This is a genomic window from Actinomycetota bacterium (assembly GCA_014360655.1).
In the GTDB taxonomy this organism is placed as follows: domain Bacteria; phylum Actinomycetota; class Geothermincolia; order Geothermincolales; family RBG-13-55-18; genus JACIXC01.
The window spans coordinates 115,343-173,013 of the sequence record JACIXC010000005.1 but is presented as its reverse complement, the minus strand read 5'-3'; the positions used below and the strand labels follow the sequence as shown (position 1 = coordinate 173,013).

The following is a 57,671-nucleotide window of genomic DNA, read 5'->3' as shown; positions in this document are numbered from 1 at the left end:
GTCTGGGAGAGTCCCGGGGCCCCGAAGTAGGCCAGGGCCAGCGTGGGCATGCGCGTCTTGGAGGCGATGACCCTCGCCCAGCCCTCGTTGTAACCGCCCTCGGACCCGCCCAGGACGATCAGCGCCGGCGTGGGTTCATTTACCTCCTTCGGCGTTATGAAAACACCCACCACGGGGTCGCTCAGGTTCTCCTTCTCCAGGTCGACTTCGGCCAACCGCTGCACCTCCAGGCTGTCCACCTCCTCGCCCCCCACGAACAGGGACACGGTGTAATTCATCACCGCGAAGGGCGAGACCATCTCGCTCGCCGGAGTGCAGACCATGGACCAGAAGAGCCCGGCTTGGTCCACTCCCTGGTAGGATCCGTCCGTGGGGGCGTCCCGAGAGGTGTCCACGGTGCCGGCCGCGTCCGCTTGGAAGGACGCCTGCGAGGACCAGGAGTTGCCGAACTGGTCCTGGCCGGAGACCCGGAGCGAGGCCATCTCGCCCGGCGACAGCCCCGTTACCTTGATGCTGATGGGGTCGCCCACGAGCACCTGCTGGGGCGATACCTCCAAAGCGGGTTGCATATCCCGACCCCCTTTCTTGCCGGCGCAGCCCGGCGCGCCCGCCACCAGGCTTGCCGCCAGAAGCATGCTGACGAAAAGCCGCCTTCCCCCGCGTGCCGCGCGGGTGCCTCCATCGCCGGCGCGCCCGCGCCGGGAGCGCGGCATGCGTCCCTTCCCCGGCAAGCACCTTCTTCCCATCGTCCACCTCCGCTGTGTCATCTTCCGATCCCTTCCGCTCCTAGCTGGAATACGGCGGTCTGCCGCTCGGCGGGATGCCGGAGGATGCGCGCGTCCATGTGGCCGGCGATGCGCGCGCCCCTTTGCGCGCCACGCCGCGCGAACCGCCTACTATCTTATGGGTTCTGCCCCGCCCGTTTCAAGCCACCGGCCTTCCTGGGGACCCGCGGTCCAGTGCCACGCTTGGTGCTGGATTGCCGCGGCGCGACTACCCCCTTCCCGAGGTGTGTGGCGGCCGGGGCCGGACCGTCCGACGGGACGAAGTGAAGCGGTTCTGGTATGGTGATAAAAGAAAGGAAGTGGTCCGCGAGGTGCCCGAGGAAAACGCCCCTATACAACATAGAATCGACATTTCCCATAGGCACATCCTGATGCCATGATTTTACCACAGTTCAAGCGGTTATCTCCTCCCGGGAGGCGATTGCCTTCCTTGCATCGATTAGTCGCCTTCCCATTGGTCGAAAAAAGCCCGCTCCGCCGATATCCGGAGAAGCCTGACTATTCGCAGCGTGCAGAATGTGCAGTTGCCTTTCGTTGTCTGCTGCATCAGGTGGGAGCGATGGCTAGGGACCCGATGCGGGAAAGGACCTCAGCGAAAAGCGACCCAGGTACTGCCACCTCCGCCATCTGGAACACCGTCCTCCTTGCGTGACTTACGACCTTGGCCCCTATCTTGATCAGCTTGAGCTGCACGCTCGAGAGCGACCAGTGGGATATCTTTGCGGGAAGGGCGAGGCGCCGGAGGAGGTTGCCCAGGTTGTAGGCCAGGACGAAGAGGGCCAGCCTCACCTGGTTGGAGATGAAGCGAGAGCAGGAGAGGCGGGTCCAGGCCGGGCGTACTTGCCCTCCTTGATGTGATTTTCGCAGTCTTTCCGCTTGTTGTAGAACCTCACCACGTTCTTCGCCATCCTGCTCAGGTTGGTGACGATGAAGCCTATGCGTGGGAAGAGTTCCCCCTGGTGCCGCTCCACCTTGGCGACCACCCTCCTTGCCCTGTCCCGGGAGCCCGCACGGTAGCTGAAGTCATGGTAGAGCACCTTAGGCTTGGCGGAAGGCCTTCCTGCCGGTCTTGTCATGAGATGTTCTATGTGACCGTACAGCCTGCCGTTGGCCTTGATTCTTATGGCGTAGAGGATGCCCTCCTCCTCCAGGTATTAGTAGACCTCGGGCGAGGCGAAGGCGGCGTCTCCCCGGAAGTAGAGCTCCTTGCCTGCAGCCATGTACCTGTCCACCATGGGCTCCAGCAGGTCCCTCCAGCCATCGGCGGAATGGACGTTGCCGGTCGCAAGTGAGCCCCCTCGCAATCTCCATATTGATTGAAGACGAAGAGGGGATGGTAGCGGCGGGAGCAGAAATGCCCGTCGTATTCCGATCCCTCCTGGTTTCCGTGTACGGGTGACTCCGAGGAATCCATGTCCAGGATAATTCTCCTGGCCCCCGTCACACGCATCGCCTTTCCCGCCCAGGCATGGTTGATGGATGAGAGGGCCGCCAGGTTCTCATCCGCGGCAAGGGTCTCGGTCTCGAACCTGGATAAGGTCTGGGAGCCGGCCGCGTTCCTCTCCAGGGCCTTCTTCCCTACAACAGCCCGCATGGCGGGGTCACGCAGGAGCAATTCCTGGTCGTTGACGTCCTCGTAGCCGGCTAGCCTGGCATAAACTGACTGACGCGGCAGCCCCGTAATCTCATGCCTGATGTTTCTGCCCGTTCTTCCATCCTGTATCATGACCCCCGCCATCCCGGTTAATCCAAGCGCGTCGTCGAGCTCCCGAACAGCGAGAAGGCCGGCGTCCGTCGTCACCTTCGCCCCCCTGAATTCCAGGCTTAGACGTGAGTCGAAATCGAGCTTCAGACCCCCGTTTTCTGCTTCACCCGCAAGGTTCCCGTGTCTTCCCTTCCTGCATCACCGCTAGTTCTGTTATGATGCATATTTCAGCAATACAAGTAAGGAATCCTTCCGTTTTGATATGAGAAATGGGGGTTACCGTATCGCATTCCCTGGGGGCATCATGCGCGCTCCCGTTTTCATCGCATCCCGGGGCAATGTAGCGCAACCGCGGCACGCGACTTTTTGACTGGCATACGGGGCTGTCCTATAATACCATTCTGTTATCCGTTGGCGAGAGGGAAGCGGCATTATCGGCCGTAGCGAGGTTCTCAAGATGGAAAACGATGATTTTTCAATCTGCTCCTGGTCTGCTACCGGGAACATGATGTAGCGAGGTTCTCAAGATGGAAAACGATGATTTTCGGCCTGTCATCCCGGGAGATTACCGCGAGGAGAAGGAGGACGACATCGTCCTCACGGAGCAGGGACTGCGCAAGCTGCAGGAGGAGCTGGAGTACCTCAAGAACGTCAAGCGCTGGGAGGTGGCCAAGCGCCTGGAGCAGGCCCGTTCCTTCGGCGACATCATGGAGAACTCGGAATACGAGGACGCCAAGCACGAACAGGCCTTCGTGCAGGGCCGCATCGTGGAGATAGAGCGCATACTGGACAACGCCCGCATCATCCGCGAGGAGGAGATCGACCTCTCCGAGGTGACCATAGGTTCCCTGGTTATCCTCGAGGACATGGAGAGGGGCGAGGAGATGCGCCTGCGGCTGGTGAGCGCAGCCGAGGCGCGCGGGAACCGGGAATGCATCTCCGACCAGTCCCCCGTGGGGAAGGCCATACTGGGACGCAAGGCCGGCGAGGTGGTGGACGTGCAGGTCCCCTCGGGCACCATGCAGTACCGCATCCGGCGCATCGAGCGCTGATACGCCGGCGAGATTTCGGAGCGTGTGCCACTTGGAAGGGAACGGCATCCCCCCCGCTTTCCGCGAGGAAAGCGAGCTGGTGAAAAGGCGCCTGGAGAAGCTCGAGGAGTGGAGGGCGCGCGGCATCGAGCCCTACGCCGTCGCATATCCGCACGGAGACACCACGGCGGGCATCCGCGCCCGTTTCCATGAACTGGAAAATGGCGAAGAGAGCGATTATGACGCCTCCCTGGCGGGCAGGCTGATGGGCATGCGCAGGCACGGCAGGGCCTCTTTCGCAGACCTGGAGGACGGCTGGGGAAGGCTGCAGCTGCTGGCGGCGGTCGATTCCCTGGGCGAGGAGGGGTACGGGCTTTTCCAGGAACTGGATATAGGAGACTGGATCGGGGTGGAGGGGAGGGTCTTCCGCTCCCGGCGCGGCGAGCTCACCGTGCGCGTTTCGCGTTTCCGGCTGCTCTCCAAGAGCCTGCGGCCGCTGCCCGAGAAATGGCATGGCCTGAAGGACGTGGAGCTTCGTTACCGGCAGAGGTACCTGGATCTCCTGGTGAACCCGGAGGTGAAGCGGAACCTGCTGGTACGAGTGAAGACCATACGCGAGCTGCGGCGCTTCCTGGACGAGAGGGACTTCATCGAGGTGGAGACCCCCATGCTCCAGCCCATCCCCGGCGGCGCGACCGCCCGCCCCTTCGTCACCTATCACCAGGCTCTGGGCGAGAACCTTTACCTGCGCATCGCGCCCGAGCTCTACCTGAAGCGCTGCGTGGTGGGAGGCCTGGAGAGGGTTTACGAGATCAACCGCAATTTCCGCAACGAGGGCATCTCCTACAAGCACAACCCGGAGTTCACCATGCTCGAGTTCTACTGGGCCTACGTGGATTACCTGGCGCTGGCGGACTTCCTGGAGGAGATGCTCGCGCAGGTGGTTAGGGAGGTCAAAGGGGACCTGCGCTTCACATACCAGGGACTGGAGCTCGACCTTACGCCGCCCTGGCGGCGCGTGACCATGCTGCAGGCCGTGTCCGAGGCGCTGGGAAGGCCGGTCACCTCCGCGACACCCGAGGAGGAGTTGAGGGAGCAGGCCGCCCGCCGCGACGTACCCCTGGAGGAGGGATGGGGCGCCGGCAAGATCATCACGGAGATCTTCGAGAAGCTGGTGGAGCCGGAGCTCCGGCAACCCACCCTGGTCATGGACTATCCGCGCGAGGTGTCCCCGCTGGCGCGCCTCCACCGCGACGACCCCTTCCTCACCGAGAGGTTCGAGCTCATCGTGGCGGGAAGGGAGATCGCCAACGCCTTCTCCGAGCTCATCGATCCGCTGGACCAGAGGCGTCGTTTCGAGGAGCAGGCGCGCCAGAGGGAGAGCGGGGACGATGAGGCGCACCTGCTTGACCATGACTACCTGCGGGCCCTGGAGTACGGCATGCCGCCCACCGGGGGGCTGGGGCTGGGGATAGACCGCCTGGTCATGCTGCTCACCGACGCCCACTCCATCCGCGAGGTGATCCTCTTTCCCCACCTGCGCTCGGAGGAGTGATGGCGCTGCCGCGCGCGGTGGCCGTAGGCGCGGAGACGCATCGGCGGTGGCGCGGAGAGGCTTCGAGGACGGCTGACGTCGGCGCGCGAACACCCGGGCGGCGGCGCGCAAACGCCCCGAAGGTGCCGCGGGAACAACCCCCTCACCGCGCCGTATCCCACCAGAGGCGGGGCGACCACGACGTGACGATGGCCCGGTCACCTCTTGCGCGCGTGGCGCAAGCGTCCCCTTGAGCGGTTCAACCGCCTACAGGAATACGCCCAGGTCACCTCTTGCGCGCGTGGCGCGAGCGTCCCCCGTAAGCGAGAATACCATGATGTAAAGGCCGCGGTACACGGGGGGGTTTCAAGGGCGGGCACTCCCTTGTCGATGAGGTCTAAGGAAGGCCTGCGGCCTGCGGCAGGAGGGCGGCGGTGCCTGCGGGCATGGGACATGACATGCGCCATGGCGGGCCTTCTTTGAAAAGGGTATGAAAGATGTGATAATAGAGGCGTGGATAATACATAGCGGAGGGGGAAAAGAGAGTGTTTCAAAGGTTTTCGGACAGAGCGCGGCGGGTGGTGGTCCTGGCCCAGGAAGAAGCCCGCATGCTCAACCATAATTATATCGGGACGGAACACCTTCTCCTGGGCTTGATCCAGGAGGGCGAGGGCGTGGCCGCAAAGGCCCTGGAATCGATGGGTATAAGCCTGGAAGCGGTACGCAACCAGGTGGAGGAGATCATCGGGAGGGGCAGCACCGCCCCCACCGGTCACATCCCCTTCACCCCCAGGGCGAAGAAGGTGCTGGAACTCTCCCTGCGGGAAGCCCTGCAGCTCGGGCACAACTACATCGGGACCGAACATATACTCCTCGGCCTTATCCGCGAAGGGGAGGGCGTGGCCGCGCAGGTGCTCACCAAGCTGGGGGCGGACCTGGACCGCGTGCGCAACCAGGTGGTGCAGCTCCTGACGGGCGCCTCGGCGGGGCCGAAGGAGACGGCGCAGGCCGGCGAGGCGCAGCCGCAGGGGAACCTGCTGCTCGACCAGTTCGGACGCAACCTCACGCAGCTGGCCGTGCAGAACAAGCTGGACCCGGTGATCGGCCGCGAAAAGGAGATCGAGAGAGTCATGCAGGTCCTCTCCCGCCGCACCAAGAACAACCCCGTTCTCATCGGCGAGCCGGGAGTGGGCAAGACGGCCGTGGTGGAGGGATTCGCGCAGCGCATAGTGAGCAACGAGGTGCCGCAGATACTGGCGGGCAAGCAGCTCTACACCCTGGACCTGGGAGCCCTGGTGGCCGGCTCGCGCTACCGCGGTGATTTCGAGGAGCGCCTTAAGAAGGTGGTCAAGGAGATACGCAGCCGCGGCGACATCATCCTCTTCATCGACGAGCTGCACAACCTGGTGGGCGCGGGGGCCGCGGAAGGCGCCATCGACGCCGCCTCCATCCTCAAGCCCGCCCTGGCGAGGGGTGAGCTGCAGACCATCGGCGCCACCACGCTGGACGAGTACCGCAAGCACCTGGAGAAGGACGCGGCCCTGGAGCGCCGCTTCCAGCCCATCCTGGTGGAGGAGCCCACGGTCGAGGAGACCATCGAGATCCTGAAGGGGTTGCGCGACCGCTACGAGGCCCATCACCGCGTGGCCATCACGGACGGGGCGCTGGTGGCGGCGGCCAGGCTGGCCAGCCGTTACATCACCGACCGCTTCCTTCCCGACAAGGCCATCGACCTCATCGACGAGGCGGCCTCCAGGTTGCGCATAAGGGCCATGACCGCGCCACCCGATTTCCGTGAGCTGGAGGAGAAGCTGCAGAAGGTGCGCCAGGAGAAGCAGGCGGCCATCGCGGCGCAGGAGTTCGAGAAGGCGGCCGGGCTGCGGGACAGGGAAAAGGAGATATTGAGCGAGATGGAGCAGCTGGAGGAGGACTGGAAGATCCCCCTGGGCTCCCACCAGTTGCAGGTGACCGAGGACGACATCGCGGACATACTCTCCTCCTGGACGGGCATCCCGGTGAGCCAGCTGACTGAGGAGGAGAGCAGCAAGCTGCTGCGCATGGAGGAGGAACTGCACAAGCGCATCGTGGGACAGGACGAGGCGGTGCGCGCTGTCTCGCGCTCCATCAGGCGCACGCGCTCCGGCCTCAAGGACCCCAAGCGGCCCGGCGGCTCCTTCATCTTCCTGGGGCCCTCGGGGGTGGGGAAGACGGAGCTGGCGCGCACCCTGGCCGAGTTCCTCTTCGGCGACGAGTCCGCCCTCATCCAGATAGACATGTCGGAGTACATGGAGAAGCACGCCGTGTCGCGGCTGGTGGGCTCCCCACCCGGTTACGTGGGATACGAGGAGGGCGGCCAGCTCACCGAGGCGGTGCGCCGCAAGCCCTTCAGCGTGGTGCTCCTGGACGAGATCGAGAAGGCCCACCCCGACGCCTTCAACATGCTCCTGCAGATACTGGAGGACGGGCGCCTCACCGACTCCCAGGGCCACAAGGTGGACTTCCGCAACACCATCGTCATCATGACCTCCAACCTGGGGGCAAGGGACATCAGCAAGGGAACCTCCCTCGGCTTCACCGCCAAGAAGGAGGGAGGGCTGGACTACGAGAAGATGAAGGACCGGGTGCTCTCGGAGCTGAAGAGGACCTTCCGGCCGGAGCTGCTCAACCGCATCGACGACGTCATCGTCTTCCACGAGCTGAGCCACGAGGAGATCAAGCAGATCGTGGACCTGCTCATGAAGCGCGTCAAGGACCAGATGGCGGAGCAGGACATCGAGATCATCCTCTCCGACGGCGCCAAGGAGCTCCTGGTCAAGGAGGGGTATGACCCCGTCTACGGCGCGAGGCCCCTGCGCCGCGCCATCCAGAAACTCATCGAGGACCCCTTATCGGAGAAGATACTCGCCAAGGAGTTCGAGGCGGGCTCCACCGTGCTCATCGCCACCGACGATGAGGGCCGCATCACCTTCGAGAAGGTGCAGGCTCCCGAGAGCGGCGCGGACATCCTGCAGCCGACATGATGCCTGGCCCCCGGTCACGGGTGGGGTGGGATCACGTTCCCCAGTCCGCATGGCTTCCCGGCCTTGGTCGGGTGCGTATAAGGAGACCGGGCCGGGGCTCGTGCTCGCTCCGCGACGCGCGGCCTCACGATGGTTCCCCCTTTTCATTCAGGGGCTCCATCCATGCAAGGGTTTATCATATACCTTCCTTGTCCGGAGGCCGCTTGCGATGTCGCTCGCCCGACCCCCGGTCCCGGCCTGTGTGGTGGTTCAGTAGAGGCTTGCTGCGACCGACCCTGTAGTTCCCCGGGCTGGTTGGGTGCGTATAAGGAGGCCGGGCCGGGGCTCGTGCTCGCTCCGCGACGCGCGGCCTCACGATGGTTCCCCCTTTTCATTCAGGGGCTCCATCCATGCAAGGGTTTATCATATACCTTCCTTGTCCGGAGGCCGCTTGCGATGTCGCTCGCCCGACCCCCGGTCCCGGCCTGTGTGGTGGTTCAGTAGAGGCTTGCTGCGACCGACCCTGTAGTTCCCCGGGCTGGTTGGGTGCGTATAAGGAGGCTGGGCCGGGGCTCGTGCTCGCTCCGCGACGCGCGGCCTCACGATGGTTCCCCCTTTTCATTCAGGGGCTCCATCCATGCAAGGGTTTATCATATACCTTCCTTGTCCGGAGGCCGCTTGCGATGTCGCTCGCCCGACCCCCGGTCCCGGCCTGTGTGGTGGTTCAGTAGAGGCTTGCTGCGACCGACCCGGTCGTTCCCGGCCTCGGTGGAGTGGAAATGCGGAGGCCGCTTGCGATGTCGCTCGCCCGACCCCCGGACACGGCCCGGGGGCAGTTCGGTTGGATACAGGGTGTTGCCGTTAAGGCTCCTGTATCAAGAGATGGGATTGTATGATATTTTTCTACTTGTGATGGAAAAAAAGATACGCAAGGGCAAGATCTCGCGACTGAAGACGGCGGAAGAGGAGCTTCGCTACTGGCTGAGCCGTCCCCCGCAGGAACGTGTCGCCGCCGTCGATCACCTGAGAAGGCGATACCATGGAAGTGCAGCAAGACTTCAAAGAGTTGCTCGCGTTGTTGAACGAACATGAGGTCGAATACGTGATCGTGGGGGCGTACGCCCTGGCCTTTCACGGCGCCCCGCGTTTCACCGGCGACCTGGACATCCTGGTGCACCCCTCTCGGGAAAACGCGCAGAAGATCATGTCGGCTTTGCGCGATTTCGGCTTCGGCTCCCTGGGCCTGTCGCCGGAGGATTTCCAGAAGTCCGATTACGTGGTCCAACTGGGGGTGGCACCCGTCCGTGTCGATTTTCTTACCTCCCTGACGGGGGTGACATGGGAGGAGGCCGACGCCGGTAAGGTGAGCGGGACCTATGGCGATGTTCCCGTGAGTTTCCTGGGCAGGGAACAACTGGTGGCGAACAAGCGCGCCCTGGGCAGGAAGAGGGATCTCGCGGACCTGGAGGCCATCGGCGGGTAATGGCGGCGCGCTGCCGGAACGACGCGACGAAAATACCGCGACGGGATTCTCCTGTACCCTCGCATGGCCCCGAGGGGCCGCATAAAGCCCGCGTTCTTTCGTGGGTTTCCGCTCCCATCCCAAGCGGAGCCCCCGTTTCCTCGCCGGCGTAGGGGGAAAGCGCCGGAGAGAGTTGAAAGCAACGGCTTTCCCGCGACACCCCGGATCGGAGCCGCACGGGATCTGACACTGCCCGCCTGTATAATCATGTGCGGAAAGAGGCTGCATCGGACGGGAAGGAAGGAGGCGGGCTTGAAGGCGGAAAGGTCCGTGTACGTGTGCTCCGAGTGCGGTGAAGGTTCCGTGCAGTGGTTGGGAAGGTGTCCCGCGTGCGGCAGTTTCGGGACCATGGCGAAGGAGCGGGGGCAGCATGCGGGTGCCGCATACCCCGCCCACGGCGTGGAGCCGATGCGCATGGACGAGGTGGGGGGAGAAAACCCCCGCCTGGTGGTGGGCATGCGCGAGTTCGACCGCGTGCTTGGGGGAGGCGCCGTGCCCGGCTCGCTGGTCCTGCTGGGGGGAGAGCCGGGCATCGGTAAATCGACCCTGCTTCTCCAGGCGGCCTTTTCGCTCGCCGCGGGCGGGGCGAAGGTGCTCCTGGTCAGCGGCGAGGAATCGGCGGCGCAGATAGCCTCGCGCGCCAGGAGGATCGGGAGACTGCATCCGGACCTCTACCTTCTGTGCGAGACGGACGCGGAAAAGGTGGTGGAGGCGGCGCGCAGGACGTCCCCCCAGGTCATGGTGGTCGATTCCATCCAGACCATGCGCTGCCCCGACCTCGATTCAACCCCGGGCGCATTGAACCAGATGAGGGAGGTGGTCTTCCGCTTCCAGGCCCTGGCGAAGGAAACGGGGACGGTGGTCTTTCTCGTGGGTCACGTGACCAAGGAGGGCATACTGGCTGGACCAAGGCTGGTGGAGCACATGGTGGACTGCGTGCTCTACTTCGAGGGGGAGAGGTTCGACGCCCTGCGCGTGCTGCGGGCGGTGAAGAACCGCTTCGGCTCCGTGAGCGAGGTGGGGATATACGAGATGACGGACGGCGGCCTGCGCGAGGTGGAGGACCCCTCCCGGCGTTTCCTGGACCGGAGGGATGAACCCGTGTCCGGGACGGCGGCGGCGGTTATCGTGGAGGGAAGGCGCCCGTTGGTGGTGGAGGTGCAGGCGCTGGTCGTCCCCACGAGGCTGCCGATGCCGAAGCGGGTATGCACCGGCATGGACCAGCGGCGGCTGGCCATAGACGTGGCGGTGCTCGAGCGCAAGGCCAGGATCAGGCTGGCGGACCGGGACGTCTACGTGGGCCTCTCGGGAGGGCTGAAAGTCGATGAGCCGGGGCTGGACCTGGGGGTCTGCATGGCCATCGCCTCGTCGCGGCAGGAGCGCACCCTTCCCCGGGAGGCCGTTTTCATCGGCGAGGTCGGCCTTACCGGGGAGGTGAGGCCCGTTTCCAGGCTTACCGATCGCATCCGGGAAGCGGCGCGTCTCGGTTTCCGCTCGCTCGTGTTGTCGGACGGTGCGAACCCGGAGCCCTCCCCTCCTTCCCTGGAGCTGGTCAGGGTTAGAGACGTCCGCCAGGCATTGGCCGCTTTCGAGGTGGCGTGAGGGCTGCGTCGTTCACCCGCGTTTTCCTCCCGTGCAGGCGGCGTTTTAACGTTCCAGCAGGCGCTTCAGGGCTCGGCGTGTTTCCGGCGCAAAACGCATGTGGTATAAACTGTCTATAGGTGTGTTACAGGCGTGCCAGCACCCGGCACCTGGTGGTCGATGCTCTCCGGTAAAAAGGCGTGGCGATAGGGACATGGAAAGGCAGCGCAAAGACCGCGATCAGATTGCATTGCTCAGGAGAATAGCCCCGGGGACCGAGCTCAGGGAGGCACTGGCACGCATCATCGCCTCGCACCTCGGCGCCCTGATCGTGGTGGGGGACAGCGAGGAGGTGATGGAGGTCGTCAACGGAGGCGTGAATATCGACTGCGATTTCAGCGCCGCCAACCTGTACCAGGTGGCCAAGATGGACGGGGCGGTGATCGTGGACGAGGACCTCTCGCGCATCAGGTTGGCCAACGTGCACCTGGTTCCGGACCCCTCCATCCCCACCTCCGAGAGCGGGACCCGTCATCGTACCGCCGAGAGGGTGGCCCGCCAGACCGGGAAACTGGTCATCGCCGTTTCGGAGCGCATGGAAAGAGTTACCATGTACAAGGGCGATTGGAGTCACGTCATCGTGCCGGTGCGGGTCCTTATCAGCAAGGCCAACCAGGCGTTGCAGACCATGGAGAAATACAAGGCGCGCCTGGACCAGGTGTCCGCCACCCTGAGCGCGTTGGAGTTCGAGGACCTGGTGACCCTGCAGGACGTGGTGAGCGTGCTGCAGAGGGCGGAGATGATGCAGAGGATAGCGGACGAGATCCAGGTCTACCTCGCGGAGCTGGGAAGGGAAGGCCGCCTCATAGAGCTACAGCTGGAAGAGCTGATGACCGGGGTGGAGAGGGAAAAAAGGAACATAATACGGGATTACATGGTGGAGGAAAGGGGAAAAACGCCCGAGGCCGCGGAGAAGAGCCTGGCCAGCCTGAGCGACGAGGAACTGCTGCAGCTCACCAATATAGCGCAGGCCATCGGCTATTCGGGTGCGCACGACGAGCTGGACAGGCCGTTGAGCCCGCGCGGTTACCGCATCCTGGAGCGCATACCGCGCCTGCCGGCGTCGGTGGTGGAAAAACTTGTCAAGAACTTCGGGAACATGCACAGCATCATGCAGGCTTCGGAAAAGATGCTGGAAGGCGTGGAGGGAGTGGGCAGGGCCAGGGCGCGGGCCATAAAGGAGGGGCTGCGACGTATCGCGGAGGCCTCGCTGGTCGAGAGGTACATGTAGGCGGGCTTCAAGGCGAGACTTGCTGAGGGTGGGGGGCTCCCAGTGGCCACGTTGCCGTCACGTTACTGCGGGCCTTGCTGCTGGAAAAAAGGCCGCGAATGGACGAGCCGGCACGCCATGGGCCGGGAGGCGCGCGCAGGCAGGCCGCAGGCGAGAAATCGCGCAAACGGTCGGGACGGGATGGAGCGCACGAAGCTACCGTGCATTGCACGGGAGCTCCTCGGGGCATGACAGGAAATAGATGGTATATTTTACCATTATTAACGTCAATTTGACACCCCTGAAAGCGCGAACCTATAATAGTCGTGAGCGGAAAGACGGAGGTCGTGAACATGAGGGAAGCGGATTGCGCCGAGTTCCAGAAGACGGTGTCGGAATACCTCGTCCGCAATAGGAGCATCCTCGATGTCATGACCAAGCTCCAGGATGCCGCAACCCGCGTGAACCGCGCCCTGGCCAAGACGGTCACCAATTGCGGGTGTCTGCGAATCGAGGCCAGCAAGCAGGAACTACCCGAGGACATAAGTTTTTCCCACGTGGCCGATTACGTGAAGAGCCATATAGAGGGCAGCCTCTGCCAGAATTGCGCAGACGTGATAGAGACGGAGCTCGGAAACGCCCTCTTCTACCTGGCGGCGATATGCTGTCTCCTTGACCTGGACTTCAAGAGCGTCCTGGAAAGGGAAAACGACCGCATACGCACCCTGGGTGTTTTCAGCCTGACCTGAGTGGCGAAGCGCGATGCACGATCCTGCACAGGGCGAAAACTACATGCGGGAACGAACGTGAAAATTGTGACGATAGTGGCGTTGTGAGAACTGGCCTCACAATAAGACCCCTGTTTACGGCGCTTGTAGGAGCGGGTTGTAGCCACCTGGGTAGTCTGAAGAGGTGATGAGGATGTTTAATGTCGGAGACGTCGTAGTCTATCCTCAACATGGGGCGGGGGTGATCGAGGAGATCTCCGAGTCGAGCGTGGGCGGTGAGACACGGGAATATTTCGTTCTCCGCATGTGCCAGGGAAACCTGAAGGTCATGGTGCCCGCCGACAGCACGGAGGAGGTCGGCCTGCGACGGGTGATAGGGAAGGAAGAGGTGGAAAAGGTGTTCGAGGTGCTCGGGGCGGAATGTACCCCGATGCCCAGCAACTGGAACCACCGCTACAAGAAGAACCGGGATAAGCTGAAGAGCGGCGACATTTTCCAGGTGGCTGAGGTGGTGAGAAACCTCACCGTGAGGGACATGGAGAGGGGCCTCTCGTCGGGAGAAAAGCGCATGCTGAGCCAGGCGCGGGAGATACTGGCCAGCGAGTTGATGTACGCGGTCGAGGTGGAAGTGGAGGAAGCCCTGCGCATGATAGAGGAGGTCTTCACCTCTTAACCTGCCTCCGGCCTTGCCGAGGAACGCGCTCTCGCTTAATCTGATCGTAGGGTTATCATAAGGAGGAGATGACAAGGGGCAGACGGCGCCGCGCTCATCATCGTCATCATAAGCGGCGGCCGCGGGTTCACCCCCGTGAAGGAGGGTCGGGAAAGGCGAAAGGAGGGTTGCCGAGCCCGGAAGGGTAGAGAGAATCGATGGTAGTCCTGGTCGTCCGGCTGATCTTCATGTTCGTCGGAGGCATCGGGGGCTACGAGCTCGGGGAGCTGATGGAGCGGTCCTACCTGCAGAAGATGGACCCCACGTATTCGATCATCGGCTTCATCATATCCATCATGGTCTGCGTGGGACTCGGTTTCGTGATCGGCGGGGCCGCGGGAAGGTATACCGCGAAGCTCCTCAACCGTTTCGAGGTCGCCATCCAGGACATTCCCGGAACCGATCTCCTTATGGGAGCCGTTGGCATCATCGCCGGGTTCCTCATAGCGTTCCTGCCCTCGATGATCCTCTTCCGAACGTACCCGGGTTGGGTCTTCGCGCTCGTCCTGTACGCGTTCTGCGGCGTGATAGGGTATATCGTGGCGGTGCAGAAGAAGGATGACCTCCTCAATTTCTTCCGGCCGTCGCGGTCGCCGCAAGTGGTGGAAAGGGGCTCCCGGCCAGCGGCATCGCGCATCCTGGATACCAGCGTTATCGTGGACGGGCGCATAAGCGACATCTGCTATTCCGGTTTCCTGGAGGGCGAGCTGGTGGTGCCGCGCTTCGTGCTCAACGAGCTCCAGGTCATAGCAGATTCCGAGGACCCGCTGAAGCGCAATCGCGGACGGAGAGGCCTCGAGGTCCTCAACGCCCTGCAGAGGCAGGACCGCGTGGAGGTGCGCATCGAGGAACAGGATTTTCCGGAGCTGGCGGGCGTGGATTCCAAGCTGGTGGCCCTCGCCAAGGCCATGAACCTGCCCGTGATGACCACCGACTTCAACCTGAACAAGATCGCCGAGCTGCAGGGCGTGCGGGTCATGAACATCAACGAGCTGTCCAACGCCCTTAAGCCGGTTGTTTTGCCCGGAGAGCCGCTGACCGTTTCCATCATCAGGGAAGGGAAGGAAGCGGGCCAGGGGGTCGGTTACCTGGATGACGGAACCATGGTGGTGGTGGAGGGAGGCAAGAAGTTCATCGGCGAAGAGGTGAACGCGACTGTTACCAGTATTCTCCAGACACCGGCCGGAAGGATGATCTTCGCCGCCTTGAAAGGGAGGGGCGGATGAGCTCCGGGACTGCGGCGGTGGTGGCCGGAGCGGGGCGCGGCGAGAGAGTCGGCGCGCCGGAGGGAAAGCAATTCCTGAGGCTGTCCGGCATACCCGTGCTCGCGCGCTCCCTCCTCAACCTGGAGGCCGTGGGAGAGATAGACGAGATCATCCTGGTGGTGAACCCGGAGGAAATACGCAGGGCGGAGCGGGAGATAATCGAGGCGTACGGCTTGCGCAGGGTTACGGCGGTGGTGGCGGGAGGAGAGTGGAGGCAGGAATCCGTTTGCAACGCCCTGCGCACCCTTTCCACCCGGGCGGATTACATCGTGGTGCACGACGGCGCGCGCCCGCTCGCGACACCAGCGCTCTTCCAAAGGGTCCTGAAAGCCCTGAGGGACGCGGATTGCGAGGGGGTCATCTCCGCCGTACCCGTGGTGGACACGGTGAAGGAGGTCGAGGGGGGCTGGGTGCTGCGCACCCCGGACAGGAGGCGCCTGTGGGCGGTGCAGACTCCCCAGTGCTTCCGCGCCGCGGCCCTGCTGGACGCGCACGAGCGCGCGTACCGGGAGGGGGTGTGGGCCACGGACGACGCGGCCCTCCTGGAGAGATACCGTTACCGGGTGCGGGTGGTGGAAGGTGAGTTGACCAACATAAAGATAACCTACGCGAGCGACCTCATCCTGGCCGAGGCGCTCCTGGAGAAAGGAGGCCTGGAAATTGCCCTACCGGGTGGGACTGGGGTTTGACGCCCACGCCTTCCAGGAAGGGCGGAAGCTGATACTGGGAGGGGTGGAGATCAGGCACGACCGTGGGCTGGCCGGCCATTCCGACGCCGACGTCCTCGTGCACGCCCTCATGGACGCCCTGCTTGGCGCCTGCGGGGAGAGGGACATAGGGGTGAGATTCCCGGACGGCGATGACGCGTACCTGGGCATATCGAGCATGGTTCTCCTGGAGGAGGTGACGGGTCTCGTCCTGGAGAGGGGCTTCCGCGTCGTGAACGTCGACTGCGTGATAGTGGCCCAGGAACCGCGCCTGTCGCCGTATGTCGATGAGATGCGTTCCCGCATCTCGGCCGTTCTCGGCATCTCCGCGGAGCAGGTGGGGGTGCAGGTGACCACGACGGAGGGCATGGGGTTTACGGGGCGGGGAGAGGGAATAGCGGCCATGGCCACCGCGCTCCTGGCGAAAAAGGAGCCCTGAGCGTACCGCGCCCGTCTCGCGGCCATGCCGCTCTTGACGCAACTCGCGTCTCCGTCTGAGCCGCATGGCGTCACGGCGGGGCCTCTTGCCTCGTCTTCGCACAAGCCTCGCTTCACCTCTATCTGCTTCACCTATATCTCTATCTGAAAAACGCGCGGATCTCTGCCCGGACCGCGTGGCGTCGACGATCCCCTTATGGCCCCGGGCGTGTGGGGGGGAGCGCGCGCATGGCTGCGGGCGCGGCCTTTCCGGTGACCACGGCCGGTTCTTCCGGTGAAGGATGCAGCGGGAGGGCGAGTCGCGGCACGCGCCCCGTCAAAGGCCCAGGCGGCCCGCTATTCCCTGCATGGCCTCCAGGGCCAGCGCCAGGAAGTCGTCCAGCGGGAGGCCGGCCTTCTCGCATTCGAGGATGACCTCCCGGCGGGCGCCCCGCGCGAAGGCCTTCTCCCTCATGCGCTTGCGCAGCGAGCTCACCTTGACCCCCGCGAGTTTCCTGTCGGGCAGCACCAGGGCGGCGGCCACGATGAGGCCGGTCACCGTTTCCGCGGCGGCGAGGGCATGCTGGAAGGCGGTGTTCCTCTCGCCCAGGCCCAGCCCCTCGGCATTGTGCATGCGCACGGCGTCCACCATCTCGGCGGGCGCGTCCCTTTCCGCCAGCATGCAGGCGGCCTTCTCCGCGTGCAGCGACATGTCGTTGCCGGTGATCTCCAGGTCGATGTCGTGGAGCAGGCCCGCGAGTCCCCATGTCTCCTCGTCCTCGCCAAGCTCGCGCGCCAGCCGCCGCATCACCGCCTCCGTGGCGTAGCAGTGCTTGCGCAGGTTCTCGGACTTCAGGTTATCATGCAGGAGGGCGAGTGCCTCTTCCCTGTCCATGCAACCCCCTCCTCACCGCTCGTAGTCCACGCCGCAGCGTCGTAGCTATTATAGCCGATCGGTCAACGTCTTTAGGGGAGAGCGAGATGGGAGCGAGCGGGAAGCTTTCCCGAAACGTCCGCCAGGCGAGCGAAATCGGCGTTCAAAAGCAAGGTCTGCTTAAAGTACGCTGCGATAGATCCGATTGACATCTTAGGTCCGGGGCTCCATACTTGACCCTTGGCCCGCACGGGGAAGGAGGACGAGAACAAGGGTCGGTCTTTTCACGGTAAGGTTCCCGCATGCCGCAGAGGACGCAGGTTGCAGGACGGAGGCAAGAAGCATTGAACGACGCGAAGAGGATAGCCCGGAACATAATGGTGATCATGGGAGGCGGGACCTTCCGCGCCGTGCTCATGCCCCTCTTCACCGTGCTCGTGGCTCGCAAGTTGGGCACGGAGGGGTTCGGGGCGTATTCCTTCGCCCTCTCGCTGGCCTACATCCTCCTCATCGTGGGCGAGATGGGGCTGCCCAAGCTGGTGGTGAGGGAGCTCGCCGCGGACCGGGAGCAGGTGGCCCGCTACATGGGTGACCTCGCCGTGCTCAGGCTCGTCACCGGGCTGGCCAGCATGGGCATCATCTACGCCATCATAGCCGTAACCGCGCGTTCCCCCGATACGCGCCTCCCCCTTTTCCTCGTCGGTCTCAGCTACGTGGTCTTCACGGGGCTCCGGCGCTTCTTCGACGCCATATTCCAGGCCTTCGAGGTGATGAAGTACCAGGCGATAGCGGACCTGGTGGACATCCTGCTCACCTTCGGTGTGGGCACCCTGCTCCTTTTCCGCGGCTTCGGCCTGGTGGGCATCTCCTACGCCCTCATGGTGGGAGCCGTGGTCTCCATGGGGGTGGATTTCATGATCCTGACCCGCAGGATAGGTCGGCCCGCCTTCTCCTTCGACCTGACCTTCTGGAAGAGGATGGCGGTCGGCGCCCTTCCCTTCGGCGTCATCGGCCTGGTGACCTTCCTCTTCGGCTACACCAACACGGTGATGGTCTCGGCCTTCAAGGGCGATCACCAGGCGGGCCTCTTCAGCTCCGCCTACCGTATCGTGTGGGCCATGGCGGTGGTGCCGGCCACCTGCATGACCGCCGTTTTCCCGTTTCTTGCCAGGATGGGCAGGTCCGCCGACGATCGACACCGGGAGGTCATCCGCAGGGTGGTGAAGTACCTGGCGTGCGTGAGCCTCCCCTTCTGCGCCATGTTGTTCCTCTTCACCCCGCAGCTGCTCTCCGCCGTCTACGGAGAATCATACCTGGAAGCGCGGCCCGCCCTGTGGATACTGGCCGCCTTACCCCTCTTCAGCTTCACCTACATACCCCTCATCGAGCTCATGAACGCGCGTTACCGGCACCGCTTGAGCGTCTGCGCCATCCTCACCTGCGCGGGGATCAACGTGGCGCTCTGCCTGGTCCTGGCGCCCTTGATGGGGTTCGTGGGAGCGGCCGTGAGCACGCTGGTGTCCGAGGTGTGCCTTCTCTGCATCACCCTCTTCTTCTCCTGGAAGCACATGCGCATCGACCCGCGCCTGCTGGGTAACTGGAAACCGGCGCTGGCCGCCGCCGCGGGAGCCCTGTTATGCCTGCCGCTGCGCGGCGCCCTCCCCTTCCACGGGCTGGTCCTGACCTTCGTGGCCTGCTACCTGGGCGCGCTTTTCGCGCTGCGCACTTTCGATGCGACCGACCTGCGCATCTTCCGCTCGGCTTTGCCCCTGCCCATGCGCGCCGCTTCCCGGGGATGATGGGGCACCGCGGTTATGGGCAGGGGGAACGAGCTAGGCGACGGCGTGTATCTCCAGGGTCAGTTCTCCCTCTTCCGAGAATTCCCATTCCGCCCTGGATTCCCCCCCGACGACAGTCTCGAAGTATCCTTGCATGAGGCCGACGAGCATGAGGTACATGGCAGTATTTTCCATGACCATGCGCAGTTTGTTCCTCCCTACCTGGAGAGAGCGGAGGTTACCCAGGCCGCGCAGCGCGAGGAGCTTGCGGAACTGCTCCTCGCTCTCTATCTCCGAAGCCCCGAAAAAGCCGGACTTGACGAAGCGGCGCTGGGCCTCCACGACGACAAGGGGTATCTCCTCACCGAGCTCCCTTTCCAGCTCGTCGAATACCGCCTCCAGGTAGGAAGGTCCCAGCATGGCGACACGGCGGCCCGTGACCTCGTCCCGGATGACCCCCCGCTCCGGGTACCACCGGAAAGCGGAGAGGGCGGCAGGTCCACCGCAACCGGCGCAACGTTCCAGCTCCACGTCACCCTCGTGCAGGTGGTACTCCCTGAGCCGTAACCTGCCCTGGAACTGCGGGGGATGCTCGCACGGGATGCAGAGTATCTCGATGGTGTCCTCTGCCAAGAACTCGTACTTCACGTCGTTGTCCCTGCGCGTTATGGCCTCCACCGCGCCTGTCATGTCCCCGCACCACAAGGGGACCGAGTAGGGTTCGCGCACCCTCTGCCTGAGATAATCGTCGTCATCACGCTCGTAACGGTACCCAACCGGCGAGACATCCCCGTAGCCCATGATGCGCGCCACAGCATTGTTGGCGTCGATCAGGATCTGCATGTCCAGCTCCTTGTTGATGGCTTTTTCCTTGATCTCGTCGGGAACCAGGCGGTCGATATACTGGCGCGTGGCACGCCGCTTGGTCTCGATGACGATGCGCTCGATGGGCAGGCCCAGGATATCCTCGATCCCCTTGAAGAGGACGTCCAGGTTATCGCTTTCGATCAACGCCATGCGGTGCGAGGTATCGCTGGACTGCACGATGAAACCCCCACCCGCCCAGACGTGATTATCCGCGAATTGCCTGGGGACTCCGCCTTCGGGGCACCTCTCGACTCCCTTCACGACAACCCCCTTCATCGATACCCGGTCCAGGCCGGTGAGGTCGACGGAACGGGCGCTTGCCGCATCCCCTCCCGCCAGTCTTTCCTCCTTTCCCTAATCATCAGGTATTTTACCGAACACGGATGCGGTTTGGTACTTTGACGCACAAGATCGCCTTGCCGTCGCTGCATCCCTTAACCGCCTGGTGAACCGATTCGATCCCTCCCCATTTCGGGTTTCACGCGCGGGAAAGAAGCCCTGCCTCCCTGCAAGGGTCGTAAAGCCGGGGAAAGTCCGGGCTCCCTTCCTTGAAAAGTGGGGCGCGCTGAATAACGACGAGAGGGAGGAAAGAGACAACTACCCCTTCGCTCCCCTCCATTCCCAGAAAAGAGGGGCGCGCTGAACGACGGCTGCCGAGGCACGGTGGTTGGGTACGATGGGGGGAGGGGTCAAGCGATGCATGGACGGGTGCGTGACGCCCTGCTCTCCTATCGTATCGTGCGTGGCACGCCGCGTTGCGGCAGCGCGCCCGGATGCAGGTAGGCCGGCATGCCTCGCGGATCGCCGGTCCGGCGAGTACGGACCGGGTACCCTGCGGATGTATATTTGATATAATAACCCCTGCGCGGCGCTGGAGGAGCGCGGGTTCCCGGGCCCTGGTAAGGCCGAAAAGCCGATGCAGGGCGGGGATTGAAGATATGGGCCGGATCCGAAACGGACCTCACCGGGAAACGACGACACGTCGGAATAAAGCGTCAGAGAAGAGGAAAGCGAGGTAAGAGACATGGCAGAAGTGAAGGAAGCTGTCCTGGTGGACGGGGTAAGGACCCCCAACTTCAGAGCCCACGCGGAGAAAGGCTGGGCCCGTCACCTGCGGCCGGACGAACTCCTCACCTACGTGTACAAGGCGCTCTTCGAGCGCAACCCCAAGGTGAAGCCGGAGGACGTGGAGGCGGTCTTCTGCGGCACCGCCAACCAGACCGGCATGCAGAACGACATCGCCCGCCTGGGCTGGCTGGCCTCGGGCCTGCCGGAGAGCGTGCCCACCAACGGCATCAACCAGCAGTGCCCCTCGGGGATGTCCGCCCTCGAGCATGCCTGCCGGGCCATCATGGCCGGGGAGGGCGACATCTTCATCGCTTCCGGCGTGGAGGACATGATGAACGTCCCCATGGCCATGAACATGGACATCCCCCCGCGCATCGCCCAGTACTACAACCCCCTGGAGCTCCCCATGGGGGCCACGGCGGAAAAGATCGCCGAGCTTTACAACATCTCCCGCGAGGATGCCGAGCTCATGGCCTACTGGAGCCACATCAAGGCCCGCGACGCGCGCGACGCCGGCAAGTTCAAGGACGAGATCGTGCCCATCCCCGCCCTGGACGACGACGGCAATGAGTTCATGTGCGACCGCGACCAGTGGATACGCGACAACCCCAGCCTGGAGCAGATGGCCCAGATGAAGCCGGCCTTCAAGCCGGACGGCGTGGTCACCGCGGCCATCAGCTCCCCCCTCACCGTGGGCGCCTGCGCCGCGATCTTCATGAGCAGGGAGAAGGCCGACGAGCTGGGGCTCACCTACCATCTGCGCTACGGCGGCGGTTGCATGGCCGGTTGCGACCCCACGGTCATGGGCATCGGTCCCGTTCCCGCGGTGCGCAAGCTACTGGCCCGCAAGGGGCTGACGGTGGAGGACATCGACCTCTGGGAGCTCAACGAGGCCTTCGGCACCCAGTCCCTGGCGGTCATCCGCGAGCTGGGCATCGGGCACAACGCCCCCTTCGACAACATCAACGTGTGGGGCGGGGCGCTGGCCCTGGGCCATCCGCTGGGCGAGTCCGGCCTGCGTATCGTCATCACCCTGAACAACATCATGAAGAAGGACTTCCCGGAGGCCAAGCGCGGCATCGCTACCCTCTGCGGCGGCTTCGGCAACGCCAACGCGTCCCTCTGGGAGAAAGTGGAATAAACGGCTAAGCGGTCCTTAAAGCCGGGAGGCGCGATACTTCGCGCCTCCCTTTTTCTGCTATTCGGCTTGCTATGCGGGATGGGTTTTTAGGGATGGGTTTGCGGCGCCCGCTCGCCTCCGAAGCTGCGGGACCGGGCGGGGCCGGGAGGCGCGGTACTTCACGCCTCCCCTTGTCTTCGTCTATCTGCGAAAGATTGTGCCCGGCTGAAGTAAGATGAAAGATTGTGCCCGGCTGAAGTAAGATGAATCAGGTTGAAGATAGCCCGGGTAGAGCTGTGCGGAATCCGGCGCCTTTCCCGAAGCCCGGGGTTATCTTTCGGCCCGGAGCATCTCCCTGTCTCTTGGTGCGTGGAAGACGGAGGGCGATGACCGATGACCGTGGCGATAATCGTTATCCTGGCGGTGCTCGCGAGCATAACGGCCGACGTCTGTGTCCTTTCCTGGTGGATAAAGCGCCTGAGGGTCGAGGCCGTCGAGTCCCTGCGGGAAACCGTGGACGGCGAGAAGGTCTATCACGTGGAGGACTGCAACTACTTCGGCACGCTCTCGAGGGGTTATGCCCAGCTCAGGGGAAACGGAATCCTTGCCCTTACTGACAGGGGCATCCATTTCCGCATGCTGCTTCCCCGCCGGTACCTGTTTATCCCCCTTGCTTCCGTACGCGCCGTCTCACGGCCGCGCTCCTTCCTGGGAAAGACGAGGGCGGGAGAGCTGCTGCGCGTCGATTTTGCGGACGATGAAGGTCGGGAGGATGCCTGCGCCTGGCTGGTCCCCTCCCCGGAATGGTGGACGGAGGCCCTGCATGCCCTGCGGGCGGGCGGCGAGCCCCCTACCGTGCCGCCTCCGCGGGCATGACGGAAGGAGCGCTTGTTGTGTCAAGGAAAGGGTTTTCCGCCTTGAGAACTTCAATATGTCCCCGGGAACCGAGAGGGATCGCCCGCAAGAACACCTTGTTTACTCGTTAATATGGGGGTCACCACGGTTTCACGGGGATCTCTTGTTGTCAGGAGGGAAAGCGTCGGTAGAAGGCGCGCTTGGTCACCTCTGCGCCCAGCACGTAAAGGCAGACTATGAGGGCCAGCACGGGAAAGAAGGCGAGAGGAAGTCTCTGGAACCCGAAGACCTCGCCCAGCGGAAAGAAAGGCAGGGAGAGAGCCGTCAGAACCACCAGCAGGGTGGCCACGGCCAGGAACTTTCCCGGCCGGCTGCGGAAGAAGGGCTTGCGGGTGCGTACGACCAGGACGATCAGGGAAGCTGAGACCACCGATTCCATGAACCAGCCGGTGCGGAATTGGCGCGCATCGGCGTGCAGCAGCAGGAGAAGGGCGCCGAAGGTCAGGAAGTCGAAAAGGGAGCTCAGGGGACCGAAAACCAGCATGAAGCGGCGTATGAACCCGATATCCCAACGCCGGGGTCTTTCCACCAAGTCTTCGTCCACGTTGTCGGTGGCGATACCCATCTCCGGAAAATCGGTCAGGAGGTTGGTAAGCAGTATCTGCCCGGGAAGCATGGGCAGGAAGGAAAGAAAAAGGGAGGCGCCGGCCATGCTGAACATGTTCCCGAAATTGGCGCTGGTGGCCATGAACACGTACTTCAGGGTGTTGTTGAAAGTCCTCCTCCCTTCCGCCACTCCCTGTACCAGGACGTCAAGGTCCCTCTCCAGGAGGACGATCTGCGCCGCGTCCTTAGCCGCGTCCACCGCGCCGTCCACGGAGATTCCCACGTCCGCGGCGTGGAGGGCGGGAGCGTCGTTTATCCCGTCGCCCAGGAAACCCACCACGTTGCCCGCCTTCTTCAGGGCCAGGATGATGCGCTCCTTCTGGTTGGGATCGATCTCGGCGAAGACGTCAACTTCCCTCACCCGGCCCAGGAGGGCCTCGTCGCTCATGCGGCGCATCTCGGGTCCCGCGAGCAGCACGGGTCGCTGAAGACCCACCTCCTCTGCCAGCCGCCCGGCCGCCAGGCGATTGTCCCCGGTGATCACCTTGAGTTTAACCCCAAGATTTTCCAGGCGTTGCACCGTTTCCCGGACTCCCGGTTTGGGAGGATCGAAAAAGGTGAGCATGCCGGAAAAAATCATCTCACGCTCGTCCTCGCGGGATATGGAATCCCTGCCGTCCAACAGGCGATAAGCCACGCCCAGCACGCGTAAGCCCTGCGCGCTCTGTTCCCGGAAGACCCGGTCGATGTCCCCGGCGAGGGACTCCAGGCTCACCAGCTTTCCCTCCGCAACCTCCGCCTGCGTGCAGACTTCCAGCACCTTGTCCAGCGCGCCCTTGGTCACCATCAGGGTTCCTTCCTTTGCGGCGACCAGCACGGTAAGGCGCTTGCGGACGAAGTCGTAGGGAATCTCGTCCAGCTTCCGGAAGCCGCCGGGGTCAAGGGCGCATTCCCGTCGCAGCGCCTCGTCTATGGGATTGGAGAACCCGGTTTCCATGGCGGCGTTCAGGCACCCCAGGCGCATGGCCCTGGAGGAGGCTTCGCCTCGCGGGCCCAGCGCCGAGGAAAGGTTCACCTCGCCACGAGTGATGGTACCCGTCTTGTCCGAGCAGAGCACGTTCATGCTGCCGAAGTTTTCGATGGAGGCCAGGACCTTCACGATGACCTTGCTTTGGGCCATGCGCCGTGCTCCGTGGGAGAGGTTGACGCTGATGATGGCGGGCAGCAGTTGGGGGGTAAGGCCCACCGCCAGGGCCAGGGAGAAGAGCAGGGAATCCAGGATGGGTCGGTGGAAGGCCACGTTCACCGCGAAGATGAAGATTACAAGTACCAGGGTAGCCTCCATGAGCAGGAAGCCGAAGTGACGTACGCCGCGCTCGAACTCCGTTTCCGCCGGCTTGAGCTGCAGGCGGTGGGAGATCTTCCCGAACTCGGTGTCCCGGCCGGTGAGGACAACCACCGCCCGCGCTTCGCCGCTGATCACGTGCGTGCCCATGAAAAGGGCGTTCTCCCTGCCCGAGAGCGGAGTGTCCGCGGGCACCGCTCCGGGGTTCTTCTCCACCGGGAAGGTCTCCCCGGTGAGCACGGCCTCGTCCACGAAGAGGTCGGTGGATTCCAGGAGCAGGCAATCGCCGGGGATGGAGGAGCCGGCGGACAGAAGGACCACGTCGCCGGGCACCAGCTCCTCCACGTCGCTCTCCACCGCTTTCCCGTCCCGCAGCACCAGGGCCTTTATCCTTACCAGGGAGAGCAATCCGGCCACGGCGTCGGCGGCTCCCTTTTCCTGCCAGAACCCCAGCATTCCGCTCACCAGGATGATGGAGAGGATGATCATCCCGTCGGTAGGATCATGAAGGAAGAAAGATACCGAGGCGGCGAAAGCCAGAATGAGGATGATGGGGCTCCTGAACTGGTTGACCAGAAGGGAGAACTTTCCCTTCCTTTTCTCCGGCCTGAGGAGATTTGGTCCGTACCTGTTGAGCCGGGACCGCGCTTCCCCGGAGCTCAAGCCGGCGGACGAGGAACCAAGACGTCTTAACGCTTCCTCCGGGGAAAGGGACCAGAACTCCGTAAGGCTTTCATCGACCATGTGCTTGTCCGTACGCTTTTCCGCCCGGCCGGCAGCAAGGCTATCCGATATCGCTGCCACGGAACGCTTCTTATTATACCCTTGTGCCACCTGGCGCCGTCCGGGGGCATGGACTACGCCCACGGGAGATCGCCATACCCTTCCTCCCCGTGACCTCTACACCCTCCATCCAGCACGAGGGATCCGTGGAGGGCGGCGTTATGTCCCCGTTTTCCGGCGCCGGGACGTAAAGGTTGTCGTCCAGGTAGTCCTTCATCTTGTCCATTTTCACCTCCTTTCCTTTGCGTCGCACGTTCCTTCCCTTACATCGAAAGGGATGGAGTTTAAGGGCGGGTTCGTTTTCGTTGAACAATGCGTAAAGACTGCCCGTGTTTTTCGGAAACGTGTATATTGAAACGTGTATATCCTTAAGGAAGAGGGGAACGTGACCGCAGTCGGGAAGTGATCGCGTGAAGAAGGATGGTGAGCGGCCCTGAAAAAGATCCTGATCATCGAGGACGAAAGGCCCCTGGCGGAGGCGGTGGCCTTCAACCTGGAAAAAGAAGGATTCCGAGTGGATATAGCCCTGGACGGTGAGAGCGGCTGGCGCAGGTGCCGGGAGGGCGGCTACGACCTGGTGCTCCTGGACCTCATGCTCCCGGGCGTCGACGGCATGGAGATCTGCCGGCGGCTGCGGCGCGAGGGCGACCTTCCCGTGATCATGCTCACGGCCAAGGATTCCGACCTGGACAAGATCCTGGGCCTGGAGCTGGGCGCCGACGACTACGTCACCAAGCCCTTCAACATGCGGGAACTGGTGGCCCGGGTGAGGGCCGTGCTGCGGCGTTCCGGGGAAAAGCGGGCCGGGAAGGAGGAGGGAACGCTGCGCGCAGGCGACATCGCGCTGGACAGGGAGCGGCACGAGGTTACGGTGAGGGGGCAGGTGGTGGAGATGCCGCTCATGGAATACCGGCTGCTGGAACTGTTCCTCCGCCACCCGGGCAAGGCTCTCCCGCGCGAATACCTGATAAGCCAGGCGTGGGAGGGAGATTATTACGGGCAGAGCAAGACCCTTGACGTGCACATCCGGCGCCTCCGCGAGAAGGTGGAGGAGGATCCGGCAAACCCCCGCCGCATCGTCACCGTGCGCGGAGTGGGTTACCGCTTCGAGGCGCCCGGGGAGGAAGCTTGAAAAGCCTGAGGCGCATCCTGATCGCCCGCTACACCGCCCTGGTGGCCGCGATCCTGGCCCTCCTGTCCCTTCTGGTAATAATTCCCATACGAAGTTACACCCTTTCCCGCGAGAGGAGGAGCCTGGAGGAACAGGCCCAACTTTTCGCCGGCCAGGCAGGCCGCTTCTTCAGCGGGGAGATGGCTCCCCGTGAGGTGGACCGCTATCTCGAGGAGCTGGCGGGCGACCTGCCGACCAGGCTGACGGTCATCGATGCCGAAGGCGTGGTCCTCGGGGACTCGGAATACCCTGCCGAGGAGATGGAAAACCATGCCGGCAGGCCGGAAGTGGCGGCGGCTTTGCGGGGGGAAGTCTTTTCCATAAGCCGGGAATCACGCACCCTGGACAGGACTTTCATCTATGCTGCCGCACCGGTGGTGGTGGACGGAAGGATCGTTGGAGTGGCCAGGGTATCCGTAAAGGAAGAGGACATCATGCCGGTTATCTTGCGTGTATGGTGGATATTTCTGGCCGCATCCGGGCTACTTCTCCTCGTGATCGTGGCGGCAAGCGTATGGACGGAGAGGACGGTGGTGGGTGCCCTGGACGGGTTACGGGAAGCGGTGGCCGACGTGGCGACCGGCGATATGCGAAGGAAGGTGGAGGCCTCAAACATCTCCGATTTCTCGAAGCTGGCGGAGAACTTCAACGCCATGGCCGGGGAGGTACGCCGGCGCGTGGAGGAAGTCGATACTGAGAGGAAGAAGCTGGAAGCCATCCTGGAAAGCGTATCCACGGGCGTGCTGGTGACGGGAGAAGGGGAGCGCATCATGCTCCTCAACCCGGCCGCGGAGCGCATCCTGGGAGTGGAAGCGGATACGGTCATTGGCCGCCGTCTCATCGAGGCATTCTCCAGCGCGGAGCTGGAGGAGGCGGTAAGGCGCGCCGCGGGGGGGGCGAGGGTGGAGGAGGAGATAGAGCTCCTCTATCCCTGGAACATGACCCTGCGCCTGAAGTCCAGCCCGGTCGAGACCGCGGACGGCAGGATCCTGGCGACGGTGAGCACCCTGGAGGACGTAACCGCACTGAAGCGCGTGGACCGCGTCCGGCAGGATTTCGTGGCCAACGTCTCCCACGAGCTGCGCACCCCGGTGGCCACCATCCGCGCCCTGGTCGAGTCCCTGGCGGGGGGCGCGCTGGAGAGCCGGGATACGGCGGAGCGTTTCCTGCGCGACCTTGACCGCGAGACGGCCCGTCTGGCGCAGCTCGTGGAGGACCTGCTCACACTGAGCAGGCTGGAGGCCGGGGAGACGATCCTGAGGGTGGAGAGATTCCCCCTGGCGGAGCTGGTAGCCGAATGCCTGGAGGGGAAGGGCAAGCTGGCCGCCAGGTACGGGGTGGAGATGAAGGCGGCGGGAGGCGGCGAAGTGATGGTGGAGGCGGACCGGCGCCTCCTGGCCACGCTTCTCAACAACCTGCTGGACAACGCGGTAAAGTACAACCAGCCGGGAGGGAGCGTGCGGGTGAGCTTCTCCAGGGAGGGCGAAGACGTGGTCCTGGAGGTGCGGGACACGGGGGTGGGTATTCCCAGGGAGGAGCTCCCCCGCATTTTCGAGCGGTTCTACCGGCTGGACCGCGCCCGCTCCCGGGAGACGGGAGGCACCGGCCTGGGGCTTTCCATCGTTAAGCACATCGCCGAGCTTCACGGGTGGGCGGTAAGCGTGGAGAGTGTGCCCGGAGAAGGCTCCGCCTTTTTCGTCCGCATTGAAAGGCCTGCTCCCGGTGCCGAGGATACGTAGTTCCGCAGAAGGTCACCCGGGCCGTTAAACTGGTTTTAAACTTTCCTTCCAAAAGAATTTACCTCGTTTCAACCCGCGCTTAAACGACATCCGGCCAAATAAACCCGTAGGGAAAAGGGATCGGCAGGGTTCCTCCTACGTTCCGGGGAGCACGGGCGAAAGCTCGTGCTCAGGCAAAGATAAGGTGCGATAGAGAAGAAGGAGGTAGGGAATGAAGGCAAGGAAGCTCTTCCCCCCCGTGTTCGTCGCCCTACTGGCGGTTGTCCTCGTGGCGGCGGCCGTGGGTTGCGGCGGCGAGGGGAAAAGCGAGGGAGAGGGCAAGGAGGAGAAGCCCAAGCTTTCGGGCACCCTGAACCTTTCCGGGTCCACGACCGTGCTCCCGCTGGCCCAGGAGGCCGCGGAGATGTTCATGGACGAAAACCCGGACGTCACGGTCAACGTGCAGGGTGGGGGTTCCAGCGTGGGCATTTCCAACGTCTCCGAGGGGGTGGTGGACATCGGCAACTCCTCCCGGGATCTTAAGGACGAGGAGAAAGACAAGGGCCTGGTCGACCACAAGATAGCCCTCGACATCATCGTGGTCATCGCCCACAAGGACATCCCCCTGGACAACCTCACCAAGGACCAGGTCTTCAACATCTTCACCGGCAAGGTGAAGAACTGGAAGGAAGTGGGGGGTCCGGATCAGGCCATCGTGGTGGTGGTACGCGACGAGGCGTCCGGGACGCGCGAGATGTTCGACGAGAAGGCCCTGAAGAAGGAGAAGCCCGTGGCCGGCGCCATCGAGTGCAACAGCAACGGGATCGTGCGCCAGACGGTTTCCTCGACTCCGTACTCCATCGGGTACATCTCGTATGGCTACCTCGATAATTCGGTGAAAGGTCTGAAGTATGACGGGGTGGCGGCCAACAAGGAGAACGCGGTCAACAAGACCTACCCTCTCTCCCGTTACCTGCACATGTTCACCAAGGGAGAGGCCACCGGGCTGGCCAAGGAGTTCATCGATTTCATACTCTCGGACCGTTTCCAGAACGAGGTGGTGGCCAAGGAATATATCCCCATGACCAAGATATGACATCCAGGTGCGGCCCTGCATGAAGGGACTCCGATAAGGCCTTTTTCTGGATGAAATGAGCGGGAGAGAAAGCGGGGAAGACGGCGATGTCGTCGATCGGCAGGGAATGGCTGATCAAGAAGATACTGATGGTCATGGCGCTGATGACGGTGCTCGGGTTGGCACTGGTCGTCTTCTTCGTGGCCAGGGAATCCGTGCCCGCCTTCACCCGGGTGGGTCCCGCCAATCTCTTCAGCTCCGCCTGGAGTCCCGGGGACGGCCGCTACGGGATGCTGGTATTCCTGACCGGGACGCTTGCTACCACCGCCGGGGGGCTTCTCCTGGGCACCCCCCTAGCCCTGGGCTTGGCCCTTTTCCTCACCCAGGTCGCTCCCCGGCGTTCCCGGTCACTTTTCACCCGCGGCGTGGAATTGCTGGCCGGTATACCCTCCATAGTGCTGGGCTGGCTCGGTTTCACCATCCTTGTGCCGTGGATAAGGAAGGTGACGGGAAGCTCGGGGAGCGGGATCCTGGCGGCCTCGATCATCCTATCCGTCATGGCACTACCCACCATCACCGCCATCGCCAAGGACGCCCTGGAAGCGGTTCCCTCTTCCTATCTGCACGCGTCGCTTTCCCTGGGGGCGACGCGCTGGCAGACCATCCGCCGCGTACTCATCCCGGCGGCCGGCCCGGGCATACTGGCCGCCGTTATCCTGGGTATGGGTAGGGCGATAGGCGAGACCATGGCGGTGGCCATGGTCATCGGGCCCGCTTCCGTGTTCCCCAGCTCGCTCACCTCCCCCACCCACACCTTGACCACCAAGATCCTCATGGAGATGGGTGAATCCACCGGAGTGCAGAGGTCGTCACTCTTCGCCATGGGGTTGGTGCTCCTTGTCCTGGCCATGATCATGGTGTGCCTGGTGCGTTGGGTCAGCAGGAAGCAGCGGGTGGCCGTGAGGTGGGCGGAATGAACGGGGCAGGGGCACCGTTGCGGTCGGCCGCGTGCAACACCCTGTTAATGAGCGGCACCGGCCGCGGTAAGAGGGCGGCCCTTGCGGCCGACCGCGCTGCCACAACGCTTGTCTGGGTTTCCGCCGTGACGGCGTTGCTCGTGCTCGCCTTCATCATCGGGACCATACTGTGGAACGGACTCGGCACGGCTCTCTCGCCCTCCTTTGTTTTCGGTAAACCGCAGGCCATGCGCGAGGGAGGAGGCATCTGGCCCATGATAGTCTCCTCCTCTTACCTGGCGTTGCTCACCCTGCTGATGGTCGTCCCCCTGGGAGTGGGGGCCGCCGTTTACATGGCCGAGTTCGCCCGCGAGGGCCGCCTTACCCGCCTTATCCGATTCGGCGCGGATTCCCTGTCGGCGGTGCCCTCGGTGGTCTTCGGAATTTTCGGCATGGTGATCTTCGTCATCTACCTGGGGCTGGGGTATTCTTTGCTTGCGGGGGCCTTGACACTCGCTTTGCTCAACCTGCCCACCGTCATGCGCTCTTCGGAGGAAGCCCTCCTGGCGGTCCCCCGCTCATATCGTGAGGCGGCCTTCGCCATGGGATGCACGCGCTGGGAAACGGCCAAGAAGGTCGTGCTGCCGGCGGCGCTGCCCGGGATAACCACGGGAGCCGTGCTTTGCGTGGGGAGGATCATAGGGGAAAGCGCGGCCGTCGTTTACACCGTCGGCCTTTTCGTGCGCAAGGTCCCCTGGTCTCCCCTGGATCCGGCCGCCCCCATGGCAGCCAATATCTGGCACATGTACACCGAGGGGGCGCTGGTCCCGGACTGGCTTCGCGTGGCCAGCGGAGAGGCGGCCTTCTTGCTCCTGACGGTCCTCGTCCTCAATCTGCTGGCGAGAATGTCGGCGGGGATCCTGAGGAAAAAGATGGGTTACAGGGTATGAGCAGAGTAAGGATCTGGATGGGGTGCGGCTTTTCCGGTTGATGCATGTCGGGGAAGTGCACGGTGCGGAATGTTTTAGGATGTCCCTCCGCGGAGCGAACGGGAGAGAGATGCGACGAAAGCGCTGATCGAAAGCGCCTCTAGCAAGAACGGCATGGCGAGAGGAGCGAAGCGAGGATGGGTGGCGGCATGACTAGCGAGGTTACCGGCGTGGATCGTGAAGACACGGGGATGGATAACCCTACCGGCGTTGAGATGAGCGCGGAGGTCGGCGCTCCAGGTGGCCTCCGGGAGGGTGAGCATGCGGAGCCCTTCGTCGGGGGGGAAACGGGCTTGCGTGAAACGGGGGGCGCGAAGTTCGTCCTGGAGGGTATGAGCCTTTTCTATGGAAAACAGAAGATACTCGAGGACATCGGCCTGGAAGTGAAGGAACGCAGCATAACCGCGGTCATCGGCCCTTCCGGGTGCGGCAAGTCGTCGTTTTTGCGCTGCCTCAATCGCATGAACGACCTTGTAGAGGGGTGCCGCGTGGAGGGCAGGGTGCTGTTGGACGGCGTGGACATCTACGATCGCTACTGCGACCCCATCGCCCTGCGCCAGAAGGTGGGCATGGTTTTCCAGAAGCCCAACCCCTTCCCGAAGACGGTCTTCGAGAACGTCGCCTTCGGCCCGCGTGTTCTCGGCATAAAGGACCGCGTTGCCTTGCAGGATATAGTGGAGGCCAGCCTGAGGAAGGCGGCATTATGGGAAGAGGTCAAGGACAAGCTGCGCGAGCCGGCTATGGCCCTCTCCGGCGGACAGCAGCAGCGCCTGTGCATCGCCCGCGTGCTGGCGGTGGAGCCGGAGGTCATCCTCCTCGACGAGCCCTGTTCGGCGCTCGATCCCATCGCCACGCAGCGCATCGAGGACCTGCTGGTGGAGCTGAAGGAGCGCTATACCATCGTCATCGTCACCCACAACATGCAGCAGGCTGCACGGGTGAGCGACTACACCGCCTTCTTCCTCATCGAGAGACAGGGGGAGCCGGGGCGGATGATCGAGTTCGGAGAAACGGGTACCATCTTCACCAACCCCTCGGACGAGAGGACGGAGAGGTACATAACGGGGAGATTCGGGTAGGGGAGGGCGATTTTGGAGGCCAGGAAGGACTTTCACGAGCAGCTGGAAGAGCTGTACGCGGAGACGCTGCGCATGGGGAGCGAGCTCCTGCAGACCATAGAGAGGACGCGGCTCTGTTTCCTGGAGCTGGACCACCGGGCCGCCGACGAGATAATAGCCGGCGACGACCTCTTCGACGCTTACCGCAACCGGCTGGAGGAGGGTGGCCTGGAGCTGCTTGCAAGGCAGGCTCCGGTGGCCGTGGACCTGAGGCTCATCATCGTCATCATGCGCATCGCCCAGAAGTTCGAGCGCATGGCCGACCTCTGCGAGGACATCGCGGTGGCGGTGAAGAACATCCACGCCGCTGCCGTACGCTCCTGGATGAGGGAGGCCATAGACGAGATGGCCCGGCGGGCCATGCGGCTGGTGGAACGGGCCATGGATTGTTTCAAGGAGCGCAACGTGGAGATGGCCAGGGAGCTGGACGCCATGGACGACGCCGTGGACCGCCTCTACCGCGGCTTCTTCAAGGAGTTCGACAGCGGGCGCGAGGAGGAGCTGGAGGTGGCCGTGCGCGTCGTCATGATCGCCCGCTTCTTCGAGCGCATCGCCGACCATGCCGTGGATATCGGGGAACACGTGCGTTTCATGGTGGAGGGATCCTAGGAAACGCTGCACCGCTTGATCGCCGTTCCATCCTTGATGCCGTATCCTTGATGCTGCTTCGTCTACTCGCTTGCCATGGATCTTCGCCCTAAATATAATAAGACAGCCTAACCGCTGTTTTGCCGGCGAGATCAAAGGGCGAACGACCTTCAGGATATCGGGACATGCAAATGCCTGCTGCTGCGTGCCGGTGAGATCGCGGCGGGCGACTTTATCGTTTCTCCCGGATTGACGAAGTAGATATCAAGAGGGAGCAAATATGGCGGAAATAGACACCTGTCCCGATTGCGGAACTCCCTTCTATGTCAGCAGCCAGCATGTCTGGACGGAGGAAGGGGTGATCCGGCCCCGGCGCGACGAACGCCAGAGGCTGGTGTTGTTCGAATGCGGCAACCTCGATCCCGTTTACCGGGGGATCGAGGAGATCATAGGCACGTCCGTGCAACACCTGGTCATCGACGCCTCGCGCAGATATACCCGGGAGTACATGCGTTACGTCTTGCCGGAAGACGTCATCGAGATGATCAGGAAAAGGGAAATAGACCTGCAGGTCGTTTTCGACTCGACCTTCGTCATCTGGAAGGCCATGGGATACGGGAAGCTCACGCTGGCGGACGTGAGATACGAGGGAACGAAAGACGATTACATAACCGTGCTGGCCGAGAGGCCCTACTCCGTGCCCCTGGCGGTAGGCAACTTCGCGGGCGCCATAGAGGCCGTGGTGGGGAGGGAGCCGGGCATAAGATACGAGGAGACCTCGCCCGGTGTCTACCGCATAACCATCTTCGAGGCCGAGAACCCCTCTGAGTTGAAGAGCAGGTTACGGTGGAAGGACTACGCCCAGGAGCCCAGGCCGGGCAAATGCAGCCTGGAAAAGTGTCCGCACTGCGAGGCGCCCCTTGCGCTGCAGGAGTTCAAGTGGGACCTGGCCAACGGTTCCATCAGGAGCTCTCTCACGGGCAGGCGCATGGTCATGACGGGACCAGCCATGGTGGATCCCGTGTTCGAGGAGCTGGAGAACGAGCTGGGAGAGGAGATCCCCCGCGTGGTGGTGGAGGCCCAGAGGCGCTTCGTCAAATCCGGTTTCTTCGCGGTGGAGGAGGTGACCACCGAGGAGGGCATGCGCGAGAAGCTGGCCGTACGGGGACTGGGATACCTGGAGTACCTGCGCATGGGCAGGAGGGGCGTGGAGCTGAAGATGGTCAACGTCGCCCTGCCCCTGCTGGGCGTGGGTCTCGCCCAGGGGCTTTTCGAGAAGGCCTTCAACGTCGAGAGCAGGGTGGAATGGGAGCTCACCCCCGAGGGGGACCTGCACATCGAGGTCATGCCCGTCACCTCCTGAGCGCCCGCGCTACCTCCCTGTCTCTCCGGAGAAGCACCGACTTTCCAATCAGAATGACGGGAACATGAGTACGCTCCAGATAAAATGAGGAAAACATGATCAGATATGCGGTAACCTGCGATCGGCGTGCGACCGGAATGAAGACGAAAGCACCCGGAAGGTTAACCGCCGCTCGCCGAAGTAGATCCAGATATAAAGAGACCAGGGATGTGTTGACAGGGGTGTGGTGACAGCCGCGGAACTGCGAGAGTGCCGGCGCGACTGCGCAAAGGAAGGAAGAGACGGTCACATGCACTGGCATCTTATGGAGGGAGAAGAGGTCCTGCGGGAGTTGGCCTCGTCTCACCGGGGGCTTTCCTCGCAGGAGGCGCGGGAGCGGCTGGAAAGGTACGGTCCCAACGAGCTGGAGGAAACGGGCGGTAAAACCCCCCTCGCCATGCTCCTGGCGCAGTTCAGCGACTTCATGATCCTCGTCCTTATCGCCGCCGCGGTCGTCGCGGGGGCCATCGGAGAGGTCACGGACTCCCTGGCCATAGCGACCATCGTGGTACTCAACGCCGTCACCGGGTTCGTTCAGGAGTACCGGGCGGAGAAGGCGGTGCAGGCGTTGAAGAAGATGGCGGAGCCCACCGCGGTGGTGATCAGGGACCGCATGCTGGGCAGCGTGCCCGCCTCCCAACTCGTGCCCGGCGACATCGTACTCCTGGACACGGGAAGGGTGGTCCCCGCCGACCTCAGGCTCCTGGAGACCACCCACCTGCGCGTGGACGAATCGGCCCTCACCGGCGAGTCGGTGCCGGCGGAGAAACAGGCGCGGCCGCTGCACGGCGATAGCCTTCCCCTCGGAGACCGCAGAAACATGGCCTACCTGGGCACCTTCGTGACCTACGGGCGCGCCCTCGGCGTGGTGGTGGCCACGGGCATGGACACGGAACTGGGGCGCATCGCGGCCATGCTGCAGGGGGAAGGGGAGGGAAGGACGCCCCTGCAGAAGCGCCTGGCAGGCTTCGGCAGAACACTCACCCTGGCCATCCTGGCTGCCTGCATCGCCTATCTCGTGGCGGGGGTCGTGCGCGGCGAAGCATGGCTGCTCATGTTTCTCACCGCCATCGCCCTGGCGGTGGCCGCCATCCCCGAAGCCCTGCCCGCCGTAGTCACCATAACCCTCGCCCTGGGGGCGAAGAGGATGACGAGGCAGAACGCCCTGGTGCGCAGGCTTCCCGCCGTGGAGACGCTGGGCTCGGTGACCTTCATCTGCAGCGACAAGACGGGAACCCTGACCTTGAACCGCATGGTGGTGGAGGCGGTGTACCTCGAGGGGGAACTCCTGCGCGAGAGCGACCTGGCGGGGCGCGGAGAGGAATTCCTCAGGGCCCTCGCCCTGTGCAACGACGCCCGCCTGGACAGCCGCGGAGAGGTCATCGGCGACCCCACCGAGGCTGCGCTTCTCTCCCTGGCGGAGATAAACGGCTTCGACAGGGCGGAGCAGGAGAGAATGTTCCCTCGCCTGGCGGAGATCCCCTTCGAGGCGGAGAGGAAGTGCATGACCACCTTCCACCGCTCGCCCGAAGGCAGGGTCATCACCTTTACCAAGGGAGCGGCCGAGGTGATGGTGGGCCTCTCGAGCACGGTGCTCGTGGACGGCGTCAGGAAGAGACTGGATGCCGACGAGATGCACGAGGTAACGGAGAAGATGGCGCGGGAAGGGCTGCGGGTGCTGGGCATCGGCATGAAGGAGTGGGAAAGCTTCCCCGGGACGATGGACCCGGAAGAGATAGAGTCGGATCTCACCCTCCTCGGGCTGGTGGGCATCATCGACCCTCCGCGCGAGGAAGCGCTGGAGGCGGTGTCCCTATGCAGGACGGCAGGCATAAGGCCGGTCATGATAACCGGCGATCACCCCGTGACGGCCGCGGCCGTGGCCCGCAGGCTGGGCATCCTGGACGACGGCGGGGAAGCCCTGATGACCGGGGATGAGCTGGAAGCGATTTCCATGGAGGAGTTCGAGGCGCGGGTGGAGCACGTGCAGGTCTACGCCAGGGTCGCTCCCGAACAGAAGCTGAAGATCGTCAGGGCCCTCAAGGACCGGGGCCAGGTGGTGGCCATGACCGGGGACGGGGTCAACGACGCCCCCGCCCTGAAGGCGGCGGATATCGGTGTGGCCATGGGCGTGGCCGGCACGGACGTGGCCAAGGAGGCGTCGGACATGATCCTCCTCGACGACAACTTCGCCACCATCGTGAGGGCGGTCAGGGAGGGGAGGCGCATCTACGACAACATCCTCAAATTCCTTAAATACACCATGGCCTCCAACGCCGGCACGCTCCTGGCCGTCTTCGTGGCGCCCTTCTTCGCCCTGCCCCTCCCGCTGCGACCGGTGCAGATACTGTGGATGAACCTGCTCTGCGACAGCCTTCCCGGCCTTGCCCTCACCGTGGAGAGGGCGGAGGAGGACGTCATGACACGGCCGCCGGTGCTCCCGGGCGAACAGGTGCTGTCGAAGGGCCGCGCCTTTTTTATGCTGAGGTACGGGATGCTCATCGGCGCCTTGACCCTGCTCTTGCAGGCATGGGCGCACGGTGAGGGCATGCACTGGCAGACGATGGTATTCACCTCGCTGCTGGTGGGCAGGATGGCCGTGGCCATGGTGGTCCGTTCCGAAAAGGAGTCGCTCTTCAGGCTGGGGCTGTTCAGCAACCCACCACTCCTGGGCGCCGCCCTGCTCATCGTCGCCCTGCAGGCGGGCGTCGTGTACCTTCCCTTCTGCCACGGGGTGTTCCTCACGGAACCCCTTACCCTCGCCGAGTTCGCGCTCTCCTGCGCGCTTTTCTTCCTGGTACTGATCGTGGCGGAGGCGGAAAAGGCGTTCCTGAGAAGGAGGCATTGAGCCTTTCCCGCGCGAGCCGGGGATGTGGCGCTCGCACATCCTTGCGGGCCCGATGCTCCCGGGTGTTTTCACGCGTTGCCGCGTCGTGGCGCGCCCCGTTGCGTGGACGTCCCCGGGGGAAGGGCCAGGGAAGATATGCCTGGGAGGAAATGCCAACGGGGAAAGGGAAACCCGGGTGAAAGGGATGGAAAAATCCCGGGGAAAAGGGATGGGTAAAGGGCGTTGTGATAAGATTCCCTCATGGATGGCGGTGATCACGCGAACGAGTCGGCCGTGCCGGCCAGGGTGAGGTTCGCTCCCTCGCCCACCGGCCACCTTCACCTGGGATCGGCGCGCACCGCGCTTTTCAACTGGCTTTTCGCGCGCGGCCAGGGAGGAAGGATGGTCCTGCGCATCGAGGATACCGACGTGGAGCGGTCCCGCAAGGAGTGGGAAGAGGCCATTCTCGACGACCTGCGCTGGCTGGGGCTGGACTGGGACGAGGGTCCCGACCTGGGCGGGCCGCATTCTCCCTACCGCCAGAGCGAGCGCGGGGAGATCTACCGCGAACACGCGCGGCTGCTGGTGGAGAAAGGCTGGGCGTACCCCTGCTTCTGTCCTCCCGCCGTGCTGGAAGAGAAGAAGCGCAGGGCGATAGAGGAGGGTCGTCCTCCCCTCTACGACGGTGCCTGCCGCGACCTCTCGGCCCGGGAGGTCAAGGAGCGCGAGGCTGCGGGTGAACGGCCCGCACTGCGTTTCCGTGTCCCGGAGAGGGAAATAATATTCCAGGACCTCCTGCACGGCTTCGTGCGCTTTCCCGCGGGTTCCTTCGGCGACTTCATCATCCTGCGCTCCGATGGCCGAGCCGGGTTCAACTTCTCGGTGGTGGTGGACGACGCCGTCATGGGCATAACCCACGTCATACGGGGCGAGGACCATCTCACCAACACCGCGCGGCACCTGCTGCTCTTCGACGCGCTGGGCTACCCCGCGCCCATGTACCTGCACCATTCCCTCCTCCTGGGACCCGACGGGGGAAAGATGAGCAAGCGGCACGGCGCCACCTCCGTGCGCGAGTACCGGGAGATGGGCTACCTTCCCCAGGCGCTGGCCAACTACCTGGCGCTGCTCTCCTGGTCGCCCCCACAGGGTAGGGAGGTCCTCGACCTGCGGGACCTGGTGCGCATGTTCGATATCGGCGATCTTTCGTCCAGCCCGGCCGTCTTCGACCGGGAGAGGCTGGACTGGCTGAACGGAAAACATCTCCGCCGCATGCCCCGGCACGAGGTGGTGGAGGCGGCAAAAAGCTTCGCGCCGGCGTGGTCGCGGCACCCCCATTTCCCGTTGATGGTGGAGTCCGTGCTCGATAACGTCACCACCCTTGGCGAGCTCCCGCGCTACCTGGAGCCCTACGGTGAGGCCGTGGTCCCGGACGAACATGCATCGGGGTGGCTGCACGGGGAGGTGGCCGAAAGGTCCCTGCGGAAGGCCATGGATATCCTGGAAGCGGGGGAGATGCGTGGACTGGAGGACGCAAAGGACATGGTGGCGCTACTCAAGGGCGCATTCGCGGACCGGGACATCGCGCCCAGGGAAGTGCTCATGCCCGTGCGGGTGGCGCTCACCGGGAGGGAACACGGCCCCGCCCTCCATTACCTCCTTTACGTGCTCGGGAAGGAGGAATGCCTGCGGCGGCTGCGGAGGGCGCTGGGCGGAGGCGCGGACCGCTGACGCGGCATCCGTGATGACCGCCCCGGGGAGACCGCCCTCCCATGACGGATGCTATATCTCTTTGGTGGGCGCTTTCCGTTTTGGAAAAGGCTGAAAACTAAATCGAACACCCTTTCGCCAGGCGTATCTCTTTGGTGGGCGCTTTCCGTCTTAAAGAGGTCGGGAGACCCCCATGGCGACCGCCCTTATAACTTACGCCGCCGTTCTTTATAATCTAACCTGTATGAAGCGGAGGAGGTAAAAGGCGTGTTCGAAAACCTGAAGCGGGATATCCAGGCGGCGCGGGAACGCGACCCGGCGGCCCGCAACGTCCTGGAGATCCTGCTCGCCTATCCCGGGCTGCACGCCCTCTGGATGCACCGCCTGGCTCACCGATTGTGGAAGCGGGGAGTGCCGGTGCTCCCCCGCCTCATCTCGCATCTCAACCGCTGGCTTACGGGGATCGAGATCCACCCCGGCGCCAGCATCGGCAGGGGCGTCTTCATCGACCACGGCATGGGGGTGGTCATCGGGGAAACGGCCGAGGTGGGCGATAACGTCACCCTCTACCAGGGCGTGACCCTGGGGGGTACGGGAAAGGAGAAGGGAAAGCGTCACCCCACGGTGGGGAGGAACGTGGTCATCGCCGCGGGGGCCAAGGTGCTGGGCCCCATCACCATAGGCGAGGATTCCAAGGTGGGAGCGGGCGCGGTGGTCATCCGCGACGTCCCTCCGCGCTGCACGGTGGTCGGCGTTCCCGGAAAGGTGGTGGTGCGCGAGGGCGAACCGGTCATAGACCTGCACCACGAGGCCATACCCGACCCGGTGATGGACCGCATAGAGGCCCTGGACGCGCTCATCCGCGGGATGGAGGAAAGACTGGAGAAGACTCACCGGGAGCTGACGAAAGCGGAGGAAAAGCTGCGCCGCGCCTACGACGAGCTGAAGATGGTGGAGGAGAAGGTAGGCCTGACCCAGGGGGTCGCGGATGCGCCGGGCGGCGGCAGGGCGGGCGCGGCCGGAGCGGTCGGAGGGAAGGGGGGCAAGCCGGCCGGCAGGAAGGGAAGCGGGCGGGCCGGCGGCGCCGCAGGCAGGCGGGCCGGTGGTAAGGAAGGAGGGCGAGCGGTCACGGAGGAAGCAGGGAGGGGCGTCACGGAGAAAGGCGCCGGGGAGAGCGGCGAGGAGAGCGGCGAGGAGAGCGGTTGACGAAAGGTAAGAACCCCCATGACCTTGATGATCTACAACACCATCACCCGTAGAAAGGAAGAATTCGTCCCCCGCGAGGAGGGCAAGGTGGGCATGTACGTCTGCGGGCCCACCGTTTACAACTACATACACGTGGGGAACGGGCGCGCCTACCTGGTGTTCGACGTCATACGGAGGTACCTCCTCTACAAGGGCTACCGGGTGTTATACGTGCAGAACTTCACCGACGTCGACGACAAGATCATCAACCGCGCGCGAGAGGAAGGGAAGACGCCGGAGGAGGTGGCGCGCTTCTACGAGCGGGCCTTTCTCGAGGACATGCGAGCCCTGGGGGTGATGCCTCCCGACGTGACCCCCCGCGCAACGGAGACCATCCCGCGCATGCTGGAGATGATAGGAGGCCTGGTGGACAGGGGCTTCGCCTACGCGGTGGACGGCGACGTGTATTTCAGCGTGGAGAAGTTTCCAGGATATGGTAAGTTATCCGGACGCTCCCTCGACGAGATGCGCGCCGGTGAGCGCGTGGAGGTGGACGAGCGCAAGCGTCATCCCATGGATTTCGCGCTGTGGAAGTCCTCCCGGGAAGGGGAACCGGCCTGGGATTCGCCCTGGGGAAAGGGCCGCCCCGGATGGCACATCGAGTGCTCCGCCATGTCCCTCCAGTTCCTGGGCATGGGCTTCGACATCCACGGCGGGGGACAGGACCTCATCTTCCCCCACCACGAGAACGAGATCGCCCAGGCGGAGGCCTATACCGGCAGGGAGCCCTTCGTCCGCTACTGGGTGCACAACGGCTTCGTCAACATACGCGAGGAGAAGATGTCGAAGTCGCTGGGCAATATCATCCTGGTACGGGAGATATTGAAGAAGTACGAGGCGGACGTGGTGAGGATGCTGGCGCTGCAGACCCACTATCGCAGCCCCATCGATTTCGGGCCGGAAGCGCTGGAGGAGGCGCGGAAGGCCTACGAGCGCCTGGAGAACTGCCGCTTCGCGCTGGACGAGTTCCTGGCCCGCCCCTCCCAGCGGGCCGCGCCCGCGCGCACCCAGAGGGAGGTGGAGCTCTCCGATTCCTTCTTCGACTTCGAGCGGCGCTTCGAGGAGGCCATGGATGACGATTTCAACACGGCGCGGGCGCTGGCCGTCATCTTCGAGCTGGTCAAGGAGCTCAACGCCTACCTGGGCGAGCAGGAGCGCTTTCCCACCCCGGCGGCCCCCATCGTCGCCAGCCTGGGAAGGGACCTGCTGCTCAAGCTGTGCCGCGTCCTGGGGCTCTTCCAGCAGCGCGAGGAGGGGGAGGAAGAATGCGAAGAGGTGGGGCCGGAGGCCGGCGCGAAGGGCGGTGAGGGCATGCCCTCGCCGCAGAGACTGGTGGAGTTGCTCCTCGAGGTGAGGGCGATGGCGCGCGACAGGAAACAGTACGAGACCGCGGACTTCATACGCTCGCGCCTGAGGGAGATGGGCATCCGCGTGGATGACCTGCGCGAGGGACAGCGCTGGAAATTTGTGGGAAAAAGCGAGGAGGAGCCGCCCGCGTGAGGTACGAGCAGGTGGAGGGGAAGCGGGCGGTCCTCGAGGCGCTGCGCGGGGCGCGTTCCGCCTACGAGTTGCTGCTTGCCGAGGGCCTGAAAACGGGGCCGGCCCTGGAGGAGATCCTGGCCGCCGCCCGCCGCAGGAAGGTGCCGGTGACCACCCTTCCCCGCCGTGAGCTGGACAGGCTCGCCGTTTCCGAGAACCACCAGGGAGTCGTCCTGAGGGTTGAGCCCTACCGTTATGCCACCTTCAAGCAGGTCTACCAGAGGCTGGCCGAGAAGGACGAGCCGCTGGTGGTGCTCCTGGACGGGGTGACCGATCCCCGCAACCTGGGGAGCGTGGCGCGGACCTGCGAGGCGGTGGGAGTGGACGCCCTCCTCCTGCCGCGCAGCCGCTCAGCCCCGGTGACGCCGGCGGTATTTCACACCTCTTCCGGGGCGGTGGAGAACCTCGCCGTGGCGACGGTGCCCAACCTGGTGAGCGTGATGAAGGAGCTGAAGAAGCTGGGCATCTGGGTGGTGGGGGCGGATGCGCGGGCCGAAACCTCCTGCTTCCGCGCGGACCTCGCCGGCCCCCTGGCGCTGGTCATGGGCTCGGAAGGGGAAGGGCTGCACCGACTGACCAGGGAGACGTGCGACGCCCTGGTGAGCGTGCCCATGTTCGGGCGGGTGTCTTCGCTCAACGTGTCCGTTGCCGCGGCGGTCATCCTCTACGAGATCATGCGCCAGCGCGGCGCGGTGTGAGCGGGCGCGCGAGGGGACGTGCGGCGATCGGGGAAGGGAAGGACGGAAGTGAGAGCCCTGCTGGTGGACGGCTACAACGTCATTCATCGCCACCCCGCGCTCCAGGTTCTGCTGAGGAAAAACCTGGAAGATGCCAGGGAGGGATTGCTGCGGGAGCTGGCGCCGCTGGCTTCCCCGGACGCTTACGACCTGGTGATGGTGGTGTTCGACGCCGCGCGCTCCGGCGGCGCCGAGCCGGCGTGGGAGGAGCGTGGCGGGATGGCGGTGGTGTTCACGCGCCGGCTTCAGACGGCTGATTCCTTCATCGAGGCGGCGGCCCGCCGCATGTCGGCGCGGGGTGAGGTGGTGGTGGCCACCTCGGACCGTATCCTGCGCGGCGTGGTGGAGGGGTTCGGGGCGAGGGGGCTGGACGGGGAATCCCTCTTCTCCCGCGCGCGAGAGGAGAGGGAGCGGACGCGGGAGGAGATGAGGAGGTTGGCGGGGCCCCGCCGCCGCCCCCTCGAGGAGAGGTTGAGCGACGAGATAAGGGAGCTCCTGGACCGCATGCGTTACGGGTGATCCCGGATGCGCGCCTCCGGAGACGAAAACCCCACCCGTTTCACCCTGCCTTTGCGGCCGTGCCGTTGCGCTACCCGGTTTTCCTGCCTGGCCACCGGCTTTCGAAGGTGCGGATGCTCGAGGCAATGGCGGGAACCCCGGTTGCACCGCCTGGTTTTACTGCCTGGCACCGGTTTCCCTGGAGGGTGGCAGACGACCTGCCATGGGGTGAGGAAGTGGAGCCGGTGAGAGGAATCGAACCTCCAACCAACCGCTTACAAGGCGGACGCTCTACCATTGAGCTACACCGGCTCTCCCAAGCTTAAATTATAACAGGCACGGGGAACGGGAGAGGCGGCAAGGTCCGGAGGAGATCGCTTCGTCGCTCCGCTCCTCGCGATGACGTTACGGAGGTCCCTCGCGATGACGTTACGGAGGTCCCTCGCGATGACCTTACGGAGGTCCCTCGCGATGACGTTTCAAAAGTCCCTCGCGATGACCTTATAGAGGTCCCTCGCGATGACCTTACGGGAGGCCCTCGCGATGACGTTTCAAAAGTCCCTCGGGATGACGTTACGGAGGTCCCTCGCGATGACGTTTCAAAGGTCCCTCGCGATGACCTTACGGAGGTCCCTCGCGATGACGTTTCAAAGGTCCCTCGCGATGACCTTACGGGAGGCCCTCGCGATGACCTTATAGAGGTCCCTCGCGATGACGTTTCAAAGGTCCCTCGCGATGACGTTTCAAAGGTCCCTCGCGATGACCTTACGGAGGTCCCTCGCGATGACGTTTCAAAAGTCCCTCGCGATGACCTTACGGGAGGCCCTCGCGATGACCTTATAGAGGTCCCTCGCGATGACGTTACAAAAGTCCCTCGGGATGACCTTACGGAGGTCCCTCGCGATGACGTTTCAAAGGTCCCTCGGGATGACCTTACGGAAGGCCCTCGCGATGACCTTACGGAGGTCCCTCGCGATGACGTTACGGAGGTCCCTCGCGATGACGTTACGGAGGTCCCTCGCGATGACGTTTCAGAAGGCCCTCGCGATGACCTTACGGAGGTCCCTCGCGATGACGTTTCAAAGGTCCCTCGCGATGACCTTACGGAGGTCCCTCGCGATGGCGTTACGGAGGTCCCTCGCGATGACCTTACGGAGGTCCCTCGCGATGACGTTTCAGCGAGGAGGCGTGTTCCAAGAACGTCATCGCGAGAAGGCGCAAAGCGCCCGGTTTCCTGTCATTGCGAGGAGGCGCGCCAGCGCCGACGAAGCAATCTCCTCCCGGAAAGGGTACGCCACGGGGGGGCGTTCCCGGTTAGAGACCCGCCGCTCAGCCGAGGGTCACCTGCAGGTCTCTTATGATGGCCTCCGCTTGTTCCTCGATGCCCTGCAGGAGTTCCTCCACGCTGATGATGCTGTCGATCCTGCCGGCGACCTCCCCGCCGAAGTAGATGGACCATTCGGGGTCCCCGCCTTCCATGGAGAGGACGATGCCCTTGGTCTCCAGCATGACGCCCTCGTCGTAGCCCTGCTCGAAGCCCTCCTTGAGGAGCTCGTGCAGCCTGACAGAAACCGTGTTCTTCAGGTAACGCGCCGGCCCGAAGATGGAGATCCCTACCAGGGTGTCCATCTCCGAGCTCTCCACCACCTTGTTCTTCCAAAGGTCGTGGAAATCGCTCTCCTTGGTGGCTATGAAGCGCGTTCCCATCTGCACCCCGATGGCACCCAGGGCGAGGGCCGCCACCAGGCCGGCGCCGTCGGCGAATCCTCCCGCTCCCACTACCGGCACGTTCACCGCCTTGATCACCGCGGGGAGGAGCACCATGGTGTGGATGGGCTCGAAGGCGACGTGGCCTCCACCCTCGCGCCCCGAGGCGATTATGACGTCGGCCCCGGCCTTTTCCGCCTTCTGGGCGTGGTACACGGAAGGGGCCACGTGGAACCAGTAGCACCCCGTCTCCTTGATGGTCTCGGTCCAGGGGGTAGGGTTGCCGGCCGAGGTGATGATGACCTTGAGGCGCTCCGCGATGTCCGGGTCCTCCTTGCGCGCGTCTCCCGTAGCCCTGATCAACCCCTCCACCATCTCCCTGAATTCCATGGCGAGGGGGATGTTGCACCCGAAGACGCCCTTCTTCTCCGCCGTGGCCTCGCCCACCTGGGAGATCACCCTGCGCAGGTAATCGTACGGGCTTTTCGGCATGTCCTCCGCGGGCTTTGACCAGAAGTAGCCGATGCCGACGGTGCTGATGATACCCAGGGCGCCGGCGTTGGCGGCAGCTATGCACAGCTTATCGGTATTCCAGGGCCCCATGCCCGCCTGGATCACGGGATACCTTGTGCCCAGCATGTCCGTTAACTTGGTCCGTATCATCTCCGTCCCCTTTCTGCCTCGAGAATGCCGACCGATCAACAGATGCATTATAGGATAAGCCGCCGCCCTTTGGAAACTCTTTTTACCTAAAATCGTTTCCCGTTGCGGCGGGAGGTTCATGCCGCCCCGCCATCCGTTCCGCCGCGCGTCGCGGCCGCGCGTCGCCCCCTTCTTCCTTGCGCAGGGAGAGTATCACGGCGCCCCCGATGATGAAGACGAAGGACCCCAGGCGGAGCAGGAACATGCCCGCCGTGGAGGGAAGGGGCTCGTGCATGGCCACGATGCCGATGATGATGGGGATGAGGTTGGACATGCCGGTGGTGATGGGGACCACGACGATGGCCTTGCCTCTCTGCATGGCCACCTGGTCCAGCACCAGGGTCACGAAAGGGAGGAAGAGGACCATCCAGATATAGGGCGAACAGAGGGCATTGCGGAAGCCGTGCGCCCAGAAGCGGCTGCCGAAGTCGTTCCAGGCGAGCTTGATGAGCACCGCGGTGAGGCCGATGAGCACCCCGGAGGCCACGGCGATGAGGTTGGGCGCCTGCCCCCCCTTCCTGGTTATGCCGTTGAAGAGCGAGAAACCCGCTACGGCGAAAAAGAAGAGGACGAAGAACCAGAGCACGAAGGGGTTGTAGCTGAAGGCCTTGGAGGGAACGCCTATAAGGCTCCGCCCCAGCATTATCAAACCCACCACGATGGTGCCTATCCCCAGCCAGTCGGAGAGAGAAGGTCGCTCTCCCAGCCTGGTGATGGCCAGCAGGGCAAGGACCGCGATCCCCGCGGTGTTGATGGGCTGCACCACCGAGAGCGGCGCCAGCCCCACGGCGATGCCCTTGATGAAGGTGCCGGCGAACTGCAGCCCCTGCGCCTCCAGCCAGGGGCGGCAGGAAAGGAAGGCCTTGACCGTCTGCAGCGGCTTCTGGGTACCGATGAGGGGCAGCTTGTCCAGCTCCCTCTTCTGCATGTAGCCGCTGTAGTTGATCATGGTGGTGGCCACCATGGCCATGATCACCGCAAGGATGACTATCTCCCCCACCTCCCCTCGTTTTTCACCTATTATATATGGAACGCCACGGGGCAGCGGGACTCACTTTCGTGGGGTTTGCCGTTTTGTTGAAGGCGGCCACAACGCCGCGGGCGCGAGGGTCAGGGCTCATGTTGTGCACGGGTCGCGGCGGCCCTTCCGGCAAGCCCATGGCCAGGAGTCCGGCGCAGTCGGGATCTCGCCCCGGAGATGGTTCGCCCGGGAAGGCGTCCCGCCCCCGCCCGGCGTGAACACCCCTTCCGGATAGCATCACACCGCGGCGCTTCGCGCCCTTTTTCTCTCCACCCGGTTGGCGTACCAGGCCAGGATGGACGGGAGCACCAGCAACGAGGCCAGCAGGGCGAAGGTAAGGGAAAGGGCGGTGACCGCTCCGAAGCGCCGCAGGGGGACAATGTCGCTCACGGCGATGATGGCGAAGGCGCCCGCCGTGGTCACCGCCGCGGCCACCAGCGCTTTCCCCACGTGGCCCACGGTCTTCCGGATGGCCTCGTCGACGTCCGCTCCCCCGTGCCATTCCTCCCGGAAACGGTGGGTGACATGGATGCCGAAGTCGATGCCCGCCCCGATGACCAGGGAGGAGATCATCACGGTCATGAAATCCAGGGACCAACCCAGGACGACCAGGGCCCCGATCTCCAGGGCGATGCCCAGGAATACCACGCTGGTCGCCGCCAGCCCCAGGAACACCGACCTGAAGACCAGGGTGACGATGAGGGCGCAGAGGAGCAGGGCCAGCCCCGAGGTCTTCAACTGGGTGGGGAGGATGGAGCTGAGCAGGTCGCTCATGAGCACCGGGATGCCGCTGTAGCTCATGGTCATGGCGGGGTTGTCCGCGACCACCCTCCCTCCGGCGTCGCGCATTATCTTAGCAATATTTTCCATGTCTCCCTGGGTCCCCGAGGCCACGCGCACGCTGACCATGGCCACCTGGCCGTCCTCGCTGATGAGCCGCGAGCCGGAATTCCCCCCGTTCCCCTTCAGCTTCATGAGCAGGGAGACGACCTCCTGCTTGCTAGCGGGCACGGCGCCCCGGTTGACGTTGCGCACGACGTCGGCGATGCTGGTCACCCGGGTGCGGTCGATGAGCGGTTCACCGCGCTCGTCGGTCTGCCCCGTGGAGGAGATCTCGTCCTCGAAGCGCAGCAGGGATTCCAGGTTGGCGGGCTCCAGGATATCCCCCTTCGCCAGGGCGTAGGCGATGTTCTGCCCGCCGAAATATCCCTGGATGACCTCGGAGGCCCGCATGGAAGGCGTATCCCCCTTCATCATCTTGGAGATGTCCGCCTCGGTGGAGACGTTGAAGGCCAGCACCCCGCAGGTCGCCAGGATGAGCAGGGTGACGAGGCCCACCACCAGGCGGTGGTGCTCGGAGAGCACGGCCACCCTGGACAGCGTGCGGTCCAGCCACGTCTCCCCCGCGCGCTCGATGCGTCTCGCGTTCCTGCGCGCCCACTTTTCCTGCGCCTTGGGGCTGCGGTCGCGCAGCACTATAGCGGCGGGCAGCAGGGTGACCGAGAGTAGGAAGCTGAAGAGCACGCCTGCCACGCACAGAATCCCGAACTGCACGATGGGGGGCATGCTGGAGATGCCGAAGGAGGCGAAACCGAAGGCGGTGGTGGCCGCGGTGAGGAACACGGCCACCCCGGTGGTCACCACGGCCGCGGTTGAGGAGGCGTAGGGGTCGTTGCCCTGGCGCCGCTCCTCGTAGTAACGGGACATGACGTGGATGGCGTAGGCGATGTCGATCCCCAGCATGAGGGGCATGATGGCCGTGCTCTGGTAGGAAAAGGGAAAGCCGGCCCACCCGGAGAGGCCCAGGACCCAGATGATGGTGACCATGATGACCATCATGGTGAGCAGGACGTCGGAGACGCGGCGGAAGGTGAGGAAGAGGACCAGCAGGATGAAGGCCAGGGCCAGGCTGAAAAGAAGGCGGGTCTCCTTCATGGTCTGCTGGTTGGCGTCCCGGTTCTGCGAGGCCACCCCGCTCTCGTAGAAGGTGGTTCCCGGCAGGTCGCGGAAGTACTCACGTGCATATTCCTCGAAGGGAGTCACCGCCTTTATCATCTCCATGGTGTCCATCTTCGGGTTGATGCGCGCCGTGATGAGCAGAGCCCTCCCGTCCTGGGAGATGCCATGGATGCCGCCGCCCGGCATCCCCGCCAGCCTGGCCCTCTCGGCGGCCGCGGCGATGTTGGCCTTCACCTGCAGGACGACTTCCTCGTCGTCCAGGGAACCCATCCTTTCCACGAGAAGCTCGTCGGTGGGTTGCGGCAGCTCGCTCCGCACGTCGGCGTAGTAGGCCATCCCGTCCAGGGGAGTGACGATATCGGTGACGAAGGTTTCCCAGACGCCCTGTTTCTCCTGCATGTAGGCCTTGAATCCCGCCACCTTGCGCAGGACCGCCGCGTTCAGCACCTCCCCCTCGAGCATCACCTGTTCCTCGGCGGTCCCACCGAAGAGGTCCTGGGCCTCGTTCAGGGTCTTGACCGACTCCATCTTCTTGGGAAGCATGGCCTTGTAGCTGTATTCCGACTTGATGAAGCCCATGCCTACCACGGCCAGGGCGGTGATCGCCAGGATGGCCAGTATGACCAGGACCGGTCTCCTCTCGCTGTGCGAGGCCAGCCACCGGAATGTCCTCTCCACCATCTCTCTTATCTCCCTTCCCTTTCGCGATGTCGATGCTCAAACCCCGTGGGGAATCGCTGTCAGGGCGCCTGCACCGGGTTCTCGAAACGATCCCTCATCCTCCGCAGCAGGGCATGCAGCTCCTCCCTCTCCCGCGAGGGTACGGCGCGCAGGATGTCCTTCGCCTCCTCTACCATGACTTTGCGGATGCGGGCGGCCTTTCTTTTCCCTTGCGGCGTGAGAGAGAGGATGACCACGCGGCGGTCCTCCGCCTTGCGCACGCGCTCTATCAGCCCCTTCTGCTTGAGGAGGTCCACCATGCGGGTTATGACCCCCTGGGTAACGCACAGGTTCCGGGCCACCTCCCCGGTGCTCATGGGGCCCTCCCGGTGCAGTTGCAGCAGGAGCATAATCTGTGGAAAGGAAAGGTCCTCCGCTCCCCGCCAGCGGCGCTCGTCGCGGAAACGGTGGAAGACCATTATCACGGTCTCTATGAGCTCCTCGGCGAGCGTGTCCGGTTGCGTTTCCTTCATGGTCACTCTTTGTCTAAACTAAAATTTGCATTAAGCAAAGATGCTCAAAATATAACCGTCGCCGCCTTCCCTGTCAACCCGTATCGGCACGGTGCCGGAGAAAATGTATGATGAGATCATGAGCGCACGGCGTGACACGGGCAAGGTCGTGGTGGCCATGAGCGGGGGAGTGGATTCCTCCGCGGCCGCCCTCGTCCTGATGGAGGAAGGTTACCGGGTCGTGGGGGTGACCTTCCTCCTGGGGGACGCCGCCGCTTACGTGGGTAACAATGCCGTGGGAGAAATGCAGCCTTTCCTGCGGCGCGCGGTTTTCGTGGCCGCTCAACTGGGTATCGAGCACCGGGTCATGGACCTGCGGGAGACTTTCCGCTCCGCGGTGGTGGAGCCTTTCGCAGCGGCCTACCTGCAGGGGAGGACGCCCAACCCGTGCGTGGTATGCAACCGGGAGGTGAAATACCGTGCTCTTTTGCGGGTGGCGGAAGAGGTAGGGGCGCATTACGTGGCAACGGGACATTTCGCCCGCTTGCTGCCGGGCGGGGACGGGTCCTTTTCCCTCCTGCGGGCGCGGGACCGGAGGAAGGACCAGTCGTACGTGCTCTACCGGTTGGGACAGGGGGAACTGTCCCGGTGCCTGTTCCCCAACGGCGACCGCGGCAAGGAGGAGGTGAGGGAACTGGCCTCCTCGCGAGGGTTGCCGGTGGCGGAAATGGAGGAAAGCCAGGACGTCTGCTTCCTGGCCGGGCTAGACTACCGCGATTTCCTGGCGCTCTGCGAGCCCCGTTGCCTGTCCCCCGGGCCCATCCTGGACACCGGAGGGAAGGAGCGGGGAAGGCACGAGGGCATCGCTTTCTATACCGTGGGGCAGCGCAGGGGCCTGGGCGTCTCTGCTCCCTGTCCCCTGTACGTGGTGAGGCTGGAGCCGGAGCGAGGCGCCGTGGTGGTGGGACGCCGCGAGGAGGTGCCCGGCGTTTACCTGGAGGCGGAGGAAGCTCACTGGGTGAGAGGCGGCCCGCCCGCCGCCTCCTTCGAGGCCGAGGCCATGGCCCGCTACAACACGCCTCCCGTTCCCTGCCGGGTGAAGGTCACGGAGAAGGGCTTCTGCCTGGAGTTCGCCTCACGCGTATGGGCCCTCACCCCCGGACAGCACGCGGTCATCTACCGGGGGGACGAGGTCTTAGGCGGCGGGGTGATCGCCGCCGTGCGTTGACCTACCGCGGGCTCTTCACCGGAAACTTCCGGGCACGGTCACCCGCCCTCCCGGCCCCGGTGGAAACCCGTCCTAGGTACCATATTTTGCCATGAGGTCGATAAAGGGCAGGCGGTAATTCATGAAGGTCGGAATGGGATAGCGGATGCCCCGCGCGCTGGTGGCCTCCAGCCCTTCCACCACCCTGTCCGCCCATGCCGCGGGGAAGGCGAAGATGAGCTCGTCGTCCTGGGTAGCGGCGAAGACGCGGTCGCCGTTGCCGGGCAGGGCCACCCGCGGTTCCCCGCCCAGAAAGGTACCAACGATCCCCTCGTTACAGGAACCGCCGATGCCTCCGAACCCGGCTTGCACCCTCTCTCCCGTCCAGCGGCTCACGGCCTGCACCAGGCGCATGACCTGGGCCGGGTTGCCGAAGACCACCACCACGTGAGGTTCCACCCGGGTACGCGTGAGGGGGGAGAGAACCACCCCGCCGCAGCGGCCCGCTTCCAGCCGGGCCATCGCCTCCGCCTTCCCGGCCGCCGTCTCCTCGTCCCGGGCATAATGCATGGCCAGCGTGAAGGCGGGGAGGAAGGCCAGCCCCTCTCCCTCGTCCCAGCCCAGGGCGGACACGGCCAGCGGGCAACTGGACTCGTGGCGGTCAAAATACATGGTCAGGCCGCGTCGGCGGGTGAGGGTAAGGCCCTGGCAGAGGGCGATGGGCTCTCCCGCTTCCTCCCGCGGGCGCCGGGATCTCTCGGGGGGTTCCTCCCCCTTTTCAAGGAAGCGCACCGCCACCGGGAAGGTGGCCGGCCTGACATGTTCCTCCAGCTTTTTCCCCAGTTCTGACCATTTTTCCATAAGTTACCTCCTCGCGATGACGGCGACCGGACGAGAACAAGTGGCCTTCGTGCCTCATGATACCCGCAGCCCTTCAAGCTCGAGGCCGGTGGCGAGCTCGTAGAGGGCGTTGTAAAGCTCCACATGGAAGGTGCCCGGCCGGTCGCCCGAGACCGCCGCGGCCCGCTCCCCCGCCAGACCGAAAAGGGCCAGGGCCGCCGCGGTCGCTTCCAGGTAGGGTTCCCCCGAGGCCAGCAGCACGGCGGCGGCGGTGGTGGCCATGCAACCGGTGCCGGTGACTTTCGCCAGCATGTGGTGGCCGTTGTGTACCCTGATCATGCGGGAGCCGTCGCTCACCACGTCCACCTCGCCGGTGACGGCCGCCACGCATCCGAACCTTGCGGCTGCGATCCCCGCCAGCTCCTCCGCATCGACGCCGGCGGAGATGGACTCCACGCCGCGTATCTCCGCCTCCATACCCGCGAGCGCCGCCATCTCCGCGGCGTTGCCCCGTATCGCGGCGAAACGCACCTCCTCCGCCAGGCGGGAGGCAAGGCGGGTGCGGTAGGAGGTGGCGCCGGCTCCCACAGGATCGAAGACCACGGGCACACCGGCCCGGTTGGCCGCCTTTCCCGCCGCCAGCATGGCTTCCTCCAGCGCCTGATAGGGAGTCCCCATGTTGATGACCAGGGCGCCCGCCTGCGAGGCCATCTCCTCCACCTCTTCCGGGGCATGGGCCATTACCGGCAGCGCGCCCAGGCACAGGGTCACGTTGGCGGTCTCGTTCTTCACCACGTAGTTGGTGATGTGGTGGATGAGCGGCTTGCGGGCGGCGACCCAGCGCAGCCTTTCCGCAAGTAACGCCGCGAAGTCGCTCGACTGCATGTTGCATCCTCCCTTCCTTTATCTTCTTTGCGTGCGGTTCTGCCAGGTGCCGTGCCTCCTGTCCCGTTTACGCCGCGAGGACGTTCTTGCCGTCGCGTTCGTCGGCGGGTGGCGCCCTCCTCCCGGCAGCCGCCCGCGGCAGCCCCCGGGCCGGGGAGCAAAGGCCGCAGGCCGAAGACCGATGACCGCGGACCCCGGACCCGTTACCCGGGGAGCAGCCCGGAAACCGTTTCCAGGAGCTCGTCGGGGTCGGCCGGCTTCTCCAGGTAGGCGGCGTACTCCATCCTGCGGCCGGTTTCCAGCTCGTAGCGCCGGTTGGCGACCTCTTCCCGCACCGAGGTGAGGACGATAACGGGTATCCTCGACCACCGCTCGTAGGCCGGTTCGCGCAGCCTGTTGAAGACGGCGAAACCATCGACGCGGGGCATGAGGAGGTCGAGGATGACGAGGTCGGGGCTTTCGCGCTCGATCTTTTCCAGGGCCTCCGCCCCGTCCTTGGCCGTGACTATCTCGTACCCCTCCTCCTCGAGGAGCATGGAAACAACTTCCACCACGTCGGGGTCGTCGTCGGCCAGCAATATCTTTTTCATCGCACACCTCCGGTCTTGCTCTTGGCCCGAGCTTCTATATCCCGATCCGTTCGAAGATGCCTGTTCCTTCTTCCATGGCCCCGGTCACTCTCCGTCCTTCCCCTCCATGCTCCGATCCGTCCGGCGATAGCTGTTTCCGCTTATCCCTCAGCCGGGCGGCGGATGCCGCCACGCGCCCCTTCCCTCTTATCCATATCCTGGAAGTCGTGCCTTCTCCCCTTCCCCGGGTCGGGTCCGCCCTGACGGCGGTGACGTGTCATTCCCCGGTGGTCTTGCGCATGATAACCTTTGGCTCCCGGCTCTCGCCCAGCATCCAGCGGTCCTCGAGCCTGCAGGTGACCCCCACGGGGATGGTGAAGGTGACCCGCGTGCCCCTGCCGGTCTCGGGTACCGGGCTCTCCGCCCAGATCTCGCCGCGGTGCATTTCGACGATGCGCCTGCAGATGGAGAGGCCCAGCCCCGTCCCCTCCTCCGCTTCCGGGTCCCCCTTGTAAAACTCCTCGAAAATGTGGGGGAGCTTATCCGGGTCTATGCCCGTCCCCTCGTCCTCGACGCTGACGGTGACCACGTCGTCCTCCAGGCGGGCGCGTATGGTGATCTTTCCACCCCGGGGGGTGAAGCGCACAGAGTTGGAGACCAGGTTAAGGATCAGCTGCTGCAGCCGTATGTCGGAGGCGAAGACCTCCGGCAGGGGATGGCGGATGTCGGTGGACACGTTGATCCCCTGGGGCTCTGCGAGTTCGTGGGCCATCTCCACAGCCGCCGAGAGCACTTCCTCCCACGACACCGTCTTCAGCTCCGCCATGACCTGCCCGCTCTCCAGCCGGGAGAGCTCCAGGAGGTCGCTGATGAGCTCCATCATCCCGTCGATGCGCTGTATGCTGCGGCGTATGCCCTGCAGCATGCGTTCGTCCAGGCGGTCTGCCCCCTTGCGCAGGAGCATCTTCAGGTAACCCTGCACCGCCACGAGGGGGGACTTGAGGTCGTGGGTGACCATGGAGAGGAAACTCAGGAAATGGCGCCTCTCCTCCCGCATGCGCACCAGGCTCCTGCGCGCCTCCTCCGCGTCCCTGCTGACGAGCTCCCGTTCCTCGGCGATCCTCAGGATCATGCCGCCCAGCTCGGCGATGGCATTGAGGAAGTCGAGGTCCTCCCGGTTGAATCTCTTGGCCTCCGTGAAGAAGAGAAGCATGATGCCCCGCACCCCCTGGCCGTCGCGGAAGGGCAGGAAGACGAGGGAGGAGATTCCCTCGCGCACGAGCTCCTCCCGGCGCTTGATGCGGGGATCGCCGGATACGTCCCATATGAAAAGCGGGTTGCCCTTGAGTACCTGGCGCAGGGCATGATCGTCGATGATCCGCCCCCCGCGCAGGTAGCCGTCCTCGATCCCGCAGCTCATGCGCGTGACCAGGTGCCTCTCCCCTTCCTGCGAGATGAGAAGGGAGCATCCCCTGGCTCCCGTGCCCCGCGAGGTGGACTCCACCAGGGCGCGTATGATGTTCTCCACGCCCCCCGCCGCCACCACGGAGCGGGCGATCTCCTGTATTATGCGTTCGCGCATCGCCTCACCGTCCTCAGCCGCCCCGTCCGCCGCCTCCTTGCGTCCGGGTCGCGCCCCGTCTTCCCGGGCACGCGTCGAGCGCTCAACTCCCGGATCCCGGGGGCTTTTCGCCTTCACTCATCGCCGTTCCGGGTCTTCCGGGCTCAATGCCTGGAGCGGCCTACTGCACCTGCTGCCTGCAGGGATTGACGTGGTCCGAAGGCCGGCTGCGAAAGGGGTTCCTCGCCGCCCGGCTTTCGCTGTCCGCCGAGCGGGGATGTATCCATTATACACGCATACCCGTCCGTATACGTGTCCCGCTGTGCTGCCGAAAAATCCGCGCATCGCCGCGGTATCCTCGGTATCCCGCTCCGGCCGCCCCTGTTGTCGAACACGCGTATGGGGACGGATCGCACACGTGTTCGCGGGCGATGAATCGATAGATACAAGAAGGATTCCGGGAGGCGGCCGGCATCATGTCCGCGGAGACGCACGGGGAGGAGCCTGCCACCGCATCGCTTCACGAGGCTTTTGCAAGGCGTCTTCCGGGAAGATGCCGCTTCGTCTCGGCGGGCATCCCCCGGGTCCTTTCCATCCTTCCAGGTTCTTCCATACCAAGGAGGTTGACTTCCACCCGGTGCGATGATTAAAGTAATGACATGTCAGTACCGTGCCGATGGGCGAGATGGCTGCATCGCGCACGTGTTGATGGGGCGGGAGGAGACGTAGCGGCAGGCGGCACATCGGCGTATCTCGAGGCGGCGTTTGGTCAACATGATATCTGGGCATATCGATAAACCGGTCAGAACATCCATGATCATGCTTTCGATCACGTGAGTGTAAGGCGCTTGAGCGCAAAAGGCAGCATGTTTCGCGTTGATATGGGAGGTGAGACCATGCATCACGATTTCTTCGACGGCGTGGAACAGGTGGAAGCCCAACTGGTGGGCAAAGAAGCCAAGCTCCCGGTGTTCTACCGCAGCGCCAGGGCCATGACCGCGGTATTCCCGGCCACCGTGCTCGCCCTGAAGAAGCTCATCCCGGACCCGCGGTACAGCCCGGCGCAGATGGTCCCCGGGATCGGAGCGTTGCACCTCACCGCCTTCGAGTATTACGACACGGACATAGAGCCCTACAACGAGTTCGCCATCGGGGTACTGCTCAACGACCCCCACGTACTGCCGGTTCCCGGCTACAACCTGCTGCGCCAGTTAATACGCATGAATTTCTACACCTACATCCACCATCTCCCCGTGAACACGGAGATCGCCCTGCGTGGAGGCATCGATATCTACAACTATCCCAAGTTCCTGGCGGACATCGCGTACACCGACAGCGAGCAGGAGGTCACCTGCGACCTCTCGCAGGGAGGGGACCTCATCCTGAGGTTGACGGGGCAGAAGATAAGCGCGGCGAGGAGCGGCATCATGAAGTACTTCTGCCACCTCTACCAGTTCAAGCAATTGCAGGGGGCGGAGTTCAAGGTCAACGCCATAAGGTACGCCCTGGTCCCCGCTCCCGGCAAGGTCAGGCTGGAGCTGGGGACATCCCATCCCGTGGCGGAGGAACTGCGGCGGACCCTGCTCACCACCCAGCCCCTCATCTACATCTACATGCCGGAGATACAGTGCATCCTCTACGGGCCAGACCGCCTCTCCCTGCCGCTGCTCGTAAGGCTGCTGCGGGAAAACATGGGCATTTCCCTGGAGGAGCTGGCGGCCCGGCAGGCGAAGTAGGCGAAGCAGGGAAGAGCGGTAAGGTAGCCGTGACGGCGCGGGAAGGCGCGGGGCGGGAAAAGGGGCGTTTCACGCGAGGATGACGCGGCGCGGCAGAGCCTCCGCGCCTGCCGGGGTCGACGACGTCGGGGGTTCGAACCGTGGGATTCTGGGACGCATACGAGGGCGATTACGAAGAGCTCTTCGCGGGTGACCCCGTTTACGAGGAGGCCCTGCGTATGGTGATCGAGCTCGCCGGGGACCTTTCCGGAAGGGCGGTGCTGGACCTGGGGTGCGGCGCGGGAGCGCTCCTCCGCCGCCTGGCGGAGGCGTACGTCGGGGCCGAGATATACGGCGTCGACCCCTCGGAGAAGATGGTGCGGCGCTGCGAACGCGGGCTCCGTGGGGTGAAAGGGGTGAGCGTGCGGGAGGGCACCGCAACCGCCATCCCCCTTCCCGACGCTTCCGTGGACGCCGTGCTCTCCAACCTCGCGCTGCACCACGTGCCTCCCGGCGGGAGGGAGAGCTGCGCCCGCGAGCTGGCCCGCGTGCTGCGTCCCGGCGGGCGCCTGGTCTACGCGGATATGTTCTGCGACGTGGACGGGCCGCCCGAGGACCCGGAGCGCTGCCGGGACATCATCCAGAAAATGGTAGGAAAGTCCCTCTACGACCTGGAGCACGGCGCCTACCGCACGATGCTCCTGCACCTGGGGGACATCCCGGCCGTGCTCACCGGGGACGGCGAGTATTTCACTACCGACGGGGTCTGGCGCCGGGTCCTGGCGGGAGCGGGGTTCACGGACCTGGAGGTCTTTCCCGTGCCCCCCGCCGAGTTCGGCTACCGCGTCATCACCGGCATAAGGTTTTAGATCCCCCCTTGCGAGCCGGGACACCGACGGGGTCGATTATCCGTGTCGCGCGAACGCGGCGCCGTCGAGACGCAAGAGCCAGGGCTTGCTCCGTTCCCGTTATCGGTTGCCGTCTTCGAGAGGAGGCGCATGAGCGCCGACGCGGCGATCTCGCCGGGAGGAGGGGAAAGGCCCGGGTGCCGGGAGGGGCGGCAAGGTCCGGAGGAGACTGCTTCGTGACTCCACTCCTCGCAACGGCGCTTAAAGGCAACAGGTGGGGTCGGGCACCGAGTTGTCGCCGAAGGCGGCGAATGGTACCTGACCCCGAGGTGTTGCGCACTTGCATGCTTGGTCAGTCTT

General features: G+C 64.1%; 44 protein-coding genes, 1 tRNA gene and 2 pseudogenes (2 of these 47 running past the window's edge). 31 read left to right on the top strand and 16 right to left on the bottom strand.

The annotated features are described in order from the left end of the window. Both H5T73_05605 and H5T73_05600 read right to left on the bottom strand, forming a co-directional pair. Nucleotides 1-569, bottom strand: partial view of an acyl-CoA thioesterase/BAAT N-terminal domain-containing protein gene (locus H5T73_05605; GenBank protein MBC7247235.1) — the 5' portion only. 703 nt of this gene lie to the left of the window's left edge; 569 of the gene's 1,272 nt are visible here — the first part of the coding sequence; it begins with the start codon at nucleotides 567-569; its stop codon lies off the left edge, out of view. 762 nt (nucleotides 570-1,331) lie between these two features. Next, nucleotides 1,332-2,637: pseudogene (locus H5T73_05600) on the bottom strand (IS1380 family transposase). A gap of 380 nt (nucleotides 2,638-3,017) precedes the next feature. Here H5T73_05600 and greA point away from each other — a divergent pair. The 11 genes from greA (at nucleotide 3,018) to H5T73_05545 (ending at nucleotide 16,278) form a co-directional block, all read left to right on the top strand. Next, on the top strand, nucleotides 3,018-3,542 hold the full coding sequence (gene greA / locus H5T73_05595) for a transcription elongation factor GreA (GenBank protein ID MBC7247234.1): 525 nt from the start codon (nucleotides 3,018-3,020) through the stop codon (nucleotides 3,540-3,542). Nucleotides 3,543-3,588: 46 nt separating this feature from the next. Then, nucleotides 3,589-5,076 carry a lysine--tRNA ligase gene (gene lysS / locus H5T73_05590; GenBank protein ID MBC7247233.1) on the top strand — a complete coding sequence of 496 codons (1,488 nt, stop codon included), beginning with the start codon at nucleotides 3,589-3,591 and terminating at the stop codon, nucleotides 5,074-5,076. Between the two features lie 524 nt (nucleotides 5,077-5,600). Continuing rightward, on the top strand, nucleotides 5,601-8,075 hold the full coding sequence (locus H5T73_05585) for an ATP-dependent Clp protease ATP-binding subunit (GenBank protein MBC7247232.1): 2,475 nt from the start codon (nucleotides 5,601-5,603) through the stop codon (nucleotides 8,073-8,075). Between the two features lie 1,018 nt (nucleotides 8,076-9,093). After that, complete coding sequence (locus tag H5T73_05580) at nucleotides 9,094-9,537, top strand: hypothetical protein (protein MBC7247231.1); 444 nt, start codon at nucleotides 9,094-9,096, stop codon at nucleotides 9,535-9,537. Nucleotides 9,538-9,783: 246 nt separating this feature from the next. Continuing rightward, nucleotides 9,784-11,178 (top strand): DNA repair protein RadA, encoded by a 1,395-nt coding sequence (radA, locus tag H5T73_05575; GenBank protein MBC7247230.1) that lies wholly within the window; start codon nucleotides 9,784-9,786, stop codon nucleotides 11,176-11,178. A 193-nt stretch (nucleotides 11,179-11,371) separates the two neighbouring features. Next, nucleotides 11,372-12,448 (top strand): DNA integrity scanning protein DisA, encoded by a 1,077-nt coding sequence (gene disA / locus H5T73_05570; GenBank protein ID MBC7247229.1) that lies wholly within the window; start codon nucleotides 11,372-11,374, stop codon nucleotides 12,446-12,448. Nucleotides 12,449-12,780: 332 nt separating this feature from the next. Beyond that, entirely contained in the window at nucleotides 12,781-13,176 is a 396-nt protein-coding gene (locus tag H5T73_05565) for a DUF1573 domain-containing protein (GenBank protein MBC7247228.1), read from the top strand. Between the two features lie 172 nt (nucleotides 13,177-13,348). Continuing rightward, complete coding sequence (locus tag H5T73_05560) at nucleotides 13,349-13,828, top strand: CarD family transcriptional regulator (GenBank protein ID MBC7247227.1); 480 nt, start codon at nucleotides 13,349-13,351, stop codon at nucleotides 13,826-13,828. 227 nt (nucleotides 13,829-14,055) lie between these two features. Further along, nucleotides 14,056-15,093 (top strand): TRAM domain-containing protein, encoded by a 1,038-nt coding sequence (locus H5T73_05555; protein ID MBC7247226.1) that lies wholly within the window; start codon nucleotides 14,056-14,058, stop codon nucleotides 15,091-15,093. Beyond that, a complete protein-coding gene (locus H5T73_05550; protein ID MBC7247225.1) occupies nucleotides 15,090-15,821 on the top strand; it encodes a 2-C-methyl-D-erythritol 4-phosphate cytidylyltransferase in 732 nt (243 codons plus the stop codon). Before H5T73_05555 ends, H5T73_05550 begins: the two co-directional genes overlap by 4 nt. Then, a complete protein-coding gene (locus tag H5T73_05545; GenBank protein MBC7247224.1) occupies nucleotides 15,793-16,278 on the top strand; it encodes a 2-C-methyl-D-erythritol 2,4-cyclodiphosphate synthase in 486 nt (161 codons plus the stop codon). Before H5T73_05550 ends, H5T73_05545 begins: the two co-directional genes overlap by 29 nt. Nucleotides 16,279-16,593: 315 nt before the next feature. Here the strand turns inward: H5T73_05545 and H5T73_05540 are convergent, their stop codons facing one another. Then, nucleotides 16,594-17,151, bottom strand: a complete 558-nt coding sequence (locus H5T73_05540; protein ID MBC7247223.1) for an HDIG domain-containing protein — start codon at nucleotides 17,149-17,151, stop codon at nucleotides 16,594-16,596. A gap of 323 nt (nucleotides 17,152-17,474) precedes the next feature. Between H5T73_05540 and H5T73_05535 the strand changes: the two genes are divergently transcribed. After that, nucleotides 17,475-18,929: a flippase gene (locus H5T73_05535; protein MBC7247222.1), complete on the top strand. Its 1,455-nt coding sequence runs from the start codon at nucleotides 17,475-17,477 to the stop codon at nucleotides 18,927-18,929. A 33-nt stretch (nucleotides 18,930-18,962) separates the two neighbouring features. On the opposite strand, the gene H5T73_05530 is transcribed toward H5T73_05535, so the two are convergent. Beyond that, nucleotides 18,963-20,036 (bottom strand): hypothetical protein, encoded by a 1,074-nt coding sequence (locus tag H5T73_05530; protein ID MBC7247221.1) that lies wholly within the window; start codon nucleotides 20,034-20,036, stop codon nucleotides 18,963-18,965. 772 nt (nucleotides 20,037-20,808) lie between these two features. On the opposite strand from H5T73_05530, the gene H5T73_05525 reads away from it, so the two are divergent. Then, entirely contained in the window at nucleotides 20,809-21,984 is a 1,176-nt protein-coding gene (locus tag H5T73_05525) for a thiolase family protein (protein MBC7247220.1), read from the top strand. A 372-nt stretch (nucleotides 21,985-22,356) separates the two neighbouring features. Further along, nucleotides 22,357-22,839, top strand: coding sequence for a hypothetical protein (locus H5T73_05520; GenBank protein ID MBC7247219.1), 483 nt, complete (start codon nucleotides 22,357-22,359; stop codon nucleotides 22,837-22,839). 148 nt (nucleotides 22,840-22,987) lie between these two features. On the opposite strand, the gene mgtA is transcribed toward H5T73_05520, so the two are convergent. Both mgtA and H5T73_05510 read right to left on the bottom strand, forming a co-directional pair. After that, nucleotides 22,988-25,513 carry a magnesium-translocating P-type ATPase gene (gene mgtA / locus H5T73_05515; GenBank protein ID MBC7247218.1) on the bottom strand — a complete coding sequence of 842 codons (2,526 nt, stop codon included), beginning with the start codon at nucleotides 25,511-25,513 and terminating at the stop codon, nucleotides 22,988-22,990. Between the two features lie 73 nt (nucleotides 25,514-25,586). After that, entirely contained in the window at nucleotides 25,587-25,778 is a 192-nt protein-coding gene (locus H5T73_05510) for a hypothetical protein (protein ID MBC7247217.1), read from the bottom strand. Between the two features lie 207 nt (nucleotides 25,779-25,985). Here H5T73_05510 and H5T73_05505 point away from each other — a divergent pair, with 207 nt between their 5' ends. From H5T73_05505 to H5T73_05440, 14 genes and pseudogenes are all read left to right on the top strand, one after another. Then, nucleotides 25,986-26,684 carry a response regulator transcription factor gene (locus tag H5T73_05505; protein MBC7247216.1) on the top strand — a complete coding sequence of 233 codons (699 nt, stop codon included), beginning with the start codon at nucleotides 25,986-25,988 and terminating at the stop codon, nucleotides 26,682-26,684. Continuing rightward, entirely contained in the window at nucleotides 26,681-28,462 is a 1,782-nt protein-coding gene (locus H5T73_05500; protein ID MBC7247215.1) for a PAS domain S-box protein, read from the top strand. The genes H5T73_05505 and H5T73_05500 overlap by 4 nt, the downstream gene beginning before the upstream one ends. A 211-nt stretch (nucleotides 28,463-28,673) precedes the next feature. Next, on the top strand, nucleotides 28,674-29,537 hold the full coding sequence (locus H5T73_05495; protein ID MBC7247214.1) for a phosphate ABC transporter substrate-binding protein: 864 nt from the start codon (nucleotides 28,674-28,676) through the stop codon (nucleotides 29,535-29,537). Nucleotides 29,538-29,623: 86 nt separating this feature from the next. Next, a complete protein-coding gene (pstC, locus tag H5T73_05490) occupies nucleotides 29,624-30,493 on the top strand; it encodes a phosphate ABC transporter permease subunit PstC (protein ID MBC7247213.1) in 870 nt (289 codons plus the stop codon). Beyond that, a complete protein-coding gene (gene pstA, locus H5T73_05485) occupies nucleotides 30,490-31,422 on the top strand; it encodes a phosphate ABC transporter permease PstA (protein ID MBC7247212.1) in 933 nt (310 codons plus the stop codon). Before pstC ends, pstA begins: the two co-directional genes overlap by 4 nt. 254 nt (nucleotides 31,423-31,676) lie before the next feature. Beyond that, nucleotides 31,677-32,540, top strand: coding sequence for a phosphate ABC transporter ATP-binding protein (locus H5T73_05480; protein ID MBC7247211.1), 864 nt, complete (start codon nucleotides 31,677-31,679; stop codon nucleotides 32,538-32,540). 12 nt (nucleotides 32,541-32,552) lie between these two features. After that, complete coding sequence (gene phoU, locus H5T73_05475; protein MBC7247210.1) at nucleotides 32,553-33,188, top strand: phosphate signaling complex protein PhoU; 636 nt, start codon at nucleotides 32,553-32,555, stop codon at nucleotides 33,186-33,188. A gap of 259 nt (nucleotides 33,189-33,447) precedes the next feature. After that, a complete protein-coding gene (locus H5T73_05470; protein MBC7247209.1) occupies nucleotides 33,448-34,530 on the top strand; it encodes a hypothetical protein in 1,083 nt (360 codons plus the stop codon). 289 nt (nucleotides 34,531-34,819) lie between these two features. After that, on the top strand, nucleotides 34,820-37,417 hold the full coding sequence (locus tag H5T73_05465) for a cation-translocating P-type ATPase (GenBank protein ID MBC7247208.1): 2,598 nt from the start codon (nucleotides 34,820-34,822) through the stop codon (nucleotides 37,415-37,417). Between the two features lie 240 nt (nucleotides 37,418-37,657). After that, the gene (locus H5T73_05460; GenBank protein MBC7247207.1) at nucleotides 37,658-39,127 is read left to right on the top strand and encodes a glutamate--tRNA ligase; all 1,470 of its coding nucleotides are present in this window, start codon (nucleotides 37,658-37,660) and stop codon (nucleotides 39,125-39,127) included. A 246-nt stretch (nucleotides 39,128-39,373) separates the two neighbouring features. After that, nucleotides 39,374-39,988, top strand: a pseudogene (cysE, locus tag H5T73_05455) (serine O-acetyltransferase). A 342-nt stretch (nucleotides 39,989-40,330) separates the two neighbouring features. Then, nucleotides 40,331-41,851 carry a cysteine--tRNA ligase gene (locus H5T73_05450; protein ID MBC7247206.1) on the top strand — a complete coding sequence of 507 codons (1,521 nt, stop codon included), beginning with the start codon at nucleotides 40,331-40,333 and terminating at the stop codon, nucleotides 41,849-41,851. Beyond that, nucleotides 41,848-42,588 carry a 23S rRNA (guanosine(2251)-2'-O)-methyltransferase RlmB gene (rlmB, locus tag H5T73_05445; protein ID MBC7247205.1) on the top strand — a complete coding sequence of 247 codons (741 nt, stop codon included), beginning with the start codon at nucleotides 41,848-41,850 and terminating at the stop codon, nucleotides 42,586-42,588. Before H5T73_05450 ends, rlmB begins: the two co-directional genes overlap by 4 nt. Before the next feature lie 48 nt (nucleotides 42,589-42,636). Then, nucleotides 42,637-43,146 (top strand): NYN domain-containing protein, encoded by a 510-nt coding sequence (locus tag H5T73_05440; GenBank protein ID MBC7247204.1) that lies wholly within the window; start codon nucleotides 42,637-42,639, stop codon nucleotides 43,144-43,146. A gap of 216 nt (nucleotides 43,147-43,362) precedes the next feature. On the opposite strand, the gene H5T73_05435 is transcribed toward H5T73_05440, so the two are convergent. The 5 genes from H5T73_05435 to H5T73_05415 all read right to left on the bottom strand — a co-directional run bounded on the left by H5T73_05435 (nucleotide 43,363) and on the right by H5T73_05415 (nucleotide 49,707). After that, nucleotides 43,363-43,437: transfer RNA gene (locus tag H5T73_05435), tRNA-Thr, on the bottom strand. Between the two features lie 1,017 nt (nucleotides 43,438-44,454). After that, a complete protein-coding gene (locus H5T73_05430) occupies nucleotides 44,455-45,495 on the bottom strand; it encodes a nitronate monooxygenase (GenBank protein MBC7247203.1) in 1,041 nt (346 codons plus the stop codon). Between the two features lie 82 nt (nucleotides 45,496-45,577). Beyond that, nucleotides 45,578-46,534, bottom strand: coding sequence for a hypothetical protein (locus tag H5T73_05425; protein ID MBC7247202.1), 957 nt, complete (start codon nucleotides 46,532-46,534; stop codon nucleotides 45,578-45,580). 258 nt (nucleotides 46,535-46,792) lie between these two features. Next, nucleotides 46,793-49,195, bottom strand: a complete 2,403-nt coding sequence (locus tag H5T73_05420; GenBank protein ID MBC7247201.1) for an RND family transporter — start codon at nucleotides 49,193-49,195, stop codon at nucleotides 46,793-46,795. Between the two features lie 59 nt (nucleotides 49,196-49,254). Continuing rightward, complete coding sequence (locus H5T73_05415; GenBank protein MBC7247200.1) at nucleotides 49,255-49,707, bottom strand: MarR family transcriptional regulator; 453 nt, start codon at nucleotides 49,705-49,707, stop codon at nucleotides 49,255-49,257. Nucleotides 49,708-49,825: 118 nt separating this feature from the next. On the opposite strand from H5T73_05415, the gene mnmA reads away from it, so the two are divergent. Then, nucleotides 49,826-50,914, top strand: a complete 1,089-nt coding sequence (gene mnmA / locus H5T73_05410; protein ID MBC7247199.1) for a tRNA 2-thiouridine(34) synthase MnmA — start codon at nucleotides 49,826-49,828, stop codon at nucleotides 50,912-50,914. A 72-nt stretch (nucleotides 50,915-50,986) separates the two neighbouring features. Here mnmA and H5T73_05405 read toward each other — a convergent pair whose 3' ends face one another. The 4 genes from H5T73_05405 to H5T73_05390 form a co-directional block, all read right to left on the bottom strand. After that, complete coding sequence (locus tag H5T73_05405) at nucleotides 50,987-51,754, bottom strand: DUF169 domain-containing protein (GenBank protein MBC7247198.1); 768 nt, start codon at nucleotides 51,752-51,754, stop codon at nucleotides 50,987-50,989. 54 nt (nucleotides 51,755-51,808) lie between these two features. Next, the gene (gene thiM / locus H5T73_05400) at nucleotides 51,809-52,618 is read right to left on the bottom strand and encodes a hydroxyethylthiazole kinase (GenBank protein MBC7247197.1); all 810 of its coding nucleotides are present in this window, start codon (nucleotides 52,616-52,618) and stop codon (nucleotides 51,809-51,811) included. Nucleotides 52,619-52,821: 203 nt separating this feature from the next. Next, nucleotides 52,822-53,208, bottom strand: a complete 387-nt coding sequence (locus tag H5T73_05395) for a response regulator (protein ID MBC7247196.1) — start codon at nucleotides 53,206-53,208, stop codon at nucleotides 52,822-52,824. 256 nt (nucleotides 53,209-53,464) lie between these two features. Beyond that, the gene (locus H5T73_05390) at nucleotides 53,465-54,769 is read right to left on the bottom strand and encodes a GAF domain-containing sensor histidine kinase (GenBank protein MBC7247195.1); all 1,305 of its coding nucleotides are present in this window, start codon (nucleotides 54,767-54,769) and stop codon (nucleotides 53,465-53,467) included. A gap of 860 nt (nucleotides 54,770-55,629) precedes the next feature. Here H5T73_05390 and H5T73_05385 point away from each other — a divergent pair. Together H5T73_05385 and H5T73_05380 are read left to right on the top strand one after the other, a co-directional pair. Next, nucleotides 55,630-56,484 (top strand): acetoacetate decarboxylase family protein, encoded by an 855-nt coding sequence (locus H5T73_05385; protein MBC7247194.1) that lies wholly within the window; start codon nucleotides 55,630-55,632, stop codon nucleotides 56,482-56,484. Nucleotides 56,485-56,624: 140 nt separating this feature from the next. Beyond that, the gene (locus tag H5T73_05380; protein ID MBC7247193.1) at nucleotides 56,625-57,332 is read left to right on the top strand and encodes a methyltransferase domain-containing protein; all 708 of its coding nucleotides are present in this window, start codon (nucleotides 56,625-56,627) and stop codon (nucleotides 57,330-57,332) included. A 331-nt stretch (nucleotides 57,333-57,663) separates the two neighbouring features. Here H5T73_05380 and H5T73_05375 read toward each other — a convergent pair whose 3' ends face one another. After that, on the bottom strand, nucleotides 57,664-57,671 hold the end of the coding sequence (locus H5T73_05375) for an FAD-dependent oxidoreductase (GenBank protein ID MBC7247192.1). It continues 1,435 nt past the right edge of the window; the window shows 8 of its 1,443 coding nt (coding positions 1,436-1,443); its start codon lies off the right edge, out of view; the stop codon is at nucleotides 57,664-57,666.

Bases quoted from the DNA above. Each gene is read 5' to 3' on its own strand.
- greA (MBC7247234.1), top strand. From the start codon at position 3,018: ATGGAAAACGATGATTTTCGGCCTGTCATCCCGGGAGATTACCGCGAG.
- H5T73_05580 (MBC7247231.1), top strand. From the start codon at position 9,094: ATGGAAGTGCAGCAAGACTTCAAAGAGTTGCTCGCGTTGTTGAACGAA.
- radA (MBC7247230.1), top strand. From the start codon at position 9,784: ATGTGCGGAAAGAGGCTGCATCGGACGGGAAGGAAGGAGGCGGGCTTG.
- disA (MBC7247229.1), top strand. From the start codon at position 11,372: ATGGAAAGGCAGCGCAAAGACCGCGATCAGATTGCATTGCTCAGGAGA.
- H5T73_05565 (MBC7247228.1), top strand. From the start codon at position 12,781: ATGAGGGAAGCGGATTGCGCCGAGTTCCAGAAGACGGTGTCGGAATAC.
- H5T73_05560 (MBC7247227.1), top strand. From the start codon at position 13,349: ATGTTTAATGTCGGAGACGTCGTAGTCTATCCTCAACATGGGGCGGGG.
- H5T73_05555 (MBC7247226.1), top strand. From the start codon at position 14,056: ATGTTCGTCGGAGGCATCGGGGGCTACGAGCTCGGGGAGCTGATGGAG.
- H5T73_05550 (MBC7247225.1), top strand. From the start codon at position 15,090: ATGAGCTCCGGGACTGCGGCGGTGGTGGCCGGAGCGGGGCGCGGCGAG.
- H5T73_05540 (MBC7247223.1), bottom strand. From the start codon at position 17,151: ATGGACAGGGAAGAGGCACTCGCCCTCCTGCATGATAACCTGAAGTCC.
- H5T73_05520 (MBC7247219.1), top strand. From the start codon at position 22,357: ATGACCGTGGCGATAATCGTTATCCTGGCGGTGCTCGCGAGCATAACG.
- mgtA (MBC7247218.1), bottom strand. From the start codon at position 25,513: ATGGTCGATGAAAGCCTTACGGAGTTCTGGTCCCTTTCCCCGGAGGAA.
- H5T73_05510 (MBC7247217.1), bottom strand. From the start codon at position 25,778: ATGGACAAGATGAAGGACTACCTGGACGACAACCTTTACGTCCCGGCG.
- H5T73_05495 (MBC7247214.1), top strand. From the start codon at position 28,674: ATGAAGGCAAGGAAGCTCTTCCCCCCCGTGTTCGTCGCCCTACTGGCG.
- pstC (MBC7247213.1), top strand. From the start codon at position 29,624: ATGTCGTCGATCGGCAGGGAATGGCTGATCAAGAAGATACTGATGGTC.
- pstA (MBC7247212.1), top strand. From the start codon at position 30,490: ATGAACGGGGCAGGGGCACCGTTGCGGTCGGCCGCGTGCAACACCCTG.
- H5T73_05480 (MBC7247211.1), top strand. From the start codon at position 31,677: ATGAGCGCGGAGGTCGGCGCTCCAGGTGGCCTCCGGGAGGGTGAGCAT.
- H5T73_05470 (MBC7247209.1), top strand. From the start codon at position 33,448: ATGGCGGAAATAGACACCTGTCCCGATTGCGGAACTCCCTTCTATGTC.
- H5T73_05465 (MBC7247208.1), top strand. From the start codon at position 34,820: ATGCACTGGCATCTTATGGAGGGAGAAGAGGTCCTGCGGGAGTTGGCC.
- H5T73_05460 (MBC7247207.1), top strand. From the start codon at position 37,658: ATGGATGGCGGTGATCACGCGAACGAGTCGGCCGTGCCGGCCAGGGTG.
- H5T73_05450 (MBC7247206.1), top strand. From the start codon at position 40,331: ATGACCTTGATGATCTACAACACCATCACCCGTAGAAAGGAAGAATTC.
- H5T73_05430 (MBC7247203.1), bottom strand. From the start codon at position 45,495: ATGATACGGACCAAGTTAACGGACATGCTGGGCACAAGGTATCCCGTG.
- H5T73_05420 (MBC7247201.1), bottom strand. From the start codon at position 49,195: ATGGTGGAGAGGACATTCCGGTGGCTGGCCTCGCACAGCGAGAGGAGA.
- H5T73_05415 (MBC7247200.1), bottom strand. From the start codon at position 49,707: ATGAAGGAAACGCAACCGGACACGCTCGCCGAGGAGCTCATAGAGACC.
- mnmA (MBC7247199.1), top strand. From the start codon at position 49,826: ATGAGCGCACGGCGTGACACGGGCAAGGTCGTGGTGGCCATGAGCGGG.
- H5T73_05405 (MBC7247198.1), bottom strand. From the start codon at position 51,754: ATGGAAAAATGGTCAGAACTGGGGAAAAAGCTGGAGGAACATGTCAGG.
- thiM (MBC7247197.1), bottom strand. From the start codon at position 52,618: ATGCAGTCGAGCGACTTCGCGGCGTTACTTGCGGAAAGGCTGCGCTGG.
- H5T73_05395 (MBC7247196.1), bottom strand. From the start codon at position 53,208: ATGAAAAAGATATTGCTGGCCGACGACGACCCCGACGTGGTGGAAGTT.
- H5T73_05390 (MBC7247195.1), bottom strand. From the start codon at position 54,769: ATGCGCGAACGCATAATACAGGAGATCGCCCGCTCCGTGGTGGCGGCG.
- H5T73_05385 (MBC7247194.1), top strand. From the start codon at position 55,630: ATGGGAGGTGAGACCATGCATCACGATTTCTTCGACGGCGTGGAACAG.